General features: G+C 35.8%; 44 protein-coding genes and 1 pseudogene (1 of these 45 running past the window's edge). 20 read left to right on the forward strand and 25 right to left on the reverse strand.

All coding sequences use genetic code 11. The annotated features are described in order from the left end of the window. The first annotated feature begins 1,046 nt into the window (after positions 1-1,046). Positions 1,047-1,679 carry a hypothetical protein gene (locus tag DWB61_RS07510; RefSeq protein WP_125030290.1) on the forward strand — a complete coding sequence of 211 codons (633 nt, stop codon included), beginning with the start codon at positions 1,047-1,049 and terminating at the stop codon, positions 1,677-1,679. Between the two features lie 140 nt (positions 1,680-1,819). On the opposite strand, the gene DWB61_RS07515 is transcribed toward DWB61_RS07510, so the two are convergent. Both DWB61_RS07515 and DWB61_RS07520 read right to left on the reverse strand, forming a co-directional pair. Next, the gene (locus DWB61_RS07515) at positions 1,820-3,076 is read right to left on the reverse strand and encodes a cation:proton antiporter (protein ID WP_125030291.1); all 1,257 of its coding nucleotides are present in this window, start codon (positions 3,074-3,076) and stop codon (positions 1,820-1,822) included. Positions 3,077-4,098: 1,022 nt separating this feature from the next. Beyond that, positions 4,099-6,306: a bifunctional alpha,alpha-trehalose-phosphate synthase (UDP-forming)/trehalose-phosphatase gene (locus DWB61_RS07520; protein ID WP_125030292.1), complete on the reverse strand. Its 2,208-nt coding sequence runs from the start codon at positions 6,304-6,306 to the stop codon at positions 4,099-4,101. A 101-nt stretch (positions 6,307-6,407) separates the two neighbouring features. On the opposite strand from DWB61_RS07520, the gene DWB61_RS07525 reads away from it, so the two are divergent. The 5 genes and pseudogenes from DWB61_RS07525 to DWB61_RS07545 all read left to right on the forward strand — a co-directional run bounded on the left by DWB61_RS07525 (position 6,408) and on the right by DWB61_RS07545 (position 12,708). Continuing rightward, positions 6,408-8,219 (forward strand): glycoside hydrolase family 15 protein, encoded by a 1,812-nt coding sequence (locus DWB61_RS07525; RefSeq protein ID WP_125030293.1) that lies wholly within the window; start codon positions 6,408-6,410, stop codon positions 8,217-8,219. Positions 8,220-8,774: 555 nt separating this feature from the next. Beyond that, positions 8,775-9,179 (forward strand): annotated as a pseudogene (gene arfB, locus DWB61_RS07530) (alternative ribosome rescue aminoacyl-tRNA hydrolase ArfB); the annotation flags it as partial. Positions 9,180-9,327: 148 nt separating this feature from the next. Next, positions 9,328-10,578 (forward strand): Omp28-related outer membrane protein, encoded by a 1,251-nt coding sequence (locus DWB61_RS07535; RefSeq protein WP_158614378.1) that lies wholly within the window; start codon positions 9,328-9,330, stop codon positions 10,576-10,578. Between the two features lie 38 nt (positions 10,579-10,616). Further along, positions 10,617-11,102, forward strand: a complete 486-nt coding sequence (locus DWB61_RS07540) for a TlpA family protein disulfide reductase (RefSeq protein ID WP_125030296.1) — start codon at positions 10,617-10,619, stop codon at positions 11,100-11,102. A 13-nt stretch (positions 11,103-11,115) separates the two neighbouring features. Next, on the forward strand, positions 11,116-12,708 hold the full coding sequence (locus DWB61_RS07545; RefSeq protein WP_225423362.1) for a DUF6029 family protein: 1,593 nt from the start codon (positions 11,116-11,118) through the stop codon (positions 12,706-12,708). Between the two features lie 279 nt (positions 12,709-12,987). Here the strand turns inward: DWB61_RS07545 and DWB61_RS07550 are convergent, their stop codons facing one another. The 4 genes from DWB61_RS07550 to DWB61_RS07565 form a co-directional block, all read right to left on the reverse strand. Next, on the reverse strand, positions 12,988-13,308 hold the full coding sequence (locus tag DWB61_RS07550; protein ID WP_125030298.1) for a hypothetical protein: 321 nt from the start codon (positions 13,306-13,308) through the stop codon (positions 12,988-12,990). A gap of 29 nt (positions 13,309-13,337) precedes the next feature. Further along, complete coding sequence (locus tag DWB61_RS07555; protein ID WP_125030299.1) at positions 13,338-14,315, reverse strand: deoxyhypusine synthase family protein; 978 nt, start codon at positions 14,313-14,315, stop codon at positions 13,338-13,340. 69 nt (positions 14,316-14,384) lie between these two features. Continuing rightward, the gene (gene speB / locus DWB61_RS07560; RefSeq protein ID WP_125030300.1) at positions 14,385-15,239 is read right to left on the reverse strand and encodes an agmatinase; all 855 of its coding nucleotides are present in this window, start codon (positions 15,237-15,239) and stop codon (positions 14,385-14,387) included. A gap of 12 nt (positions 15,240-15,251) precedes the next feature. Further along, positions 15,252-16,658, reverse strand: a complete 1,407-nt coding sequence (locus DWB61_RS07565; protein WP_125030301.1) for a type III PLP-dependent enzyme domain-containing protein — start codon at positions 16,656-16,658, stop codon at positions 15,252-15,254. Between the two features lie 170 nt (positions 16,659-16,828). Between DWB61_RS07565 and DWB61_RS07570 the strand changes: the two genes are divergently transcribed. From DWB61_RS07570 to mtaB, 4 genes are all read left to right on the forward strand, one after another. Further along, positions 16,829-17,344, forward strand: coding sequence for a GNAT family N-acetyltransferase (locus DWB61_RS07570; RefSeq protein ID WP_125030302.1), 516 nt, complete (start codon positions 16,829-16,831; stop codon positions 17,342-17,344). Between the two features lie 200 nt (positions 17,345-17,544). Further along, positions 17,545-18,189: a ferredoxin--NADP reductase gene (locus DWB61_RS07575; protein ID WP_125030303.1), complete on the forward strand. Its 645-nt coding sequence runs from the start codon at positions 17,545-17,547 to the stop codon at positions 18,187-18,189. Positions 18,190-18,319: 130 nt separating this feature from the next. Then, positions 18,320-19,645, forward strand: a complete 1,326-nt coding sequence (gene miaB / locus DWB61_RS07580; protein ID WP_125030304.1) for a tRNA (N6-isopentenyl adenosine(37)-C2)-methylthiotransferase MiaB — start codon at positions 18,320-18,322, stop codon at positions 19,643-19,645. A gap of 51 nt (positions 19,646-19,696) precedes the next feature. Beyond that, the gene (gene mtaB / locus DWB61_RS07585) at positions 19,697-20,977 is read left to right on the forward strand and encodes a tRNA (N(6)-L-threonylcarbamoyladenosine(37)-C(2))-methylthiotransferase MtaB (RefSeq protein ID WP_125030305.1); all 1,281 of its coding nucleotides are present in this window, start codon (positions 19,697-19,699) and stop codon (positions 20,975-20,977) included. Between the two features lie 27 nt (positions 20,978-21,004). Here the strand turns inward: mtaB and DWB61_RS07590 are convergent, their stop codons facing one another. The 3 genes from DWB61_RS07590 to folP all read right to left on the reverse strand — a co-directional run bounded on the left by DWB61_RS07590 (position 21,005) and on the right by folP (position 23,334). Then, entirely contained in the window at positions 21,005-21,382 is a 378-nt protein-coding gene (locus DWB61_RS07590) for a hypothetical protein (protein ID WP_125030306.1), read from the reverse strand. Positions 21,383-21,558: 176 nt separating this feature from the next. Beyond that, on the reverse strand, positions 21,559-22,350 hold the full coding sequence (cdaA, locus tag DWB61_RS07595; protein WP_125030307.1) for a diadenylate cyclase CdaA: 792 nt from the start codon (positions 22,348-22,350) through the stop codon (positions 21,559-21,561). 114 nt (positions 22,351-22,464) lie between these two features. Beyond that, complete coding sequence (gene folP, locus DWB61_RS07600; protein WP_225423363.1) at positions 22,465-23,334, reverse strand: dihydropteroate synthase; 870 nt, start codon at positions 23,332-23,334, stop codon at positions 22,465-22,467. A gap of 143 nt (positions 23,335-23,477) precedes the next feature. Here folP and DWB61_RS07605 point away from each other — a divergent pair, with 143 nt between their 5' ends. The 3 genes from DWB61_RS07605 to tpiA are packed head-to-tail and all read left to right on the forward strand — an operon-like array spanning position 23,478 to position 26,102. Continuing rightward, the gene (locus DWB61_RS07605; protein ID WP_225423364.1) at positions 23,478-24,047 is read left to right on the forward strand and encodes a DUF1599 domain-containing protein; all 570 of its coding nucleotides are present in this window, start codon (positions 23,478-23,480) and stop codon (positions 24,045-24,047) included. Positions 24,048-24,093: 46 nt separating this feature from the next. Further along, positions 24,094-25,338, forward strand: coding sequence for a BT_3928 family protein (locus DWB61_RS07610; RefSeq protein WP_125030308.1), 1,245 nt, complete (start codon positions 24,094-24,096; stop codon positions 25,336-25,338). A 5-nt stretch (positions 25,339-25,343) separates the two neighbouring features. Next, positions 25,344-26,102 carry a triose-phosphate isomerase gene (gene tpiA, locus DWB61_RS07615; RefSeq protein ID WP_125030309.1) on the forward strand — a complete coding sequence of 253 codons (759 nt, stop codon included), beginning with the start codon at positions 25,344-25,346 and terminating at the stop codon, positions 26,100-26,102. 85 nt (positions 26,103-26,187) lie between these two features. Here the strand turns inward: tpiA and DWB61_RS07620 are convergent, their stop codons facing one another. The 6 genes from DWB61_RS07620 to DWB61_RS07645 all read right to left on the reverse strand — a co-directional run bounded on the left by DWB61_RS07620 (position 26,188) and on the right by DWB61_RS07645 (position 35,698). Beyond that, the gene (locus DWB61_RS07620) at positions 26,188-26,415 is read right to left on the reverse strand and encodes a putative signal transducing protein (protein WP_125030310.1); all 228 of its coding nucleotides are present in this window, start codon (positions 26,413-26,415) and stop codon (positions 26,188-26,190) included. Between the two features lie 110 nt (positions 26,416-26,525). Next, the gene (locus tag DWB61_RS07625) at positions 26,526-27,104 is read right to left on the reverse strand and encodes a GNAT family N-acetyltransferase (protein WP_125030311.1); all 579 of its coding nucleotides are present in this window, start codon (positions 27,102-27,104) and stop codon (positions 26,526-26,528) included. Between the two features lie 47 nt (positions 27,105-27,151). Continuing rightward, positions 27,152-28,186 (reverse strand): oxygen-dependent tRNA uridine(34) hydroxylase TrhO, encoded by a 1,035-nt coding sequence (gene trhO, locus DWB61_RS07630; RefSeq protein ID WP_125030312.1) that lies wholly within the window; start codon positions 28,184-28,186, stop codon positions 27,152-27,154. Between the two features lie 384 nt (positions 28,187-28,570). Then, complete coding sequence (locus tag DWB61_RS07635) at positions 28,571-31,195, reverse strand: TonB-dependent receptor plug domain-containing protein (RefSeq protein ID WP_125030313.1); 2,625 nt, start codon at positions 31,193-31,195, stop codon at positions 28,571-28,573. A gap of 253 nt (positions 31,196-31,448) precedes the next feature. Then, positions 31,449-33,683 (reverse strand): NADP-dependent isocitrate dehydrogenase, encoded by a 2,235-nt coding sequence (locus DWB61_RS07640; RefSeq protein WP_125030314.1) that lies wholly within the window; start codon positions 33,681-33,683, stop codon positions 31,449-31,451. 245 nt (positions 33,684-33,928) lie between these two features. Continuing rightward, positions 33,929-35,698 carry a DNA polymerase III subunit gamma/tau gene (locus tag DWB61_RS07645; RefSeq protein WP_125030315.1) on the reverse strand — a complete coding sequence of 590 codons (1,770 nt, stop codon included), beginning with the start codon at positions 35,696-35,698 and terminating at the stop codon, positions 33,929-33,931. 582 nt (positions 35,699-36,280) lie between these two features. Between DWB61_RS07645 and DWB61_RS07650 the strand changes: the two genes are divergently transcribed. Further along, entirely contained in the window at positions 36,281-37,876 is a 1,596-nt protein-coding gene (locus DWB61_RS07650; protein ID WP_125030316.1) for a DUF3843 family protein, read from the forward strand. 255 nt (positions 37,877-38,131) lie between these two features. On the opposite strand, the gene DWB61_RS07655 is transcribed toward DWB61_RS07650, so the two are convergent. The 5 genes from DWB61_RS07655 to DWB61_RS07675 form a co-directional block, all read right to left on the reverse strand. Further along, positions 38,132-38,695 (reverse strand): transposase, encoded by a 564-nt coding sequence (locus DWB61_RS07655; protein WP_125030317.1) that lies wholly within the window; start codon positions 38,693-38,695, stop codon positions 38,132-38,134. Between the two features lie 125 nt (positions 38,696-38,820). Next, entirely contained in the window at positions 38,821-39,696 is an 876-nt protein-coding gene (locus DWB61_RS07660) for an exonuclease domain-containing protein (RefSeq protein WP_125030318.1), read from the reverse strand. Positions 39,697-39,701: 5 nt separating this feature from the next. Then, positions 39,702-40,190, reverse strand: a complete 489-nt coding sequence (locus DWB61_RS07665; protein WP_125030319.1) for a BRCT domain-containing protein — start codon at positions 40,188-40,190, stop codon at positions 39,702-39,704. A gap of 202 nt (positions 40,191-40,392) precedes the next feature. After that, positions 40,393-41,421, reverse strand: coding sequence for a hypothetical protein (locus tag DWB61_RS07670; RefSeq protein ID WP_125030320.1), 1,029 nt, complete (start codon positions 41,419-41,421; stop codon positions 40,393-40,395). Positions 41,422-41,431: 10 nt separating this feature from the next. Beyond that, entirely contained in the window at positions 41,432-43,501 is a 2,070-nt protein-coding gene (locus DWB61_RS07675; RefSeq protein WP_125030321.1) for a phospholipase D-like domain-containing protein, read from the reverse strand. Positions 43,502-44,052: 551 nt separating this feature from the next. Here DWB61_RS07675 and DWB61_RS07680 point away from each other — a divergent pair. After that, positions 44,053-44,685, forward strand: coding sequence for a DUF6266 family protein (locus DWB61_RS07680; protein WP_125030322.1), 633 nt, complete (start codon positions 44,053-44,055; stop codon positions 44,683-44,685). 303 nt (positions 44,686-44,988) lie between these two features. Here DWB61_RS07680 and DWB61_RS07685 read toward each other — a convergent pair whose 3' ends face one another. Further along, on the reverse strand, positions 44,989-45,705 hold the full coding sequence (locus DWB61_RS07685) for a DUF6261 family protein (RefSeq protein ID WP_158614379.1): 717 nt from the start codon (positions 45,703-45,705) through the stop codon (positions 44,989-44,991). A gap of 1,007 nt (positions 45,706-46,712) precedes the next feature. Between DWB61_RS07685 and DWB61_RS07690 the strand changes: the two genes are divergently transcribed. Both DWB61_RS07690 and DWB61_RS07695 read left to right on the forward strand, forming a co-directional pair. Continuing rightward, entirely contained in the window at positions 46,713-47,924 is a 1,212-nt protein-coding gene (locus DWB61_RS07690) for an L-serine ammonia-lyase (RefSeq protein ID WP_125030324.1), read from the forward strand. A gap of 180 nt (positions 47,925-48,104) precedes the next feature. Further along, a complete protein-coding gene (locus tag DWB61_RS07695) occupies positions 48,105-48,374 on the forward strand; it encodes a transporter suffix domain-containing protein (RefSeq protein ID WP_125030325.1) in 270 nt (89 codons plus the stop codon). A gap of 10 nt (positions 48,375-48,384) precedes the next feature. Here DWB61_RS07695 and DWB61_RS07700 read toward each other — a convergent pair whose 3' ends face one another. Next, positions 48,385-48,810, reverse strand: a complete 426-nt coding sequence (locus DWB61_RS07700; protein WP_125030326.1) for a DUF3592 domain-containing protein — start codon at positions 48,808-48,810, stop codon at positions 48,385-48,387. 74 nt (positions 48,811-48,884) lie between these two features. Further along, positions 48,885-50,045: an iron-containing alcohol dehydrogenase gene (locus tag DWB61_RS07705; RefSeq protein WP_125030327.1), complete on the reverse strand. Its 1,161-nt coding sequence runs from the start codon at positions 50,043-50,045 to the stop codon at positions 48,885-48,887. 444 nt (positions 50,046-50,489) lie between these two features. Between DWB61_RS07705 and DWB61_RS07710 the strand changes: the two genes are divergently transcribed. Then, positions 50,490-52,103 (forward strand): dipeptidase, encoded by a 1,614-nt coding sequence (locus DWB61_RS07710; protein ID WP_125030328.1) that lies wholly within the window; start codon positions 50,490-50,492, stop codon positions 52,101-52,103. Between the two features lie 155 nt (positions 52,104-52,258). Here DWB61_RS07710 and DWB61_RS07715 read toward each other — a convergent pair whose 3' ends face one another. Continuing rightward, positions 52,259-53,833 (reverse strand): HYR domain-containing protein, encoded by a 1,575-nt coding sequence (locus DWB61_RS07715; RefSeq protein WP_158614380.1) that lies wholly within the window; start codon positions 53,831-53,833, stop codon positions 52,259-52,261. Positions 53,834-53,853: 20 nt separating this feature from the next. After that, a complete protein-coding gene (locus tag DWB61_RS07720) occupies positions 53,854-56,046 on the reverse strand; it encodes a RelA/SpoT family protein (protein ID WP_125030330.1) in 2,193 nt (730 codons plus the stop codon). Positions 56,047-56,339: 293 nt separating this feature from the next. On the opposite strand from DWB61_RS07720, the gene DWB61_RS07725 reads away from it, so the two are divergent. Both DWB61_RS07725 and hemL read left to right on the forward strand, forming a co-directional pair. Then, on the forward strand, positions 56,340-57,041 hold the full coding sequence (locus DWB61_RS07725) for a uroporphyrinogen-III synthase (RefSeq protein WP_125030331.1): 702 nt from the start codon (positions 56,340-56,342) through the stop codon (positions 57,039-57,041). Between the two features lie 12 nt (positions 57,042-57,053). Beyond that, on the forward strand, positions 57,054-57,671 hold the 5' end (the start) of the coding sequence (gene hemL, locus DWB61_RS07730; protein WP_125030332.1) for a glutamate-1-semialdehyde 2,1-aminomutase. 678 nt of this gene lie beyond the right edge of the window; the window shows 618 of its 1,296 coding nt (coding positions 1-618); it begins with the start codon at positions 57,054-57,056; its stop codon lies beyond the right edge, outside the window.

Genomic DNA, 57,671 nt, shown 5'->3' on the forward strand with positions numbered 1-57,671 from the left:
CGTAAAATAAGAACTTTTATTCCTTCAGAACAAGGGGAGATGATACTCTCTCCATTGTTCTGTAAAAGTTATCATAAACTAAACTTACATATAATCACCTAAGTTGCATTGGTTACTTGAATCTAGGTAGGCAAAACCAATCGTCACAACTTTTTTGTTGCGATGCGTATCAGATGCTAAGGTGATTTTTTCTCTTTTCATCGTATAAATCTACAAGACTGAACCAAATTTATAAAAATTAAATAATTAACAGTATCCCAGAGGCAAGTAAAACAATAAACAGATGTAAAATAGAATCACTCTTTATAATAGATATCCTATGATCAATAACCAAAGTGGATCTTAAGATAAAAACGAGGTATTTCTCAGTTCAACTTGCCCGTCTCGAGACTTTCAATACCCTCCGTAAAACTTTTAAGGATCTCCTTGAAAGTTTTTACGGAGGGTAAATAGGACAAAATGGGCCCATTTAGCCCTCCAAAGTGATCAGAATGTTCCCCAAAGTGTCACTTGAGAGTAAATCTGAGCTCCGTAAAACTTTCAAGTGGCCTGGCAAAACTTTCCAGAAAATTGAATTTTTCCTAAAAACGCTTACCGGTCTATTATTTGCCCAACCCCAACTTTTCAACTTAAAGCCCAATAAAATCAGGCTTCACAAAAAGAACACCTTAGTCAGATTATTTAACAATACAAATCTACTGAACAAGATGTCATTTTTCAATCAAAACACCACGAAACAAATAAACCTCTAATAAACAGAAAGATAAAACCACTCGTTTTTGATCAAAATAAAAAAAAACGCCCAAATCAGGCTATTTCAAATTTAACAGAACGATTTAGAAAAAAAATCAAGGGAAAATTGGACTTAAAAAACACCAACATGCAGGTTAATAGAGTGGTAGGCGTAGGCTGTAAAACACCAGTAAATTCAGGATGTTAAGCATTTTAGAAAAATAAAGTTTATTTTTTTTTGCCATCTAAAAAAAAATCCTTCTTAGCTTTAATATACAGTACAAAGATTCTATTAATCATTAAAACGCTACATTATGCCTACTGTTATTTCTAAAAAAGAGTTTCCAGAAACTAAAGAAGCCAATTTCATTAGAAAACGAGACAATTTCCTCGCAAAAGTATTTCAGTATGTCGAAGCGGGTATTCTCCCCAGAGAAGAAACCGAAGCCCTCACTCAGGCCCTAAACGAAGATAAGCAGCGTATGGATAAAAAAAATGAAGATAAAAAGATCGCTCATGATTCAAACGTGGTTTATCACGAAGGCCATCCTCCTGTTGTTTCACAATTGCGCGCATACAAACACATGTCAGACAATAACCCATTGGTCACACCGGAGATCAGACAAGAGTTGGAGCTGTACAGTGAAGAAAAAGTGGAAACGACCAACGGGAAAAAGCCGGATTTAAAAGGCCGCGAGGTTGGTGGGCTAGCACAGCTTACTTACACAAAAAAACCAATGCATGGCATTTTACTGTATGCCAGAATTAATGGTGGCGAGTACGATTTTGAAACCCTTGTAAAAGACTCAAAATTCACCGACACACGTCCTCGTAGAAACCCAAAGGAAGTCGAAATAAGAGAGTACTATGCCTACTATATTTTCGATGGAAAGAAAGTGGGTAAACAATCGGAAATTATTCGGGTGGTTCTTAATCCAATAGAATAATCGAGATGAATAGCCTTCTAAAATAAGCCCCACAGCAATTAAGATGTGGGGCTTATTTTTGATCAGTATTCAAACCTCATCTCTATATAGTGCTATGCTCTTGGCATTAGCTCTAGTCAGCTCAAAAAAATCAGCTTTTCTTATTTCGCATCTTTCAGATTAACCAAACCTAGCTTTTCAACCAACTTACCAATGGTGAGGCCTTGAACAATAATGGAAAACAGGGCTACCGAATACATCAGAAAAACAAATAAATCGCCAAAATGCTCTGGTGGGATTGATAAAGCCAGAGCGATACCTAAAGCACCTCTTAAGCCTCCCCAGCTTAGCATGAGTATGGTTTTTCGGTTGACTTTTTTATTGGCATGTTTGATCAACTGAAAAGGAATCATCACCGAAATATATCTTGAAATTAAAACAACTGCTATAGTGATAATTGCAAAAGGAATATGGACAACATCGGGCTTTATGATGGTTATAAAGAATCCTAGAAGCACAAAGAGTACCCCATTTAAAATCTCATCTAAAACATCCCAGAATGTAACCAACTGCATCAAGTTCTTTTTCGAATACGCCTTGCTGTGTATCTTTTTACCAAGATACAAGCCAGCTGCCACCATGGATAAGGCAGGAGAAACATGGATATTTTCGGCTAAAGCATAACCACCTGCTGCCATAACAATGGTCAACATCACATGTGCATTGGCATTAGCCTCAGTTCTTTTAAGTATCTGAAAACCTAAAAAGCCTATTAACAAACCAAAGCAAATACCTCCAAGTGCTTCTCTGAAAAACAGAAACATAACTTCGTTTACATGTATATTCTCATAACCTCGGTTTATAATTCGTAAGATGACGACAAAAAGAACCATCCCCACCCCATCGTTAAAAAGAGATTCGCCTTCGATATTCATCTGTAAATCTTTCCTCACACTGTAGTTTTTTAAAATACTCAGAACAGCTATAGGATCGGTTGGCGATATGAGGGCGCCAAACAAAAGGGAATAGATATATGGGATGTTTAATGAAAACAAATGTGCCGCATAATAGGTCAGCGTGCCAACAAGAAAAGTAGATATTAATGTCCCAAATATGGCAAAAACAAAAACCGCTTTTCTTTGCTTCTGCAATTCTTGAATATTAATATGCATGGCTCCTGCAAAAAGCAGAAAACTAAGTATAATCTCCAGCAAAAATTCTCTAAAATGAATGTCTCTTTCAAAAGTCGGAATAAACTGATGAACTGAAGGCGCAAATTCTTTTAATAAGAGAATAAATGCAGACATGATGAGTGCTAAAATCATCATTCCAATGGTGGGACTAAACTTCAGGTATTTTGAATTGATAAGACTAAAAAGAGCAGCAAAAGCCAGAACGATTACGAAAGAATCAAACATTTTTAATTTTTATTATTAGTTATGTTTCAGAACCCAAGGTTTGGATTCAGGTAATAGATACAAGCTATCATTCAGCTTTTAAAGAAAGCTGAGATTAATAGGGTATCAAATGATTTTCCTAGTGTAGCGAAGCCTAAATATTGACAAGAATAATAAGAGAATGGGACCCTCCTATTTTTCCTTAAGGCTACAAATGGTCTAAGTTAATTGTACAAAAAGTAGCTTATTGACGATTTAAAGTCGTGTTTAAATCAAGCTTCACTCTTACAAATGAATTTAGATCTCTTAATCGGCCGCGAATTTATGAAAAACAAGATGCTAAACAAAAAAAATAGCCCTTTGTTTATCAACAGGGCTAAAATAAATGAAACTTGCAGAAAGTAGAGGGTGTCCAGTAATAAATATATCCGTCATGCTGAACTTGTTCCAGTACCGAACTCGAGAGATCAACGAAAGTTAATCTTTACATATTGATTATGAGATCCTGAAATAAATTCAGGATGACGTTCAATGCTAGACTTAAGTTCATAGAGCAATATAATGTCACAAATCAACCTTTTGTAATTGTTGCCTTTTTCATTAAAAAAAACAAATAAAAGATTAAACCACTAAGAACGCAAAAAAACATGATAAAAAATCAGCATAGCGCCCTTTATGCAGTAATTAATAAGGAAAATAACAAACTGTTACGAGCGCTAAGAAATAATGTATATCCATCAACTTTATGTTCTTTGCTGTTAATATTAATGATTATTGCTGATGTTAATACGACATATATAATGACGTAAAACAAGCTGTATAAATAAGCCCGAATTCACAGTTTGATGTCCTTGCCGGACGGGCTTGTACTTTTTTCTTGAAAGAAAAGTACCAAAAATTCAAGACTGCGGCATTCGCTGACCCATTACGACTTAAAGGCTAAACGAAATGAACTCGCTACGCTCAAACAGCATTTAATAATAACGCACAATTACTTACTATTAAATTATATGCTGATTTAATACAAAACAGTCATTGATTTTTTATTTTATCAAATCTGCTAAAAAGGTACGAACCGCACTCACAGACTCAACCTTATACTTAGCTGCTGTATGTTTTAAGCCAACCTTAATGGTATGAGCTGATTCAGGTAATTCTTTAAACATGTACTCATCTGTCCAATCATCCCCAACAGCAAAAACAAAGTCGAAATCCTTATTCTTAAGAAATTGTAAAGCAGCAATTCCCTTATTTATACCACCTGTCTTTACCTCTATCACTTTATTTCCTTCCAATATCTCTAGGTTATGATTGGCTATCATAGTCGTTAATTCATCCTTCAACTCATTGGCCCTTAAATCAGCTTGTTCTGGTTCAGCTTTTCTAAAATGCCAAACCAGTGAGTAGTTCTTTTCTTCTATAAACGTACCTGGTGTTCTATCAACAAAAGTTTCAAGTATGGGTTGAATACTCGATTTCCAGGTATCCGTTGCATTCGAAAGCATTTTCCATTCCCGATCTACCTTTTTACTCCAAACCCCATGTTCTACTATTAAGTTAATCTTATGTCCTTCGAACCAGGTTTCAAGACTAGCCCTATCGCGCCCACTTATAATAGTAATTACATTGCGAGGGTCTTCTTCCAATTGATATAGCAGTTGATGCAATTCCTCATTGGGTTTCGCATCATTCGGGTTCTTTTTAAAACCCGTTAATGTGCCATCATAGTCCAAAAAGATAGCTCGCAGTTTTGAATTTTGATAATCCGATCGAATCTTCTCCATTATGATACTATTCACTCGTTTGGCATGCATCGAATTTTGAATTTTTTCTACTTTCGATAATGATTTCACAAATTCACTAGACCATTTAAAAACATCATAGCGCTTAATCCTATCTTGAAGAAAAATCATGCGTTCACGCTGCTCATCCAGTGGCATTGTCAGGGCTTGCTTAATGCTATCAGCAATTTCTTTAATATTATTCGGATTAATAATTAGAGCCTCTCCCATTTCTTTAGCCACACCAGCCATTTCGCTGAGAATGATAACCCCTGTACGATTAGTTCTGGAAGCCACATATTCCTTAGCAACCAAATTCATCCCATCGCGCACCGGCGTCACTAAACAAACATCGCAAGAGCTGTATAATTCAATCAGATTCTCAAAAGGCATCGATCGATAAAAATACCAAACGGGTGTGTAATTGATGTTTCCAAATTGACCATTAACTTTCCCTACCAACTCGTCCACTTCTTTTTTCAGATTGATATAATGCTCTACCGTCCCGCGTGATGGTACAGCTAGCATAATCAGGGTGACTTTACCAACAAACTCAGGATAGGTTTCAAGAAATTTCAAGAAAGCTTGTAAGCGATTGGGAATTCCTTTCGAATAATCTAACCGATCAATTGAAAGAATTAGTTTTCGATCTGGAGAAAGTAAGAAATATTTCTCTAGCTCCCGATGCAGTTTTGATTTCTCTTGAAGTGGTTTTTGAATAACTCCTATTGCAGCGTTCTTAAATTTATCGTAATCAATCCCCATAGGGAAAGCATCAACGATGATAATTCTATCTTCTATTTGAATCCTATTGAAGGAAATATCGTAGCCCATTAAACGACGAACAGAGCTAAAAAAGTGACGCTGATAGTCGTAAGTGTGAAAGCCAATTAAGTCAGCCCCCAACATGCCTTGAATCAATTCTTTTCGCCAGGGCAGTATTCGAAAAACCTCAAAGGATGGAAAAGGAATATGCAGGAAAAAACCGACCGTTACACCGGGTTTCTTCGATTTAATCATTTCAGGCACCAACAACAACTGGTAGTCATGTATCCAAATAGTATCACCTTCCTCCAAGGTTTCAAGTGCCTTATTGGCAAACTTCTGATTCACATGCACAAATGTTTCCCAAAGCTCAGGATCATAATCGATATATTGCGCAAAATAATGGAATAATGGCCAAATCGTGCGGTTACTAAAGCCATCGTAATACAAATCAATCTCTTTTTTTGAAAGATGAACCGAGACACAATCTTCCTTTTCTAAGGCCTGGTCAATCCTTCCAGACAGTTTTTGATCTATATCATCGCTAGGTAAGCCTGGCCAGCCTATCCACTTTCCTTTATACGCTTTATACACCGAGCGCATGCCTGTGGCTAAACCTCCCACACTAGGAATAAGTTCTATTTGATCATCATTTACGTTAATACTAACTGGGAGTCTGTTGGAAACAATGTGTATTCTATTCATAAAATCAAGAGTAATATTCTACTAGCAAATTACCCGAAAGTCGTGAAAATTAGCTATTTTCAGAATTGTTATGTGACTATACACTAAAGTAATCTTTTTTTATGGAAAATTTAAATTATGGCGTAGTTGGAAATTGCCGGTCTGCAGCTCTGATATCGGAAAAGGGTTCTTTAGATTGGTTATGTTTACCTCAATTTGATTCCTCCTCTGCTTTTGCTAAAATTCTGGATAAGGAAAAAGGTGGTAGCTTCGAGATTATTCCTGAAAAATTAATTCGCAGTGTTCAATACTATAAAAAGAACACCAATATTCTCCATACACGTTTCATTTGCAAGGATGGTATTTTTGAACTTGTGGATTTTATGCCTCGGTATATCACCGAGAATAATGATTATTATTCACCGCCTGATCTTGTTCGATATTTTAAACACATAAAAGGGAAACCAACGTTTCGTATTCACTACAACCCCAAGTTGGATTATGCGCGTAATCACACTCAAAATAAGTATGCTCAGTTTGATTTTATTAAATCCTATACAACTAGTGGAACTTACGATTCTCTTTATTTATATACAAGTTTCAACTGCCATTCAATTTTGAATCATGACATTATTTGCTTAGAAAAACATGAATTCTGTCTTGTCTCCTATAATCAAAAACTCTTAAAACAAACGGATGAAAGAATCTATCTGATTTTACAGAGAACAAAAACCTATTGGCTTAATTGGTCAGAAAAAACAAAGATTCACCCGAAATACAAAGATGAAATCAATCGGTCTGCTTTGGTTTTAAAATTACTTAATTATCAAAAATCGGGTGCCATATTAGCTGCAATAACCACTTCTTTGCCTGAGACCATTGGTGAGGTTCGTAATTGGGATTATCGTTTTTGTTGGATTCGGGATGGCTCTATGGTTGTTAAAATTCTTACCCAATTGGGACATTATAAAGTGGCCCAACGCTACTTGGATTTCATTATGGATATTATTCCTGAGAAAAAGGAAAAAGTGCAGATCATGTATGGTATCAATGGTGAAAAGAAACTTTCGGAATATGAATTGGATCATCTGGCAGGCTATGAAGGATCGAAACCTGTTCGGGTTGGTAACGCTGCTTACAAGCAAAAACAGAACGATATTTATGGGATTTTATTGGACTTGATTCATCAACAATTTGAATTATTTGAAAATTCATTGGAACACACCGAAGAACTCTGCACTATTGTTCGAAGCATCGTGAATGTGGTCGATGAAAATTGGCGCAAACCTGATCGAGGCATCTGGGAGATTCGTGGTAAGAGTCTGCATTTTACTTTTAGTAAGGTGATGTGTTGGGTGGCATTCGATCGTGCCGTAAAAATTTCTAAACTCCTCAAGAGTGACTATTACGTGAATAAGTGGACACCTCTTCGCGATGCGGTGAAAGAAGATATCATGAATAATGCCTGGAGTGAAAAAAAACAAGCTTTTACACAGCATTATGGTTCCGATGATTTGGATGCATCGGTTTTATTAATGGAAAATTACGGCTTTATTGAGGCTACCGATCAAAAATACATTTCTACCGTCCTTACCATTCAGAAAGAATTGGAACACGATGGCTTGATGTTTCGCTATAAGAATCAGGATGATTTTGGAACACCCAAATCTGCCTTTACGATTTGTTCATTCTGGTTGATAAATAGCCTATTTAAGATTGGTAGAAAGAAAGAAGCCAAAGATAAATTTGATATTCTTATGAGCTATTCCAACCATTTGGGTCTATTTTCAGAGGATATTGATTTTGATACGAAACGCATGCTGGGTAACTTCCCTCAGGCCTACTCCCATTTAGCGATTATCGAAACTGCAATTAATTTCTCTGAAGATGAAGACGAGAAACCTGAAGGACTGATTGAGCAGCTTAATCTCTAAATCTCTTTTCGTGTTACTTACAACTAACAAACCAGCTACCCTAATGAATAAGGGTGGTTGGTTTTTTCGATGATATGAATTATTAACTTAAAATCAATCTTGTCCTAAATAATTTTTACAATTGGGCTTTCCGCCCCAACCGAGCTTTTTGCGAGCTCATGAGCTTTGCGAATAAACCCGACATCATTTCTTGTCTTGAAACAAGAAACAAAGCAAAGAAATTCAAGGCTACTTTTTAAATATCTTTCTTATTTGCCTCACGCTTAAGTGCGGCCGCGTGATTTCCTCGACAAGCTCGGAACTTCCCGGTCTTTCTAAAGCTTTCGTAAAACGAAAAACATTTAAAAGAGATGCCCTATTATAAAGCGCAAAAAAAATAAGCTCTCTATCTTAACATCTAACTTAAATGCATTATTAACAATAAAACACAGAACATAAACAAAAAAATTTAAGACGGAATTGACTTAAAATCATATATTTGTAGGACAAGAAAATTGAGTCCTTTTAAAAACTCTCCAACACGTCTAATTACCCATCATGCACTTACCCATCACAAATCAAGATTCATTTATAAGGGAGTTTAAGTTTCAAACCTCACGAAGCAGTGGACCAGGTGGCCAGCATGTGAATAAGGTGAGCTCCCGGGTAGAATTGCGTTTTAATGTACAGGAATCTCAACTACTTAGCGATGATGATAAGGAGATTGTTTACAATAAACTCGCGACACGTATCAGCCAGGAAGGAATTCTTAGCATTGTGGTTCAGGCAGACCGATCTCAATTAAAGAATAAGCAATCGGCTATTGAGAAATTCTTCGACTTGCTCACACAGGCTTTCACACCTGTGAAAAAGCGACGACCAACAAAACCAAGCCATAGAGCCAGAGAAAGGCGACTACAAGCTAAACGATTGGGTTCTGAAAAGAAAACTCGTCGACGATCCTCAGATTGGGATGAATAAGGCTATTAAATAATTGATATTTATATTGTTTCCTTCAATAGAAATGGGGTTTATTTAGTTTGCCTATTTTTTATTGATGAAAAAAGTAGGGTATTTCAAAACTTGGATGTTGTATAATAAACAAGTATTTACAAATAAATCGTCCCCTATGAAAAAACATCTAATCTTAATTCTAAGTTCATTATTTCTCCTATCTATTAATTTAGTCTCTTGCTCTAAAAGCGAAAGTAACGATAGCAGGCCTATTGTTGATAATGGAAGTATCAGCATCACAGCTAATAAAACCTCAATACTTGCTGATGGCAAGGATGAAATCACTTTTACGGTTAAAGACAACAATTCCAAGGATATTACTACTGAATCGAAAATTTATGTGAATGGTGAAGCCATTTCTGGCAATACTTATACCAGTAAAACAAAAGGTGAATTCACAGTAAAAGCAGTTAATCTTAATAGAGAAACTAGTATAAAAATCTTGGTTCGTCACTATACTGCCAAGCTGTATATTTCAAGCAACAGAACGTCCAGTTTCTCCTCTGGTTCTGAACAGTTTGAATTCAAAGCTTTAGACACAAAGCTGAATAATGTGACTTCCGATACTAAATTCTATGTTGATGATCAACTGATCGATGGACATACATTTAGTTCATCTACAAACGGAAAACACAAAGTAAGAGCAGAGTATTCTGAAATTAAAAGTGCCGATTTACTCGTAGGTGTAAATATGTCGCCCCGAAATGTATTGGTAGAAGATTATACAGCAACCTGGTGTGGCTATTGCCCTGAATCAATGTATCATTTGGAAGAACTGAAGAGTAAAACCTCAGCGAATATGGTGATATCAGCAATTCATGGAAGTGATGAATTTCAATACTCAAAAATAGAAAGCTTATTTTCTACATTTAATATCACTGGCTATCCAACTAAAATTGCCAACAGAAATATTGCTCAAGCAATTAACGAAAATGATCTAATCAGCTTAGTTGATGAATCTTGTCATATTGGGATTAAATCAACCATACAACTTGATGGAAACAATGCCAAGATAGATGTTACATTAGAATCGTATCAAACATTTACAGACATCAAACTTGTTGTGGCTCTATGCGATAATAATCAACTTGCTGATCAATCTAACTACTACAATGATGAAGCTAGTTCAGCCTTTTATAAGGCGGGTGAAAAAATGAAAGATTTTCAACACAATTACATTCTTCGCAAAACCTTAACCGATTTGTATGGGGATGCCATTCCCAATGACAAATTAATTCAGGGTACAAGTTATAAGCTATCCTTTACTACAGACGTTTCAAAATACAATAAAGCACACTTATCTGCCATAGCCTTTTTGTTTAAGAATGGTGAGGTAATCAATGTTCTTTCTGTTGATAACCTGTAAGCTTTAACTCTCTTATTAAACCCATCAAAACTAAAATAATGACAAAATACAGTCTGTTATTAATACTTAGCCTGTTTTCTTATCTGACACATGCCCAACTTTCAGGAAGTCAATTAAAAGACATACATGGTAAAACGATCCAGTCCGAAAACTTATTTTCAAATATTGAGGAGCCCATTGTTTTGTGCTTTTGGGCAACCTGGTGTCGTCCTTGTCTGCAGGAACTCGAAGCCATTAACGAAGCAATGGATGAATGGCAAGATGAGGTGGAATTTAAAATGATTGCCATATCAACCGACAACAGTCGCTCCAGCTCTAAAGTTTCTGCTTTGGTGAAAGCCCAGGATTGGCAATTTGATGTCTATATCGATGAAAACTCTGATCTAAAACGCGCGATTAACGTGTCGGGTATTCCATTTTGCTGTATCATAAATAAAGGTGAAGTTGTTTGGAAACACAGTGGTTATCAAGCCGGAAGTGAAGAGTTGATTCTAGAAAAACTAACCCAATTATCAAAAAAATAAGCTTAAACCGAATATGAATAAACGTCAAATACTTTTAGGGCTTATTATACTAAGTCTGTGCCATATGGGAAAGGCTCAAGATAAAAAAGGGAAGCTAAGTGGTAGTTTCGAAACCATCAACCAAATCTACGAGAAAGATAATAAAACCAAGGCTATTGTACCCGATGACAAATTCGGATCTAACTCTTATCTCAAACTCGATTATTATATAGGTAAACTATCAATGGGATTGCAGTACGAAGCCTATTTACCACGATTAGTAGGTTACGATATCCGCCACAAAGATCAAAAAATAGAAGGACGATACCTGAAATATCAGGATGAGACCCTAGAAATTACTGTGGGTAACTTCTACGAACAATTTGGTAGTGGACTTATTTTTAGAAGCTACGAAAATCGTGAACTCGGCATTAACAATGCTATTGAAGGTGTGGGTGTGAGATTTAATCCTACCGACTACCTAAACCTAAAAGCCATATATGGCAAACAACGTGAATTCTTCGAAGTGTCAGATGGTATACTCAGAGGTCTTGATGGGACATTTGATTTGGCTCAGTATTTCGACTTGAACGAAAGTCACCTTAATGTAGGCGGAAGCTGGTTAAGTAAATATGAAACTTATACGGGAGCTCAGGAAGATTTCCCAAGCCAGGTAAATGCCTATTCTGCTCGACTGGATCTCGGTATCAAAAGCTGGAGTTTGAACACTGAATTCGTTCAGAAAAAAGATGACAGAAGAATTGAAAGTCCAAATAGAGATATCACAGGTCATGCACTACTTGTGAATTCATCATTTGCCAAATCTGGTCTTGGAATGAATGTTACATTCAGAGCATTAAAAGAGATGAGTTTCTATAACGAAAGAGCCGCTAGTGGTTTAAATCTCTTAGTCAATTATTTACCAGCCATCACCAAACAGCATAAATACAGTTTATTGAATATTTACACCTATATCACTCAAGCCAATGGTGAAATGGGAGCTCAATTCGACCTTTATAAGAAATTCAAAAAAGGAAGCTTACTAGGCGGTAAATATGGAACCAAACTGGAAGTAAATATGTCGGCATATAACGATTTAGAGCTTAAAAATACGGTAACAAAGGAGAGCGAATTCCTTAAACTTGGTGACAGTAAACTGTACCGGGATTTCAACATTAATTTATCAAAGAAATTCTCGAAAAGCTTAAAAACCAAACTGGCTTATGCCCATATCAATTACAATAAAAGCAAATTGCAGGGAGGTGACTCTCCTATTGTAAAATCAAACTTTCTGGCTGGTGAAATCGAGTTTAAACTTAAACCCAAACATGTTCTGAGAGCTGAATTACAGCATCTGTGGACCAAACAAGATAAAAAGAATTGGATGGCAGGCTTACTTGAATATTCCATTGCCCCTGGTTTTTCCATGTTTGTTTCCGATCAATACAATTATGGAGATAAGGACAAAATCCATTATTTCTCTGGAGGATTTGGATGGGCAAAAGACTCAAAAAACCTGCAGATAGCCTATGGCAGAAATCGAGAAGGATTGAACTGTTCAGGCGGTGTTTGTCGATTTGTACCAGCTTATACGGGTCTAAACATTAGTTTCTCAACTAGCTTTTAAATTAAATAGAGAGTCAAGATTCAATTTTAATGGGCATCTCTAAAATTCAATCCAGATTGAAAGGATTTGTATATGCTAAGCTTTAAACCTACGACATGGTGAGTTTGAAGTCAAAAAGCGACGCCATTTCATGATAAAAAAAAACGGTTGTTATCGTATAGTCGTTCTTCTATTATGAGATCGCTTCACTCATCTAGAATCCTTTTCAACAACAATCTGTAAAAAAAATAAAAGGCTGCCTCAAATTGGGGCAGCCTTTTCATATGCTTAGATAAAATTCTAATCTTCATCCTCGTCGAATTCGTCTACTTCGGCGTATTTCTCCTCATAACGTTCTCTTCTACTCGACAAAAGAACACCATCATCATCAAAATCAGAATCTTGATCTACAATTTCAAGAGCTCTACGCACAGTCATTCGGACCATGTACATTTTATCTTCGGTTTCGAATGGTAGAGCAGTAACTAATTCGCCTTTTGGGTTTGTAAACTCAATAAGGTGTTCACTAAAGCCTTCAAGATAATAAAGTTTGATCTGCTCTTGTATGTCTTTTGAGAGCTTTTCATAGTTTTGAATGACTTTTGGTTTGTTTGTTTCCATGACTAGATTAAAAATATTAAAAGTGTGAATTACCAGCCCAAAATATAAGCAAAAATTAATGGCGCTACAATAGTTGCATCAGATTCTACAATAAATTTTGGGGTATTAATATCAAGCTTACCCCAAGTGATTTTCTCATTAGGTACAGCTCCCGAATATGAACCATAACTGGTTGTTGAATCCGATATCTGACAGAAATAACTCCAGAAAGGCGTATCAGTTCTTTCCATATCCTGATAAAGCATAGGTACCACGCAAATTGGGAAATCACCAGCGATACCTCCTCCAATTTGGAAGAAACCAATGCCATTTTCTTTTGTGTTCTCAGTGTACCAATCAGCCAACCAAGTCATGTACTCAATTCCCGACTTCATGGTCGAAGGATTCAATTCTCCTTTCAAACAGTATGAAGCAAAAATGTTTCCCATAGTTGAATCTTCCCAACCTGGAACAACGATAGGTAAATTCTTTTCTGCTGCAGCAAGCATCCATGAATCCTTAGGATCAATCTCGTAATACTGCTCTAATACGCCAGAAAGTAACATTTTATACATATACTCATGCGGCAAAAAGCGCTCTCCTGACTCTTCTGCAGTTTTCCATATCTTGTAGATATGTTTCTGTAAACGTCGGAAAGCCTCTTCTTCTGGAATACAAGTATCCGTTACACGGTTTAAACCTTGTTCCAATAAATCCCATTCCTGCTGAGGTGTAAAATCACGATAATCAGGCACACGACGGTAGTGCGAGTGTGCGACCAAATTCATAATATCTTCCTCAAGATTGGCTCCTGTACATGTAATAATCTGCACCTTATCCTGACGAATCATTTCAGCTAATGATTTTCCCAACTCGGCTGTACTCATGGCACCAGCAAGAGTGATCATCATTTTATTGCCCTGCTCAAGCTGTTGCTCGTAAGCAGCTGCTGCATCAACTAGTGTTGCTGCATTGAAATGTTTGTAATGCTCTTTTACAAACTGCGATATTGGTCCTTTTGTGTTCATTTTTTTAAAGAATAATCGAATTTAAATTCTCTCGAAAATTATAAATTGATTGATGTATTGCCTTTAAGCTTACTTTGAGGCTAACATGAATTTATATGATAACATTTTATAATACAACTTGGCCACCAAAAATTCGGGTGCTTTATTGCCCTTTATGGGTGCTAATTCCACCAAATCAAAACCCAAAACATTTTTCTGTTCAAATACCTTTCTTAGGTAGCGAATACAAGTGTTCCAGTCTAAACCTCCTGGTTCAGGAGTTCCCGTTGCTGGCATAATAGACGGATCGAGGGCATCCAAATCGAAGGAAATATACACTTTATCTCCCATCAAATCAATAGACTTTTGCATCCACTCATCTTGTCCGTAAATATCTTCGGCAAAGAAACATTTCTCTTTGTTCAAATAAGCTAACTCACTGCTATCCATACTTCGAATCCCAACCTGTATCAAATTGGTGTTTTTAGAAGCATCGTGCAAAGCACAGGCATGGTTGTATGCTGTCCCATTATAATCAGAACGTAAATCGGCATGCGCATCCAAATGCAATACCGTAATATCAGAATGCTGCTCGTAAAAAGCTTTAATCACGCCAATACTAATAGAATGCTCCCCACCAAAAAAGGTTGGGAATTTTCCTGTCTCAATCATCTTCTTAGCCACACGGTAGGTTTCCTCAAAAACAGCTTCGGGACTATGATTGACTTTTAGTTCAGGTAGAATATGTACGCCTTTTTTATAAACTTCCGAATCGGTTTCAATATCGTAAAGCTCCATATTTTCTGCTGCATCAAGAAAAGCAGAAAATCCATTATCAGCACCTTTTCCCCAAGTACTGGTCCCATCGTAAGGAATGGATTGTAATAAGACAGATGCAGAGCCATATGCGGCAAATTCATCTTCTATTCCAGCAAAATTATTCATATTCAAAGCTTATTATTCGTTATACCCTAGAATATTCAACATCTCATCAACACTTTGCTCATTACGATACACATAATCAACAAAGTTTCCCGACTCATCTCTATCTACAATAACATGTTTAGGCGATGGAATCAAACAGTGTTTAATGCCACCATAACCTGAAATAGCATCCTGATATGCGCCAGTATGGAAAAACCCAATATAGAGAGGTTCCTTATCCTTATTTGAAAATTTAGGCAGCATAATTTGCTGATTAAAGTCTTCCGAATTGTAATAATCAGAATGATCGCAAGAAATACCACCAATATTGATTTTAGTATATTCATTGTTCCATTTGTTTATGGGCAATAGAATAAACTTTTCGTGAATAGACCAAGCATCCGGAATGGTGTTCATCAAAGAATTGTTGATGATATACCATAACTCATGATCATTCTGCTGCTTTTGCTCGACCACTTCGAAAATAATAGCCCCACTCTCACCTACCGTATATTTTCCAAATTCGGTATAAATATCAGGTTCATGAACCCCATCGGTATCGCAAGCCTCTTTAATGTTATTGACAATCTCACGAATCATATATTCGTAATCATACTCGAATCCAAGATGATTTCGGATAGGGAATCCTCCTCCTAAATTCAAGGAATCAAGCGATGGAGATTCTTTCTTTAGATCGATAAATAATTTAAGCGCTTTCTGAAATTCTCCCCAATAATATAGACTATCCTTAATTCCTGAATCAACAAAAAAGTGGAACATTTTCAATTCAACATTTTTGTTTTCCTTGATATTGTTCTTATAAAACTCAATCATCTCTTCAGGACGAATCCCCAAACGAGAGGTATAATATGCCGATTGTGGTTCCTCGTTTATAGCCATACGAAGACCAATCTTAATTTTTCGATTACCAACTATTTTCTTCAATCGATCCATCTCTTTTGTACTATCTAAAATGATAATACAATTCTCAAATCCTGCATCGATAAGTTTCATGATTCTAGAAAGGTAATCAATGGTTTTATAACCATTATGCACGACCATAGTGCCCTGATCCAATTCCCCTTTGGCATAAAGTTTTAGAATCAAATCTATATCGAATGATGATGAGGTCTCCAGGTTGACGTTATGTTTCAAGGCTTCACCTATCACATGGTGGAAGTGACAACACTTGGTGCAATAACAATAATGATATTTACCTCTATAATGAGAGGCTTTTATAGCACGATTAAAGAGATTACGTGCTTTTTTTATCTGTTCACCAATCCGTGGTAGATAAATTAAACGGAAAGGTGTCCCGTATTTTTCAATTAAATATTTGATAGATACTCCATGAAAAGAAAGGTAGCCTCCACGCAAATCAAAACCTTCCTGAGGAAAATAGTAGGTTTGCTCAATCAAATTAAAATATGTGTTCTTCATTTACACCATAAAATAAGTATGTTTTTTAAAAAAGTGAGCGAATATATCATTTTTTTCTTTTGTTTGTTTCTCTCTCAATTATATTAGTGCAACTTTGTAAATCAATAATTAAAAAAGAGTGACTTCCCTTATCAATAAAACACTCTTAATCAAGTAATAGGTCCATTATAATGCAAATTAGAAAAGCTCAAACAAAAGACGCTCTTAATATTGTCTATTTAAAAACTCAAGTATGGCTTCACACCTATGCCACCAAAGGAATTTGCAGTGAATATACTGAATATTTAAAAGATAATTTCATACCGAATAAGATAAAAAGAAAAATTGAAGACAAAAACAAATACTGTCTGATTGTTGAAAAAGATGGTTTTATGATTGCTTACTGTGAAATAGATCTTAAGGCAGTCCACCCGGAAAGCAAACTCCCTATGCCTGAAATGACTGCTATATATATATCAGAACATTTTCATGGGCAGGGTATTGGTAAAAGCTTGCTTTTAGAAGCTGAGAAACAGCTTTTTTCAAGAAATCAGTCCTCTTATTGGCTATCCTGTTTTATCGAAAATCAGAATGCTATCGATTTTTATAATCGAATGGGCTTTCATTCAACGTCCTCAATATTTTTCTCAATGGGTAATAATGAGTACGAAAATCTCGTTTTCGATAAAGAGATCTCTATTTTATAAACATTGCTTTTGAGTCTATTGTTTCCTAACATTAAGCGTATATCAAACATTCCATACAGCAAAGTGGTCATAAACTTAGCTTAAGCCTTGTTATTTCGGATAAAAACATCTTATTTTGCGAAAGCTTATTTTTATCGATTCTATATAATGTAGAGTGGTAAATAAACAAGCACATTTTAAGAAAAGCAAGAAACAAAAAAATGAATTCGCATAAAGTAATTAGCATTAGAAACCTGACTCCATCGACCTATGTCATTCGTATGGAAAAGAAGGATTTCACCTTTAAGACAGGACAGTATATCACATTGGGTTTTAGTGGTAGTATCGACCGTAGAGAATATTCAATATACAGTGCAGAACAAGACGATTATTTAGAAGTCTTAATTAAAGAAGTTGAAGATGGTTTGCTTTCAAAAAAATTAAAAAAGTGCAAGCCAGGTGACGTATTGGATGTGGATGGCGCTTTTGGTCATTTTTCATTGAAAGAAGATGAAATAAAGAATAAGAAATTCATGTTTATCAGTACCGGTACGGGTATTTCTCCAATCCATAGTTTTATACACACCCACCCTGAAATGGATTACACTCTTTTACATGGCATTCGTCACAAAAATGAAGCCTATGAGAGTGAGTCGTATGATCCAAATCGATACATTTTATGTACTTCAGGTGAAAACACAGGTGATTTTAACGGTCGTGTAACAGAATATCTTCTAAAAAATCCGGTATCACCTGATACAATCTGTTATCTTTGCGGCAATTGTCACATGATTTACGAGGCTTATGATATTCTTGAGAAACAAGGTATCAAGCTAGGGCCTATTCACACCGAAGTTTATTTTTAATAAACGAGTGTGAAAAGCGAAGTCGAGCTTTGTTTAGGCTTTTACTTTCGGAATTAGGATTAGTAAATCGACATATTGATACCTTTGGGTATCATTACATTAACTAATCAACACATCATCGCATCATCTTATGAAATATCATCTAATATCACTGGGTTGTCAAATGAATGCTTCTGATGGGGAGCGCGTTAGAACTGTGATTGAACAAATGGGTTATACCTGGACTGAAGACGAAAAAGAAGCCAACTTAATCGGTATTCTTGCCTGTTCAGTTCGTCAGAACGCAATAGATAAGGTTTATTCTAAAATTTCAAAATGGAATAAGTGGAAGAATCATACCAATCTCATCACCTTCGTTTCTGGTTGTGTATTGCCTTCGGATCATGAGAAATTCTTAAAGCTTTTCGATATTATCTTTCAGATGAAAGATTTACCGAATCTGCCTGAGATGATCCATCAATATGGTATCACAACACCTAGCGGCATTCAAAATGGATTTGATGCTCAAAATGATAATATTTCTGAGTTCTGGAATGTAAAACCTGATTATGCTTCGGATTTTGAAGCTTTTGTACCTATCCAAAATGGCTGCGATAAGTTTTGTTCTTTTTGTGCTGTTCCCTATACAAGAGGTCGCGAGGTTTCTCGTCCATCGACTGAAATAATTTCAGAAGTTCGTTCTTTGGTTGAAAGAGGTTATAAATCGATCACCCTACTTGGGCAAAATGTCAACTCATATGGTTTAGATAAACCAGATACAGAGGTTATCTTCCCAGAATTACTTCGTCAGGTTGGCGAACTTGGAAACGAAATTGGAACTGAATTCTGGCTATACTTTACCTCACCTCACCCACGTGATATGTCGGATGAAGTGATTGAAGTTATCGCACAATATAAATGCCTGGCCAAGCAAATTCACTTGCCTCTTCAATCGGGCGACGACAAGCTTTTAATTGCCATGAATCGTAAGCATGGCCTTGAAAAGTACCGTCAATCGGTTTCAACTATTAGACGGTTAATTCCAGAAGCAACCTTGTTTACTGATATAATTGTTGGTTTTACGGGTGAGAGCGATGAACAATTCAATGCAACTCGTGCAGCTATGAAGGAATTCGACTTTAATATGGCCTATATTGCCAAATATTCACCACGACCGGGAGCTTTGAGTCATCGTTGGTTCGATTCTGTTTCCCTAGATATAAAGAAAGAACGTCACCAAATACTTACTCAGGACTTAAAACTTACTTCGAGAAGCTATAATGATAGTATGATCGGTAAAACATTCAGAGTATTGGTAAGAGGGGCTGCAAAACACGATGGCTATCTTGCTGGTTTGACAGAAGGAAAAATTAACGTTCGTTTTCTGTCTGAGAACACAGATTTAATCGGACAAATTGTAGACGTCAAAATTAAATCAGCCACGGCTTTCTCTGTTGAAGGAGATCTTTTATATTAAAAAATGAATACCTGTGCACTAGAAATAATAGTGCTTACAATATAATTTACAATGAAAACAATTGCCTTTAAAACATTAGGTTGCCGTCTGAATCAGTACGAAACAGATGCTTTAGCTTCTACCTTTCAAAATAACGATTACAAATTGGTCGATTTTGATACTGAAGCTGATATCTATGTGATCAACTCTTGCACCGTTACTCACCAGAGCGATCACAAATCACGTCACTTCATCAGCCAGGCTAATCGTCGAAATAAAGATTCTGTGTTGGTCGTGACGGGTTGTATGGCTAATAATGCTAAGGAGGAATTAGAGAATAGAGATGAAATCAACTATGTTCTTGAAAATGATAACAAGTCAGCCTTATTTTCATTGGTTGAAGCACATTTTAAGGGGGAATTAAAACACCCATCTCAACTTGACAAAGATCTTTTTGCATACGGTGCCACTGAAAAAGGCTTTCATACACGTAGTATGATTAAAATTCAAGATGGTTGCGATAACTTCTGTACGTTCTGTATCATTCCATCGGTTCGAGGGCGTGCTAAAAGTCGCTCTTTTGAAGCCATTCTTGATAATGTTAGATCCGTAGTTGATAATGGAGCTAAAGAGGTTGTAATCACTGGCGTAAATATCGGTCGTTATGAATTTGAGCATTATAAATTCGACGACCTGATTGAAGCGATTCTGAACCTAGATGGTGATTTCAGACTACGTATATCATCTCTGGAGCCTGATGGCTTTGGAGATAAGTTTCTGGGCTTGTTGTCACATCCTAAAATGACGCCTCACCTTCACCTTTGCTTACAATCGGGTTCTGATGAGGTTCTTTTGAGAATGCGTCGTATGTATAATATTAAGACTTTTAAAAATACAGTTGAGAAGGTTAGAACTATTCGACCTGATTTTAATTTCACTACGGATATTATTATCGGATTTCCTGACGAAAGCGAAACTGCTTTCACAGATAGTTGTGATATGATTAAGGATATGGAATTTGGCCATGTACACGCTTTTAAATACTCTATTCGAAAAGGGACACGTGCTGAGAGAATGGAAAATCAGGTTCCCGAAAAAGTGAAAACTGAACGTAGCGAAGTCTTAAGAGGTATAGCGGAAGAAAGTAAACTTAAATATCGCAGTCAATTTATTGGTCAAACGCAGCGTGTTCTGGTTGAAACAATCAATGGGAATACGGCTAAAGGATATGGCGAACATTATATCCCCGTACAGTTTGAGGCTGAAGACTTAAAGGAAAACACATTCTATAATGTTAGTATAAAGGCAATTGTTGAAGAAAAGGATGGCTTATTGCTGGGTGAGTTAATCTAACTTTCCTGGCAATATCCCTTGGGGAATCTATTTAGCTGCGTGAAAAACAACGGAATCTAAAGCTACGATTTTATTATCTTTTAGAACTTTAATTCGCACACAGAGTTCTTCTGTACTTCTGGCATTCATTCTGTATTCTGAAAGTGCGATAATTGTTCCTTTTAGAGCTAATAATTTACCTTTCTGTAAAGTCTTTTTATTTTTAATACGGCTATGGCTATGCATTTCCAATTCGTAATTTAGAAATACATTTTCTTGGCTAGCATTCTCAATCTTAGCTCGTACTGAAAGTAAACTCAGCTCACCTTCGATCTCTATCCAAGCTTTTATCTTGTCTTGTTTAGGAGCAGAATCTCCACCAAGAACACTAATAAACTGGAATAATATGAGTAGCCTAAAAATCATTGACCCTAGTTAAGTAAGAGATTAATATAAAATTAAAAAAGATTGACATAAAAATTACTATATCTGCTATATATATGTCAACAATTCAAATCTATTAGTCAATAATTATATTATTAGACAGGAATTAAGACTGATTTGTCAAAGCTTACTTAAAGTAGGCTACAAATAAGTTCTCATTAAGAAATAAAGCTCGAGTAATCCGCATTCAGGAAACGACGCAATTCTTCGGTGCTAATTCTCACCTTGATCTTCCCTCTCATAACATAGGAGATATTTCCAGTTTCTTCGGAAACAATAATCACATGAGCGTCGGTTATTTGGCTAATTCCTATACCCGATCGATGGCGCAAACCAAGACTTCCTGGGATATTAGGATTATCTGAAACGGGTAAAATACATCTTGCAGCAAGTATACGATTATTATCCAAAATTAAGGCACCATCATGCAAAGGGGAGTTCTTAAAAAATATAGACTCTAATAAACTGGAAGATATGCGTGCTTTAATAATTTGTCCTGTTTCTGCAAAGCTTAATAAGTCGGTACGTTTTGTAATAACAATAAGTGCTCCCGTTTTTGATTTGGACATACTCTCACAAGATTCGATAATGGCTTTAATTTCCTTATCCTTAATAGATTTTTCATCTACAGTAAGCCATTTTTCGAAAGAAAATTTATGACTAAAATTATATCGAGACCCTACATGAAGTAGAAACTTACGAACCTCTTGCTGAAACACAATAATCAAAGCAATAACCCCAACACCAATAAACTGCCCCAGAATACTACTAAGTAGCTCCATATTCAATGCCTTTACAAACAACCACATCAAATAGAATAGAAAAAGACCAACAAAGATATTGATAGCAACAGTTCCCCTTATCAGTAAGTATATCTGATAAAGTAAAAATGCAACCAAGAGTATATCCAGAACATCAAAGAAGCTTAGTGTTATAAAAGCTAGGGTCATATATAAAGTATTAGGCCAATTATGGCTCGAGAGTAATAAATGTGCACCGGCAATAATGCCTTCTTAACAAAAGTAAAAATTTATAATAGATATTCACTTACCTGAAAAGCTCAATTATTGAATCTGCAATTTATTATAGAGTTTTACGCATTCTACAGCCTCTTTCACATCATGAACCCGAAGAATGTGTGCACCACCCATCAAAGCCACCATATTTAATGCACTTGTGCCGTTTAAGCTATCCTTAGCTTCACCACCTAGCAATTTATAAATCATAGATTTGCGTGAAATGCCAATCAACAATGGCAACCCTAATGATTTAAAATTCTTCAACTGAGACATTATTTCGTAATTATGCTCCAGAGTTTTACCAAATCCAAACCCCGGATCAATGATGATATCCTTCGCTCCAAGATCATTCAAGCGATTCACTCTTTCTTTAAAGAATTGTAGGATTTCTTCCATTAAATCCTCATAAACGGCTTGAGTTTGCATGGTTTGTGGAGTTCCTTTTATATGCATCATGATATAGGGAATCTTTAGCTCAGCAACCGTTTCAAACATTTTATCGTCCAGAGTTCCTCCTGAGATATCATTCACTATACATGCCCCAAACTCACCAACAACTCTTCGAACCAGTTCCGAACGGAAAGTATCAATAGATATAATCGTTTCAGGTAATTCTCTTCGGATACATGCTAAAGCGGGTTGCATTCTTCTCCACTCCTCTTCTACATCAATATCTTCGGCTCCCGGACGCGTTGAATAAGCACCCAAATCGATCATATCAGCACCTTCAGTTACAATTTGTTTGGCACGTTTAAGAATTGAATCTGTATCGATATATTGTCCGCCATCAAAAAATGAATCTGGGGTTAAATTCAAAATCCCCATAACCAAAGGTTTATCAAAAGATATTGAATTCTTACCACACATAATTGATTCGATCTTCTGATTTGAAGAATTTGTTTTATATTTTTGCATGTGATGAATATTTTCGTTCTAAAAACTGAACAAAAATATAAGAAAATTGTCAAAGCTCTCGACTTGAGTTGAGATAAGACTGTTTTTATTATTCATTGAATAATCGATAGACTGAGTTATTACACTTTTAGCCTCACAATAGGATGACCACAATAGAACAAATTCAAAAATCAAGCATGACGACTAACGAGCAATACGATCGCATTATCAAGATTTGTACAGATATCTACAGCAAGAAAATGAAAGATTACGGTACAGCTTGGCGTATCTTACGTCCAACTTCTCTTACAGATCAAATTTATATCAAAGCACAGCGTATTCGTAGTATCGAGGAAAAAGGCATGAGTAAAATTGAGGACGATATTCGTTCTGAGTTTATTGGCATTGTGAACTATGCTATCATGGGAATCATTCAATTGGAGCTGGGAACTTCTGAAGAGGCATTAGCTGAAGATAAAGCTCTGGAACTTTACAGCAAATACTTTCAGGAAGCAAAAGATTTGATGGAGAAAAAAAACCACGATTACGATGAAGCCTGGAGAAGTATGAGAATTTCATCTTATACCGATCTGATCCTGATGAAGATTAATCGCACCAAACAAATTGAAGATAATCTTGGGAAAACTATTATTTCAGAAGGTATCGATGCCAATTACTTCGATATGATTAACTATTCTGTATTTGGCTTAATCAAATTAGAATTCGGAGAATAAGCAAATAAACTTTAGCATTTAACCCACTACCAATATTTACTTTAGCATGAAGCTTCTAAGAACTATAAGCCGCTTTTTAGTCGGATTCCTCTTTATCTTTTCAGGATTTGTTAAAGCCATTGACCCCATGGGATCAACCTTTAAATTCAAGGATTACTTTATGGCTTTTGGGATGGATTCATTGGCTGGCTTAGCCTTATTTATGGCTGTTGTTCTTGCTGCGCTTGAATTTTGTGTGGGAATGCTTATCCTCTTTAATGTGCATAAAAAGAGTGCTTCCTGGTTAGCCTTGCTTTTCATGTTATTCTTTACCCCTCTTACGTTGGTATTGGCTCTAACTAATCCAGTAACTGATTGTGGTTGTTTTGGTGATGCATTGATATTGACTAATTGGGAAACTTTCGGAAAAAACATCATTATTTTAGCTTTAACCCTTGTCGTGTTCTTTACTCGCAATTTAGAAAAAGACAATAATTCTAAGATAACGCATAATATAACACTTGCTTTCTCATTAGCAATTGCGTTGGGAATTTCTTATTATTCATACCGCCATTTACCCTTCATCGATTTTAGACCTTATCATATTGGAGCCAATATTCAAGATGGTATGATCATACCAGATGGAGCTCCTGCTGACGAATATAAGTCACTATTTAAATATGAGAAAGATGGTGTAATTAAAGAATTCGATGAAAGCAATTACCCTTGGCAAGATTCTACCTGGGTCTATGTTGATGTTGAGCAAATCAAGATTAAAGATGGCTATAAAGCGCCAATACACGATTTTTCTATCTCCAACGAAGTCGTCGGTGATATTACAAATCAAGTTTTAAACGATGCGTCGTACACCTTTTTATTAGTGAGTCGTCATTTAAATGAGATCAATCTTGATAACCAAAAACAGATTAATGAATTGGCATCATGGGCAGACAATCAAGCCTATCATTTTATATGCTTGACAGCCTCTAATGATGATGAAATAAGAGCTTTCAAAGAAAAGCATCGTTCTACCTATGAGTTCTATGCCACTGATGAAATTCAGCTCAAAACCATGATTCGTTCTAACCCAGGCCTCCTACTCATCCAAAATGGAACGATTTTAAACAAATGGCATTGGAGAGATATACCCAAAACAACAGAAATAAAGGCTAATTTAGCAGCCTATTCAATAACACAACATCAAACACTAACTAATAGATTAGTTATTTTAAGTATTACAACAACTTTATTGCTTTTAATCGGATGCTTCCTTATGCTTAAATTCCGATTTTTAGCTGTAAAAAACAGATGACAGTTATGAGAAAAAAAATTGTTGCAGGAAACTGGAAAATGAACAACAGCCTTCAAGAAGGTATCGAATTAGCAAAAGAAATTAATGGTCTAGTTGAGTCTACCGATATCAAAGATGTTGAGGTTATCATTGGTGCACCTTTCGTTCACCTTACAGAGCTTAACAAAGCCATTACCAGCAATAAAATTCGTATTTCGGCTCAGAACTGTGCCGATGAGAAAAGCGGTGCTTACACAGGTGAGATCTCAGCTTCAATGATTGAGTCTACTGGCACTCAATGTGTTATTTTAGGTCATTCAGAGCGTAGAAGTTACTATGGTGAGACAAATGAAATTTTGGTTAAGAAAACGAACCTTTGTCTTGAAAACAAATTGACACCAATCTTCTGTATTGGTGAAGTTTTGGAAGAGCGCGAAAGCGGAAAACATTTTGATGTCGTTAAATCTCAAATTGCGGAAGGCTTATTCCACCTTTCTGCTGAAGATTTCGGAAAAGTTATTTTGGCTTACGAGCCAGTTTGGGCTATTGGAACAGGTGTAACAGCATCTGCTGACCAAGCTCAAGAAATGCACGCATTCATACGTAAAACTCTTGTTGAGAAATATGGTGAAGCAGTTGCTCAGGATTGTTCAATTCTTTACGGTGGAAGCTGTAAACCATCAAATGCAAACGAGCTATTCAGCAACGAAGACGTTGACGGTGGTCTTATTGGTGGTGCTTCGCTTGTTGCTGAAGATTTCATGGGTATTATTACTGCCTTTTAATCCGATAAAAACAGAAAAAACTAAAAAGTCGAGAAACGCTATGTTTCTCGACTTTTTTATATCTATTAAGGGATGATAACACCAACTATTCTTTCAAACCTTCAATACACTTAAAAGCTTTTTCAGCATCATCGGCATCTACAATAAGTTCGGCAACATCAGGAGATACATCTATAAAACCAGCGTGAATTCCAGTCTGAAAATCATCCTTTACAAAAGAAAGAACATCTATTTCCTCCAATCTCTCTTTGAAATAATTAACCTCAATTAAAGATCCCTTATATACGCAAACACTTTGTTTTCCTTCAGTCATAATATATCAATTTTATAGGGTGAGACTACTGTTTCTATTAAAGATAAAATTTATTTACTTAATATCAAATAGCATGGATATTATATCTAGTTAAACATCATTTAAAACACTTACAAGTAGTATCGCATAATCGGTCTTTTTTCTGACACACTATCAACTTTGACAAATCCCACCGCTTCGTAGGCCTTCTCAATACCTGACCATGCAAAGGCATCAGGGTATTTGCTAAAATCTGAATTACATTGATGTGATTCAAGCACTTTAGCTCCCTTAGTCCTACAATAGGCTATGAGATGCTTTAATAAAGCTCTTTTGACACCTCTTCTTCTCCAGCCTCTACGAACAAATAAGCATGATACGATCCAGGTCTGCTCATCAATTAATAGCGATTCATGAGATTTTGGTAGTCTTGGAAAATCCTCCCGATTTCCCAAAGAACACCAGCCTACAGGTTCATTATTATTATAAGCTAGAATACCTGGAATTTTTCCGGATTCAACCAGTGCTTTCATTGCTAGACGATTGCCCTCTCCTCTGCCTACCTCAAATTCATCGGCCTGCAATCGACACTGCATACACCAACATCCTTCACAAGCCCCTTTTTCACCAAAAAGATATTCAAAGTCACCAAAATTTGACGTATTTAAAGGCTGAAAGCTGAGATTATTATCTTGATTAGCTTTGTCCATAATTTTTGTTTTTGTTTTCAATATACAAAAAAAAAGGACGCGTTTTCTTAAGAATGATTCAATTTAGGGCGTATGCGTTGACGGTAAATTTGACTCTTGGAATACGTGTTATGAAACTTCGATCTAAGTTGAATTCTTTCCTCCTCGGGCAACGCAATGATCTCTTTGCACTCATCGGTACAACAGCCATGATATTGCTCTTTACAAGCCTCACATTGTATAAATAGAAGGTGGCAATCGTTATTGGCACAATTGGTATGCGTATCGCAAGCGGCACCACATTGATGGCACTTACTAATCACTTGACCATCGATACTCTCACCTAAGCGCTCATCGAATACAAAGTTCTTACCAATGAACTTTGATTGAACGCCCAATTGCTTAATCTGACGGGCATATTCAATAATACCGCCATGCAACTGATTCACATCATTAAAACCATGATGTTTCAAATAAGCACTGGCCTTTTCGCAACGTACACCGCCTGTGCAATAAAGCAAAACCTTACTATCTTTTTTATCTGAGTAATCGTCAACGACCATCTGAATTTCTTCCCGAAACGTATCCACATCCGGACAAATGGCATTCTCAAAACGACCAACCTCACTCTCGTAATGGTTTCGCATATCAATCACGACCGTATCTTCCTGATCAAGGGATTCATGAAATTCCAATGCACTTAGATGATTCCCCACATTGGTTACATCAAAACTGCCATCATCCAAACCATCAGCCACAATTTTAGGGCGAAGTTTAATAATCAATTTAAAGAAAGATTTTCCGTCATCTTCTACGGCCCATTTAATCGGCATGTCTTTTAATTCCGCTCTACTACTCAAAGCCCTCATAAAAGCCTCTAAATGGTGTTCTGGCACGCTCATTTGAGCATTTATACCTTCTCTGGCAACATATATCCTTCCCAAACAAGCTAGTTTGTCCCACTCTATAAATAGTTCATCCCTGAATGACTGAGGATCTTCAAGAATGACATAACGATAAAAGGAAAGTGTTTTACGTGTAAAGTTTTCAGCATGAAGCTTTTTTATGGCTTCTTCCTTACTCAATTTATTGTGGAGTTGCATTTTATTTTTATTTAGAATAATTTAAAATGCAAAAATAATGGATTTGAAAAGAGTTGCAAAGATTTAATCAACAAATCAGACATCGAAGTATTTTATTCTATCAGTACAATCGATTTGCCGATATGATATTAATTTCAGTTTCGCTCTTTCGCACTGCCAAAAGTTGATAACCTTGCCCTCTAGTTGATTTCCAGACTTCTGGATCAGTAGCAGTATTAAGAAATAGAATGAAGTGGTTCTCCCAATTGTATATCAAAAAAAAAAGGAATCAAAAAGAAATAAAGATTACTCGCAGATGAACTGGAATAAGAACAAAGTTATAATGCAATTTTTCCTTCATTATTGAACGAAAAAATTGGCAGCTTAAGCAGCTGCCAATAAATATTAAAAATCAATTTTAACCCCCATTGCAATTGTTCTTGGTTTGGGGTAAGTATCGTAATCAATACCATTGGGAACTTCGGGGTTTAAACCTTTGTAGCCTGTTATAGTGAACATGTTTTCACATGTTGCATAAATACGAGCATTAATGGCTTTATTAAAAATATGATTAAGCGTATAGCCCATCGTCAAATTCTGCAAACGTAAAAAAGATGCATCCTGCACGTAATAATTGGAATAAAGTTGACGACTTTCGAAATTTGTATCGAATACGTCCTTTGAAAGATTATAAGGTAAGGCTTGTTTATTTCCTAGAAATGAATCGTTGTTATTATACACATAATGACTTAAACTGGCGCGCAAACTAAAGCTACAATCCCAATTCTTATAGTGTACATTGGAAGAAAATCCGAGATGAATTTTGGGCTGAGAGTTTTTATCGAAATCCCGATCATCATAAGCCTGATCTTCGTATAGGCCTTCAATAGGCTTGCCATTGCTGGCATAAACCTGTTTACGCACATTAAAGGCGTTATATGATTTCCCCTCACGATTCATCTGTATACTAGCTGTTCCACCAAGAATTTGACCTACTAACAAATTTGCAGCCAAACTATCAATTTTGTTTTCGTTAAAGCTGACATTAAAACTTAACGACCATTTAAACTTATCGGTTGATACTGGAATTGCATTCAGGCTTACTTCAATTCCTTTATTATGCATTTCGCCATCATATCGCATTATATTATTACTGTAACTAGATCCAGAGGGAACAGATATAAGGTAAGGTAAATTTTTGTTTTTCTCAATATATCCTTCTATTGTTGCATTCAAACGATGATTAAAAAATACCATGTCGACACCAACATTACTTATATGATCACGCGTAATTTGTGCCCTAACATATTCGTCATTCGTTTTACCTACTACAGCGTATCCCACTCTAACAATCGCACTATTTAAATATGAATTTGCAGGTGATTGCTTATGTAACTGATAAGATAAACCTATGGAAGAGGAGTTGCATCTCTCATCCCAATCTTCGCCGGTATCTATCCGATAATTTCCACTTAAACAAAGTCGTTCCAATAAATCTACAGATACATGTGCAAACGATGACTTTACTTTCCGGGTTCCGCTCCAACCTGAGAAATCATTTGTCTGATAGTTATCTCCCGATAAAGTATTGTAATCACTATATAATATTTGATTGTTAAAATCATCCGTCTTAATTTTGGAATAGTCAGTGAACTGGCTAGCACTTGCAGTTGTAGTTTTTATTCTATCTTTCTGTTTTACATAGCCAACTTTCATATTAAGACCAGAAATAATTCCCTTTAGATCTTTCTGGTAATGGAACTCAGCCTTCAGGATATTTGTGTTGATATTATATGATCCGGCATATATCGAATTATAAAATTTACCAACATAAGTATTGGATCTACTGACACTTAGCTTATTTGTTTTATCGTGAGATTTGTTTTTACCAAGCATGAGCACAACTTTTCCTCCTTTTAAAAAAGGCAATTGATACTCTGCATTAAAATTGAAATTCCAATTTCTATGATCAATACCATTATTTGATAAATTCAGTATTTCCGTAGGATTTTGCATAAGAAAGAAGCCATTTCCATTATTGCTTTCATCAATTGGTTCAGTTCTGGATGCTGGTTGTGTTGGATCGAACCTAATTGCGGCAATATAGGCATCAGTATTCCCAAATTCATGATCGATTTTAGAGGTATTATAAGCCAAACTCAACTTAAGCTGATCTTTAAGCAGTTTTCGGTTTAAATGCACACCAGCTGTCCATCTACTGTAATCCGAATTCTTAAGAACTCCTTCCTGCTTGTTGTGTCCACCCGATAATCTGTAGACTGTTTTTCCTATTAAGCCAGATACATTCAAATATTGATGATTCCCCAAAGCCATTTGTAAAACTTCATCCTGCCAATCGGTATCTGAACTACCTTTATTCCAGGAGGAGTTCGGATTTTGTTCTAGATGTTCAAACATGAGTTTTTTATACTCATTGGCATTCAAAACATCCACTTTATTACTCTTGTACGAAATGGAGGCAGAATTATCAAAGCTAATTGCAAGTGATTTATTACTGTTCCCTCTTTTGGTTGCAATTAGCAACACACCTTTGCCTGCTTCGAAGCCAAACAATGCAATGTCGCTTCCATTTTTTAAATATTCTATCGATTCTATATCTGATGGATTTATTGTATTTAAAAAATTACCATATTCATCAGCTTGCAACAATACAGGTATTCCGTCAAGAAAAACCAAGGGGTGATCGTTTCCATACAATAATGATGGTCCACGCGATTGTATTTTATAAGCTGCTCCTGGATCTCCACTGTTAGCAACTATATTTAAGCCTGCAATTTTACCGATTAATAATTCTTGAATAGAGAGTTGTGTTCCCGTATAAACTGTTTTAATTTTCTTTAATGATGGATAAATTCCATTCATCTCATTTTTTTCTAGCTCCAAATGAATATTTTCTCTAACAGTATCTTTAGAGAATTTTGATTCGATTCTACTATCAGTCTTAATTAAACTATTTGCTCTAATCTGTAAACAAAAAAGAACTAAAATAATCGGCAATATTTTTTTCATTAAAAATCTATTATTGTTAAAATAAAATCAAAATTAATAAACAATATCTAATTACACTTTGATAAATAATAATAATCTAAATTTGATATAAATTATTTAATTTCTTTCTCCAGACCCAAAATCCTCTTTTGAAATATACTTATAGTTTTTTTTAATTATCGCCATCCTACTTTAGGCTTGCTATTTGCGTAATAAGGCAAAAAAATAGCCTCCCATTTCTGGAAGGCTATTAGTCCTATTTATCGTGTTTAGCTTACAAAGCAGCTAAGTCGTTGATAATTTTGTTTAGAGTTGCTGATGGACGCATTGCCTCTTCAGCAAGCTTGTCACATGGCTGGAAATATCCACCAATGTTCATAGCTTTTCCTTGAACAGCGATTAACTCTTCAGTAATCTTAGCTTCGTTAGCTGCAAGTTCCTGAGCAACAACTTTAAAACGAGCTTGAATTTCAGCATTCTCAGTCTGTGCTGCAAGAGCTTCAGCCCAATACATTGCTAAATAGAAGTGAGAACCACGGTTATCCAACTCATTTACATTACGAGAAGGTGATTTATTTTCTTCTAAGAATTTAGTCACACCTAAATCTAAAGTATCAGCAAATAACTGAGCTTCTTTATTGTTTGTCGTTTGTGCTAAATGCTCAAGAGAAACGCCTAAAGCAAGGAATTCACCCAATGAGTCCCAACGTAAGTGATTCTCTTTCTCGAACTGTTGAACGTGCTTAGGAGCTGATCCACCTGCACCAGTCTCGAACAATCCACCACCATTCATCAATGGAACGATAGAAAGCATCTTAGAAGAAGTTCCAAGTTCAAGAATTGGGAAAAGGTCAGTTAAATAGTCACGCAATACGTTACCTGTTACTGAAATGGTATCTTCACCTTTACGAATTCTTTCCAAAGAGAAAGCAATCGCTTCAACTGGAGCAAGAATACGAATATCTAATCCTGTAGTATCGTGATCAGCAAGGTAAGTATTCACCTTATTGATGATTTGAGCATCGTGACCTCTATTTTCGTCTAACCAGAAAATAGCTGGAGTTTGAGTTGCTTTAGCTCTGTTTACAGCTAATTTAACCCAATCCTGAATAGGTGCATCTTTAACCTGACACATTCTGAAGATATCACCTGTTTCAACAGCTTGTTCCATAACAACTGTACCATCAAACTCAACAACACGGATGATACCGTTTCCTTGAGCCATGAAAGTCTTGTCATGAGAACCATACTCTTCAGCTTTCTGAGCCATCAAACCAACGTTTGATACAGACCCCATAGTTGCAACATCGTATGCACCATTTTTCTTACAGTCATCGAAACAAACCTGGAACATTGTAGCATAACAACGATCTGGAATCAATGCTTTAGTATCTTGTAATTTTCCTGCTGGATTCCACATTTTACCACCATCACGAACAACTACTGGCATTGAAGCATCAATAATGACGTTATTGGGTACGTGTAGGTTAGTGATTCCGTTATCCGAATCAACCATCGCCATATCAGGACGAGACTTGTAAATCTCCATGATATCAGCTTCGATTTCAGTTCTCTTAGCTTCAGGAAGATTTTGAATTTTATTATAAAGATCGCCTAAACCATTATTGAAGTTTACGCCTAACTCTTTGATTGTGTCAGCATGCTTCTCAATAGCTTCTTTGTAGAATACTTCAACAGCGTGCTTAAACATCACAGGGTCAGAAATCTTCATCATGGTAGCTTTTAGGTGTAGCGACCATAGTAAGCCTTCTTCTTTTGCAGAAGCAATTTCTTTTGCGTAGAAAGCACGTAAAGCTTTTACATTCATTACTGATGTATCGATTACTTCGCCTTCCAATAGAGCCTGCTTCTCTTTCAACACAGTAACTGCACCATTGCCATCAACATACTCGATTCTTACATCAGCAGCCTTAGCCATAGTTACAGACTTCTCACTTCCGTAGAAATCACCTTCTGTCATATGCGCTACGTGAGCTTTAGAATCAGCAGACCATTTACCCATACGGTGAGGGTTGTTTTGAGCATACTTCTTAACTGAAGCAGCAGAACGACGGTCAGAGTTACCTTCACGTAAAACTGGATTTACTGCAGAACCAAGAACTTTAGCAAAACGAGCTTGTAATGCTTTTTCTTCTTCTGTTGTAGCTACCTCAGGGTAGTTAGGTAAATTGTAACCTTTAGCTTGTAATTCTGCAATAGCAGCTTTAAGCTGAGGAATTGATGCACTGATATTTGGCAACTTAATAATGTTAGCCTCTGGAGTTTTTGCTAAATCACCTAGTTCTGATAGGTAATCAGAGATCTTTTGATCTTCAGTCAAATTCTCTGGAAAGTTAGCGATAATTCTCCCTGCAAGAGAAATATCCTTGGTCTCAACTTCGATACCTGATGCCACAACGAATGCCTTAATAATTGGCAATAATGAATACGTTGCTAGGGCCGGTGCTTCATCAATCTTAGTATAGATGATTTTTGATGTCGTTGCCATGTCAGTTGGTGTTTTTTGTAATTTTTAATTAAAAAATAAACTTGATTGTGTGTTTTTCTGTTGAATTAAACAGCGTTTAATTCGAGGGTAAACATATAGATTTTTTTTATTTCAGAATATAAAAGTGCTTTATTTTTAACGATTTTTTTCTCTAATGGAAACACTCAGACTATCAACGATATAAACACAGACAGACTTATTAATTCATCCAGTTTATCCTCTCTTTTAGGGCTATTTAATCTAATTTATTCGAAGTCGAGGGAAAATTTCTGCTTTAGCTGCTCCAAAAGTGGATTTTTCTGACACAAATATTTGAATTTGTCGGTGTCCGTATACAAACGTTTTTTTGTTTCAGTTTGTGTTATTTCGATGATAAAATCGATAGTCGAATTTTGTAATTCTCTTTTTAGATAATTAACCATTTCATTTTTAACAGCGGCTATATCATCTTCTTGTATTTGATTACTCACTTTAACAACCAATTGCCCACCTGTTCTTATTTCAGCTTCACAATTCGCTATTGCTAAGCGAATTCGATCGCTTTTTTTTCGAACAATCGTGTATTCCTTAAGCTTTTCAACGACTGATTCAGAAGTATAAGCTTGATTTTGAACATTTGTATATTTAGCCTCTGATTCTTTTGATTTGATCTCTGGGCTGGATGAAGATGCAGGTCTATTCACAATACCTCGACTCATGGCCGCTTTTATTGATATTGATGTTGGACTTGGGCTTGATGTCGTAGAAACCTTTTGCTGACTTTGCCCTGAATGAGTCTGGGCTGGCTTCTGAGCTTCTTGTTGCGGATGAACAGGAGCTTTATCTTTAGCTCCTGCAACTTTGGGAGCTGAGGCTCTCCCCTCAACTCGTATTTTTAATAGTCGTCGAAAGTTTTTCTTCAGACTAGCTCCTTTTTTTTTTGATTCAATTATCTGGGACAATTGAATTAGGGTAAGTTCGATAAGTAAGCGATGATTTTGACTGCTCTTATAATGTATGTCACATTCGTTGAGAATACCTAAAGCATCGTATAAGAAATCAACCTCACATTTTTTTGCTTGCTCGGTGTACTTTTCCTTGACACTATCGCTCACTTCAAGCAATTGCAAAGTTGCGACATCTTTTCCAACGAGTATATCTCTTATATGAGAACTCAAACCAGCAACAAAATGATGCCCATCGAAGCCTTTTTCAACAATTTCATTAAATAGGATTAGAACATCAGTTACTTTTCCTTGAAGAAAAGCATCCACCATCTTAAAATAGTAATCGTAATCCAAAACATTCAGGTTTTGAATGACATTTTCGAAATTGATATTCTTACCTGAGAAGCTCACAATCTGATCGAAGATCGACAAGGCATCACGCATGGCACCATCAGCTTTCTGAGCAATCACATTTAAAGCTTCCTCATTAATCGTTATGCCTTCTTCCTGAGCAATATGCGCTAAATGATTCACGGCGTCAGCTACCTTGATTCGACTAAAATCGAATATCTGACAACGAGACAAAATAGTTGGAATAATCTTGTGTTTCTCCGTAGTTGCTAAAACAAATATCGCATGTGCAGGTGGCTCTTCCAATGTTTTAAGAAAAGCATTAAATGCCGATTGAGATAACATATGAACCTCATCGATTATATAAACGCTGTACTTCCCAATTTGTGGCGGGATACGTACCTGGTCGATCAAGGTTCGGATATCGTCTACCGAATTATTAGAAGCCGCATCCAACTCATGTATATTATAAGAACGATTCTCATTAAAAGCCAAACATGATTCACAGGTATTACAAGCTTCAAAATCGGAACTCACATTGGAGCAGTTGATCGTTTTTGCAAAAATCCTCGCACAGGATGTTTTACCTACCCCACGCGGACCACAAAACAAGTAGGCATGAGCCAGATGAGCGTTTTTAATGGCATTCTTAAGTGTGACGGTAATAGATTGCTGACCAACGACTGTTTGAAAGCTTGAGGGGCGATATTTTCGTGCTGAAACGATAAAGTTCTCCATACTGAGGTATAAACGAAACGATTAGTTCTTATTCTTACTTTTTCAAGGAATTCAAAGATAAACAATCATCCTAAAAAAGCGATTATTTCAGAATAAATTGTTTTCAACAAAACCAATAATCTTCAAATAAATCGGCGCTTCGCTCCAACCGGGCTTTTGCGAATAAACCTAAATTCATTTTTTGGCTTGATCAAAAAAAACAAAAAAATCAATCCCGATCGTTTGGAACTAAGTTTCTGGTTTTTCCAAAGCTTTCGTAAAACGAAAAACATTAAAAAATAAAACCATCCTTTTAAAGAGCTAAAAAAGCAACTCTTCCTATTATTAGTCTTAATAATATTACTATCAACAAAACACACGATATCAATAAAAACGTTTAAGACACTATGGAACAAAAATATATATTCGAGTCAACCGTTGTTCCTTTCACAAACTACTACAACTTCTAAATATTTAAATGATTTTCAGGACAGAAGAAAATACTGCCTTCAACTTTAATTATCAATATGAATATTTTATCATTAAAATTCTCTATATTTATTTAACATTTAATCTATTGAATGATTTCCTAAACCTACCCTTATGCATAATAATGACATTACAATTGAAGATTGGTTATTATTAAAACCCTATAATGAGGAAGTCCTAAGTGACTCTTGCTATATTAATCTGGCCAATCAATTTAAGGATGTCCTGATAGAAGATCTTTATTTTACCGAAGATAACGCCATGCAAGATGAAGATGCAACCGAATTTGCATGTCTGTTAGCCTCTTTTGTTGAAGATATTGTTTCGGAAACTCACATTTATCATACATTCAAACGCCAGCACAAAGAACTTTACGGGCATGCTGTTCCTTTTTCCAGCGAAGGATATGACGAAGATGCTTCTATCAATTCCAGTGATATTCAATTTTTAGTTTGGTATTACTTAAGTGTGAAACAACCTGATACCATTATCTATTTGAGTAGCTTTTTTATTGCCATTTTGATCGATCAACTCATAGATGTTGTGAAGGATGAAAGCACTGATTATGAAGTGAACGAAGATCTGAAAAAATATTATAGCTTAGCACATGAAGCTTGTCATATCAACCATATTAGAGATCTGATTGATAATATCCTATTTCGGACTTACCTTTTTTATCCGGACTCATTTAATCGTCTTGCAAATTTTGAAGAGATCATACTGGCCGAAGACTTTTCGGATATGAGTCCTGAGCATGCAGCAGACACCAGAAATGCTAATTTATTCGAAAATCGCTACCACTTTATATGGCACTATCGCACCCGACTACTTGCTTTAAATGGCAAAGAATGGCTTGCTAGCCTTATTGGCAAAGCGCATCCTTTATATCAGGATGTTTTAAATATCTCGAAAAGCATAAGGGCCGCTTTTATCTATAAAAGTGAGGATGAAAATAATCTCATCGTCGAGCATATCGCATCGGGAAGACGATTTGAGATAACAAAGCAATCCATTACGCCCAAAATGGGATTGATTCCCAACGAATCGATTCTTTATCTGTCGATCAACCAATGGCAAGACAAATGGTGGAACAGCGGCATTGTTTTGTATCAAAATTTTGACGCCGATTTCATACTGGATGAAAAGGCATCGGAAGAAGAAAAACTAAAGGTGGCCTTTTTGGATGCAGACACACAGCGAACAGAAATTGAAGAACTTGAAAAGCAGAAGAAACACTTTATCTCTTTTAACAAGAATTCGCCAATTGCTTTTATGCCGTCAAAAGAGCTGTCTAAATTTGTCTCAGACTTTGGTTCTTATTATAGAAAATGCGAGAACATTAAACTACCCGAGGGCGTTGGTGACATAAAGATTGAAATTGGAGAGAAAGAATTGAATGAATTCAATAAGAGATGGACGGAAGCTTTTGTTTTCATTAATTCGCAACAGGGCATGGAGATTTCTTACAACTTTGTCGACATCATCCCCGACGAGAATAACCCTTTCTATAAGGCTGAGAAATTGAGAGACAAGTTTTGGAATGTCATTATTTCAAAGCATGCCTCAAAGGAATTAACGCACTACTTTTTCGATCAGTACAAAGAGCAGCTAAGTGGTCTTTCTTCAGAATTCGATGCTGTATTCGCCCCAAATCTGGATTTTCTAACACGATTTTGGAAGCATGACATCTATTTCAGTGAAACAGAATAGAGCGAATCCTATTCAGTTATGATTTTTTTTTACTTACAACTCGCCCCTTAGACCGAAAACCTTTCGGAATAAGGGGCATTTTTTATTCATTCGAGCCTTACTATGAGGTTTTAGACCATATACGCCGTTTTACTTCCCACACGACACGACCAAAACGATGTGGAGATCAGCGAAGCTAATCGTGCGCTCGCTGTTTTTTAGCTGTCATTAGCAACTATGCGCTTACTTGACACAAAATATCTCCGTTTTTTTATCTCACTCATAAAACTTATCCTTCGCCCATTTTAAAGGATTACTTTTGATATAATCTCTGATTCGGCTTAAGGATTCATCATTCCTAATAATATGATCGTAAAAACGGGCTTGCCACGTAAATTCAGGATTAATTATTCTTGCATTTTTGGTGACACCAATTTTAAATCCCCGAATGATGGATGCCAGATTCTTTGATTGTGCACCAAAATTATTCTTCTGTACAGACGCAATGCATTGCGTCTCTACCTGATGCATGGTGTCACGATCTATTGCATTATATTTATTCTCACCAATTATAATGATGGCATGAAAATGATTGGGCATGATTACAAATTCATCCATTTCTAAATTCATATCCTCGCGTATCTGAAATGTTTTCAGCCATTGCTCCTCCGCGATTACTCCAATTTTAGACAATTGCATTTTTCCATTTTCTACCTCTCCAAAATAATGTTGACGATTGTCTGTGCAAATGGTAATAAAATAGATACCACTACTGGCATAATCCCAACTCTTTAAGCGGGCTGATTCTATTCTATATTGACCTTTATACTTTTCTGACATGATAATTAAATGAGCTTCATAATTCCCTTGTTTCGGGATTTACTAAACTTAACTATTTTCCGCTTTGCAGGCTACGAGAGAAGCGCTCGCACCAGCATTACAAGCTCGGACTAGCGGGGGGGACATTATACATCTAAAGCAAGATCCTTTGTCATCTCATTATATTCTTGATATGTGATAATTGCAGCTTCTTTACCTTCATCAATATTAGCCTGCATTTTCTTCAATTTTGAAGGCCCTACATTTTCACCAGCTATTAAGAAGTTAGTTTTCTTACCTACTGCACTGTCAACATCTGCTCCAAAGTCTTTTAATCCCTGAGCAATCGTTTTTTTATCAGCACTTGAAAAGCCAGACACAACAACCTTCTTCATATAAAAAGGGTTTTCTTTATTCTTAGCATTCTCAAAATCAGGTTTGAAAACTTCACCTTTTAACCTTTCTCCATATGAGCTACGACTCCTCTTCTTTGTTTTCATACTAACAGGAATAACCTCTGCTATAGCATCCATTGGAAGTTTATCGTTTCGATACAAGTCAAATATCTCTGCACAAACTCTTGCATCAGATAAAGCTTCATGGTGGTTTAATTCAATATTACATATTTGTGCAACTAAATTAAGTTTTGCATTTGTGATCCTATATGTACATTGCCAATCAACATCCAAATCTTCATGTATTCCATTAGAATCCATAGCTTGTTCCAAACACACTTTATCAGTAGAGAATGCATTATGTGCGACTAAAACATTTCCTTCAATTCTCTTTTTTATTTCAGGATATACATCAATAAATACGGGAGCATTTTTCGTATGCTCAGGAGTTAGGCCATGTTTTTTTGTAGTGAAATAATTATATTTATTATTGGGTGGTTGAATAAGAGTAGAATATTCATCTACGATATTACCATCCTTGTAAGAAACAATACCTACCGCACACACACTACCTTTAAAAGGCATTGCATGTTCAAAATCTATAGCAACAAAATCTATTTCATTCATGGTTATTATAAGCTATTTATTAATTTCCGAGTAACAGTATCGTTAATTGCATCGCACCTTTTCATAACGTGATTTAAGAAAGCTTCTTCACTAATTATTTGAAGGTTTTTATACTTGTAATTTCGTATACGCTTCTTTTCAGCTATAGAATAAACATTTAGCTTTTCATTTAATTCCTGCAAAAGAGGAGAATTTTCATTTGCAAATATTTCATTCATTATTGAGTCCGAAATAATAAAATAATCAGTATCAATTGTAAGTTCTTTGTCATCAGCCCATCCACCTAAATTGCCAATAATCTGAAACTCTTTGTACTTACTACCTCTAAGCTTCTCAGTGAAAACCACATTTTTATTATAAAAAGGATTACTCTTACTGTTATTAATAAAACTGACAATGTGTTCTTTTATATACTTATAATTAACTATAACCTCAGGTTTAGTTTTTTTTGACTCCTTAGTATCCTCGTCAAGGATTTGTGAAAAAAGATCCATTATTTACTTTTTTATTTTTCTGTTTTTAATAGTTAATTTTAACATCTTGCGCTGCCGCAAGATAGAATCGTGAGGTAGCGGAGGGCAGCAATCCCTTTTGTATCTTCCTCATTACTAATAACACCACCAAACAAACTAGTTATACAATGATTTTTATATAAAACACATAGCATTTAGGATTTATTCTAGATTTTGTAACATATTATCGAACCCTAATTCCTGTAAATTCATGAAACTCATTCATGAACTCATCAACTGAGCTTGTAATTTTACAAGATTTAAATTTCTTAACTCCAGACATCATCATCCAATCATTCCAAAACAATTCTAAAATCTCGCCATCTGTAGGATGAACGGTTGCATTACCAGATGGGGTTAAAGATCTATCATAAAACTCCACTGCAAGCACTTCAACATCCTTCAGTATAGGATTATTCAGAGGAACCAGTCCGTATCCATACTTATTAAAGAAGGTTTGAATATCAGTTTCTTTGGACTGTTCATATTTTGTTCTAAACTCTCTAATTAAGTTACTACTTAAATGATATGTCTTATTTCCTGTCATATTATTAGGCCCATACAATCCTGCTTCTACATATCCATCTGTAAACAGAACAATAATATTTTTGTATTTATGTTCTAGAATATAGTCCTTATTATCTATTCTATTAACTTCTGTTCTGATACAAGTATTATTAATCTCATTATTAAAGAACGACCATACATCAGCACCACAAACTCTTTGTCGAGCATTGTTTAGTAAGATTTTAAATGCATTTTTAAATGCATGCTTATCGCTTTCAAATTTACCTTTATCATCTCTATTGGTAAGATAATTAATACGATCAATCTGATTTTCAAATTTTTCAAAATCAAAAGTTAAAACTGAATTATTAACATTATAGTAATTAATGATTCTTGGACTTGTGAATTTCACAAAAATCTTATCAGGCTGATTCATATCAACTCTGTTCTTAAGAATTGTTGGGTATATTTCATCAATTATCGCATTAACCAATTGACTATCATCAATAGGTTTAGGGCATTTTTCAATATCTAATCTATTGGATAAATCAGGAACTAAACAAATATTAAAATGTTCAATACTCGCAACTTCATTTTCGTCTAACAATGCATTAGATGATGCATCAACAGTTCCAATTCTTCCAATGATAATCGCACTACCAATAATAAAAACGATTAAGATTATGGGTATTATAATTTTTTTCATTTAGATAAACTTAGTTATTACTAATATTAGGATTAAGTCCCATTGTTTTCTTTGATTGCATCCAATCATCAGCTTCAGTCCTTGCTTCTTCAGAAAATTGTTTAGCCTTACCGACAGAATATTCTTCATGCAACAACTCGTTCCATCCTTCAAGAAATACACTAATTCGATCTTTTAAAGAATCAACAGAAATAGGAAATCTATCATTTTCGATATTACTTATACAAATCTCAGTCTTATTATCCAAAGAGTGAATCTCTACATTTTGCTTTTTCTCAATCTCCTTAATTTTATTACTTGCCTGATCTGGCAGATAAATCAACTCTCTTTCCAAAGAATCTAAATTATTCTTTAATCCTATGTTCTTTTTTTCAATCTCACTGCTCTCAAGGTCTAGAATATTCATCTTTTCCTTAATTTCTATAATCATCTTATTCTTCTGATAAATAATTAACTTATTCTCGGCTTTTGCTACATCTTCATTTCTAGCTTCGATGGCTACTTTAATCTTGTTAAAAAACACTTCAAATAAAAATACCGCAGCTGTACCTAAAACAAAAACCAAATAAAAATCCACATTAGATATTGCCATTGAAAAAGACCATTTATCAGCAGTATTCCCACTTAAATAAGCGACTTCATGGATAGCATATGCAACTTTATAAGCAATAAATCCATCTAACAATATTACCAATGAATATTTCTTGAAAAAATGTAAAATATCAATACCTCTCCTTATAAACCAATTTGACTTACCAGTAAATTCGATTCTTTTGATACTAGAACTAAACAATGCACATCCAAGAGGAATAAACACAAACAGCATAATAAATATGAATGCAGAAATACCTTTATCATATGCCAAAGACAATGCCTTAGGATTAAAGACTTCCTGTATTGCAAGAGGTTTACCTAAATCTTTTGCAAGTTTAGCATCCTGAACACTATATAACAATATATATCCAGCAGAAGAATAAAAAAAGAATAGATATATCAACAATCCAAAACTTATCAGACCATTAGAAACTATATCAATAACATTAATTTTAGGCTTAACGAACTCTCTTTCATGCTGAAGAATTTCATTTTTAAACTGCTCTATTCTTCCTTGCTTTTGTTTTTTCCTTACCTCATTAATATCTGAGATCGTTTTCGAATTTGTCTCAATTTCAACCTTTAATCCATCAATCTTTCTATTAACCTCTTCTTTATCGGTATTACATTTGGTCTCAACAGAATTCTGCTCAATTAATGACTTACTCTTTAACAGATTAACCGTTTTAATTTTATATTCATTAATCTTGGCAATAAGTTTTTGCTTCTTCTCTTCAATAATATCAATTTCATAAACGAAAATTGAATAAATACTATCCAAAGCTTTAAATATGATTTTAGAATCTCCATGATTCTTTTTAGCTAAATCATATCCCCTTTTATTTAACACTTCACGATCGAAATCACTAGCTTCTGAAGAAACTATTAAATCAAGATTCTGCTCAAACTCATCTTTAGGCAATAACTTACTTATAGAATCAACATTTATAGATGAATTTTCTATCGCCTTAGCCTCCACCTTAGTATCAGCTCTAAATGGGGTTTTAAAGAAATTAATTAGTCCATTTTTTTTATTTCCCACCGGTATTACTCTCATCTCCTCTTTTTCAATCATTTTATGAAATTTTTCTCTAAAACTTTTAACTGTATGCAAATCCTGAGTATAGATAACAGATTCACTATTATTCTTTCTTGCATTAAAAGTCCAGTTGTAAGAACCACTTATTGCTATTTTATCATCTATGACACAAAACTTATCATGCATCATACCTCTACCATTTTTAGGGAAAATTTTAACATTTGCCCCAAGAGAAACCAAGTAATTAAAATCTAGCCGTTTATTATCTTCATGGTCTGAAATAATAACTTTGACAGATAAACCACGAGATACTTTATCACATAACACATCATACAAATCTTTGTCTGTAAACCACGCAGTAGCAACCAATATCTCATTTCTTGAATCTTCTAATACTTTTTTTATATTGGAATAAATATCTATATCCCAAACTTCTTGCGTTACCATATAATAAAATTGATTATCATTAAATCTATTACAAACTATCTCTATAACATTTCAAACTTTTATTACAGTTCAAAAAACATTAGGAAATCTAACTTAACCTAAATACATAAAAACTATCAAATTTATGAAAAACATGTAGCAAACAATAAGTTAATTAACAGCAAAACACCAGGCTTACATAAAATAGAATAAGTCTATATAATTATGATGGTTCGGCAGCATCTCGACGGGCTCGGTGACCAGGCTCAGCAAGCTATTCCAGTTGCAAGTCAAGGAGTACCCAAACTTGTTTTGGGGAGGTGGTTATTAAGTAGGGAATTAATAAAATAAAAAACTGAGCTCGCCGAAATGTTTTTGCAATAGCTCACCTCTATCCTTCTTTGTCCGCCATAGCACCTTTTCTGCGAAGGAGGCCTTTATCCTTGAGTCCATTGTTACTCCCGGGACCTTTTCCTATACTTAATTCGGATCAACTCCGTATTATATTCGAATTTTATTGGACTTAATACATAGATAATCTGTATATTGTAGGGAACAAACCCGAAAATATTATGGCCAAACTACCCAACTTGCAAATCAGTGGGCGCATGGGAAATGTCATCTTCTACGTGCGCAATGGCAAGCAGTGCATGCGGGCTATGCCCCAGCAAGTAAAGAACCCTAAAAGCAAAAAACAAAGCAAGCGAAGGTCTCAATTTGGAGAGACAGCTAAATTCGCCTCCTCTCTTCTGAAAGTATTGATTCATCCCTACTGGAATCCCATTGCAAAAAAAGAAAATCGAAGTGGATATAACCTATTCCTGACCACTAATATGCCTGCCTTTGCTGCAGACGTACTGCAAAAAGAGCAGCTCCTGCTTATACCTGAAAATGGGCTGAAACAGGAACAATTTATAATTAGCCAAACAGAGAGAGGCATTCAATTGACCTGGCATTTTTCCAAAGCAACAAAGAAAGCTGATGCGGAGGACGAACTGACCCTTTTAATCATATCTCCTAATGGTACTCTTGAAATAAGAAAAACTCAAGCTAAACGCTCCAAACAGGAATTAAAAATTGAAAACCCTAAGGGACAAGAGTATTTTGCTTTTTGGGAAAGAGGACCATTATGGTCGGCAAGTTGTTGGCTACCCATTCAATCTGATAATAAGGAGTCATTTTTAGGGCATGTGGTGGAGTTGTAAGTCCTGTTTTAAGATCCCTTTTATTCCTCGAAAGGGAACTTCTCCTCAGCTATACGCTGTGCTCAACAGGCTATATTTCTGTGTTATAACCAAGCGAGCCCAAATCAGATTTGAACTCGCTTTACTCTTTGAATACGATTATCTTTCTATATGACAATGGTTCGGAATGGTTTTGTAGATGTCTGATAATGAGACTATAATAGATTGTTTGTGTTTCCAGAAACATCCTAGTTATAAGCAGTTTGCAAATCTTCTCATGTCTCAAATCTCATATCTCACGAACTATTGATATGAATAACACTTTTAATTCTTAGAATAAGTTGTTCTCGAATTAATTTTCTGATTTAAATCCTCAATATAACCAACAACAACCTGCTTTATATCTCCATAAATCTCTTTATTTACGCTTGCCATGACGTTTAGATATGGCAATAGATCGTTGTTTATAATCTCACGAATTATTTTTTGTTGTGCCAAAGGCGCTATCAATTCCATTTGTTCATCGCTGATTTTCTGCATGAGCAAATAGGTCTCAGCCAATTCTTTTGCTGATGATCTTACCAAATCAAGACAATCCGATACACCAACCAATGAATCTAATAAGGGTTTAAGCTCATCAGAATCCAATTCTTTTATTAATGAATTAAAAGATGAAATCTGAGATTCATAGCTTTGAATATATAGTTTTAGATCATTTGCAGCAAATACGTTCCAGACTTTTCTAGCATTAGCCGCAACATCCTTGTCTCTCATATATAAATTGGCTTCTACAAATTGCTCTAAGCATATGAAATCTCGATCAAAGATCGCATCCTTTGCTGCCATCTCTTCTGTAAATTCACAACTTCCTATTTGACCAAGAGTTTTAGTTAAAACCTCATTTTCCTCTTCTATTCGTTGGCTTAATATTGTAATAAATGTATCAGAAGACCAATCTCTTTTTTTAATTTCGTAGAGTATATTATGTGCAATATTTTGAACTTCTTTAGCCTTACATTTAATTACAATTTGTTCTCCCATTTTAGTCTTTTTATTTGTTATTGTTGTTTTTAAAAGAGACTCAATATAGACATAATATGCATTCTGCTCCGCATTAGAAGAATGAAAATTCATCGAATTCTAAGGGTTCTTATTTGAAATAATTAAATTTCAATAAATTAAGCTTAATTCTTTTTTCACATTACTTTATTTTAGAGTGCAAATGTAGATACTGTCCAGAATAAGATTTAAAACCCAACAACCAAGCCTTTTTTCTTTAATCTTAGTTGAGGGTTTATTTTTAACTCTCTAATTTCTCTTTTAAGATCGTTTACTTCATTCAGTTTTATTAAGATCTGCTTAAGTTTGAAGTGAAACTGGTCAGAAAGACCTTTACTTGAAGTAAGCCAGGGTATTCAATGGCTAAAAACAACTATTGTCAGACAGGTACATATATACCTTGCCAATCATACTCATAAGTAAAACCCAAAGAGAAAATAAGAACTAAACATGAATTAAAATTGCGCTTCCTTCAACTATCTTTTTACTATCTTTGCGGGGTTGGCTGGTTTTATATTTCTTCTTATCGGGGTGTGAGTTATTTTATAATCTCGATCCAATGGCATTCCCGGCTGGAAGACAATATAAGGCAGTGGATAGATACCTGAAACTAAAAACGAATATTGGCCTAGGCTGGTGTTCGTTTTTTTTGTTCTGAGGATCTCAGTATGACCATAAACTGGATTCCTTACACCTCGTCTTACCATGACATTCTCAGTTTGTTTATAGCCATAGCACGACTTCTATTCAGTAAAAGAGACTTCTTTTCGTACCTAGCGTAAAAACTCTTAATGTCTTTGTGATTAATTCCCTTAATATATCCAAAGTGATCAAGTTTAATTACAGTTCGACATTTGCAGCTGCATACAGGTATCATACGATAAATATGGTGTTTTAAATCTAACACAGGTCACTAAATATCACAATTAAGCAGGCGATATAACAGAATTTCTTACATTTGCCGAGAACATTAAATACTTCAAACAATCATGCAATCATTAAGAGAACTCTACAAGATAGGTTACGGTCCATCCAGTAGCCATACCATCGCTCCAGGGCGTGCAGCTAAAATGTTTAAAGATAAGCATCCCAATATTAAAAGCTTTCGTGTAACACTATATGGTAGCCTCGCCGCTACGGGTGTTGGTCACGGTACCGATAAGGTCATCGAAACGGTTATTAAGCCTCTCGATATCGAAATCATCTGGAAACCAGAGATTGAATTACCTATCCATCCAAACGGTTTACTTTTCGAGGCTATGGAGAATGAAAAATGCATTGACTCCTGGGAGGTATACTCTGTAGGAGGTGGTGACTTAAAAGATAACTCCGGATTATTGAATGATGCCAGCCAAGTGTATGATCTAACCACTATGGATGACATCCTGGCTTGGTGCTTGGAAGAAGGTCGCTCATTTTGGGAATACGTTGAGTTTTGCGAAGGCAAAGAAATTTGGGATTATCTCGAAGAGGTTTGGGGAGTCATGAAAGATGCAATCGCCCGTGGGCTCGAAGAAGAAGGTGTTTTACCTGGCACGCTACGTATAGCCCGTAAAGCTGGTTCTTACTATATCCGTTCGAAAACAACGACTGGATCAACGGGTAATATCGGCCTTATTTTCGCAGCAGCACTAGCCGTTGCCGAAGAAAATGCAGCTGGTGGTCAAGTGGTCACGGCACCAACATGTGGCGCGTCGGGTGTTGTTCCTTCCGTGCTACATTTCCTTAAGGTTGATCAGGAATATAGCGATAAACGAATTATCCGTGGATTAGCAACAGCTGGTTTAATCGGAAATATTGTAAAAACCAACGGCTCTATTTCGGGAGCTGAAGTCGGTTGTCAGGGCGAGTTGGGTACTGCCTGTGCCATGGCTGCTGGTGCTGCGGCTCAAATTATGGGTGGCACACCTAAGCAAGTTGAATATGCTGCCGAGATGGGCTTTGAGCACAACTTAGGCTTAACTTGTGATCCTGTTGAAGGCTATGTGCAGATTCCATGTATAGAGCGTAATGCTTTTATCTCTCAAAAAGCGAGAGAATGTGCCGTGTATTCACTATTCTCTGACGGTTCTCACAAAATTTCCTTCGATCAGGTCGTAGAAACCATGATGCAAACGGGTAAGGATTTGCAATCGAAATACCGTGAAACAAGTTTAGGTGGCTTGGCCCGAATTGTGCGACCAGTAATCAAAAAAGCTTAAATATATTGTAAAAATAAAGGCATTGAAATCTTAATTTCAATGCCTTTATTTTAAGACCTTAGCATCTTTTAACATTTCAAATTGCCGTACATCTCTAAAAAACACTACATTGCGCAGCATATTGTGAAAATTAACTCATCCTTATAGTTTATTTTAATACAATAATACCAATAGAGGCGTATGAATTCGAAGAGATTGATTGGCTACATTTTAATGATTTTAGCAGGTATTACTTTCATCCTTTACCTGATCTTTCCTTTTTTAAATTTACCTACCGAAAACAAATTATTAATTATTGCTGGTACCTACCTAATTAATAAGGTATTCTTTTATTCATCTCTTTATCTACTGGGCAAACAAATTATTGTAAAGATTGCATCTTACCTTCCTGTTTGGGCTGAAAGATTTATTTTTCGCATCCTGAAAGTTCAGAAGGTGACTCAAAACTAGGCTTACTCTCCTAGTTTAATAACTTATTCTTATCCATTTTAATATGGCTGTTATTATTGGGCTTCCCCTTTAGGAAGCTCAAGTAAAAAGCATTCCATAAAATGAGCAAAACCAAAGCGAGTACAGTGTACCACTGGCTCAAAAAACCTGAAACAGAATAAATAATAGCAGCAGAAGGTTCATCCTCTGGATAGATCAGCTCTAGTTTCATACCGATAGGGTAATCGGCATTTTCAGGACCTTCGATTTTATAGGTCTTATTTCCCACCTCATAACTAATTTGAGGATAAGTTTCATAAAACAGTTGTTGCTTAATCTCCTTAATATCAATCACTGTTCCCTGACAATGCTTTCCATTGATAATCAAATCCCAATTGCCATAAATCGGTGCCAATAATATTAAAAGGTTGATAAATAAATAGCGAGCTTGTTTCATTTGAGAAAGTATTGGTTAGTATGGATGCTTAAAATTGAGAGCTCACATCATTAAATGTAAGCTCTCAATGTGTCTTATAATCTATCGACTAAAATCTTTTCAGCATCCTCAATTTTCACATCAGGTATCATACCGATTGAAGGAAGTCGTCTGTCAGTAAATCTCTTAATGATCGTATCAATTGTATCTTGACCAACATTGTGCTGACTCAAACGTGTTTTAATACCAATTCGATTGAAGAAAGCCTCCGTTTTGACGATAGCCATCGCTATTCTTTCTTCCTCACTACCTTCGGCAATATTCCAAACTCTCTCAGCATATTGCAATAGCTTCACGCTGCGCTTATCCTTAAGATGAGCCATTAAACCTGGAAGAACAATAGCCAGTGTCACAGCATGATCTATACCATGGAAAGCAGTCAATTCATGACCAATCATATGCGTTGCCCAATCACTTTGAACACCAGCACCTATCAAACCATTTAAAGCCATAGTCGCCGCCCACATCATGTTAGCATATTCATCGTAATTTGGTGTTTCAGAATCGTAAGCTTTCGTTCCTTCTTCGATTAATGTCATCAACAAACCTTCAGAGAAGCGATCTTGCACAGGTGAATTCACGGGGTATGTTAGATATTGCTCCATCACATGAACAAAGGCATCAGCAACACCATTGGCGATTTGTCTTTTAGGTAAAGAATAAGTCGCTTCAGGATCTAAGACTGAAAACTTAGGAAATAATAAAGGGGAACCAAATGCTAGCTTCTCTTTCGTTGCAGCCTTAGTAACTACACCTCCACTATTCATTTCAGAACCTGTAGCCGCCAATGTTAAGACAGCTCCTAGATCAATAGCCGTTTCGACTCTGGCACGCTTAGCCAAAATATCCCAGGCATCTTCTCCTTTATAACAAGAAGCTGCAGCAATAAATTTCGTTCCATCGAGAACAGAACCACCACCCACGGCCAACAGGAAATCAATTTTATTTGCTTTCACCACTTCAACAGCTTTCATCAAAGTTTCAAAATGCGGATTTGGCTCAATACCACCAAACTCCTGAACCTTAAAACCATCAAGAGCAGCAATTACCTGATCGTAAACTCCATTTTTCTTGATAGAACCTCCTCCAAAAGTGATTAAAATATTAGCACCTGCAGGAATATGCTTCTTCAATTCTGCAATTTTACCTTTTCCAAAAAGGATATTTACGGGGTTATAAAAATCAAAATTATTCATAATCTGTATCTTATTTTTTTATCGAATGTTCACTAAAATTTGAGCCATCAAGTTAAGTTTAATTTCAAATAATTAAAAACAATATGGAATTGTTAAGCATTATTTAACAGCTTCAGCTTTCCTCCAATGATTCTGTTATCCGTTTTATAATGGCAATTAACACTTCCAATACTGTGCCTTATTAGCCTCTTTCTAATAAACCACAGTATGCCAGATAAATCGGCTTATCCTTTCCACAGGAAAGTCTTAAAAAAAACCTGCCATAAAAAATCATCAAGCTATTTTCAAAGGAAAAGTAATGAGTAAAGAAATCTGTCTATAAACATTGCATTTATCATGAAAAAACAATTGTAAAAAAACTATATTGGCCTTCTAAATTTAAAGTAGACACAACCAAAGCTAGAAATAGCAATTAAAACGAATAACAAACCTTTTAAACAACACATGAAAAAAACATTTTTAACAGCCCTTTTGAGTTTAAGCATTGCTTTGCAATTCACATATGCTCAAGGCGTTTTAGAACAAAAAAACGATCCATTCTTTGGAGAAAGTTGTACTAGTATAATGGTCGGTAAAAAAGCAACGACGGATGGATCTGTCATCACCAGTCATACTTGCGACGGACGTTACCGTACCTGGTTAACTGTGGAAAAAGCACAAGAATTTGACAAAAACGCAACTCATAAAGTTTATAAAGGCACTTTAAAAACAGAAACAGCCTATGATCAAAGAAAAATGAAGCTTGTAGGTGAGATTGATCAAGTAGAATCGACTTTTGCTTACTTAAATACAGCATATCCTTGTCTAAACGAGAAGCAACTGGCTATTGGCGAGACAACTTTTGTTGGTCCTGAAGAGTTAGTGAATGAGAATGGCATGTTTCTAATTGAAGAGCTAGAAAGAATTGCATTACAACGTTGTACAACGGCTCGCGATGCGATTCAACTAATTGGTAAACTGATTAAGAAGCACGGATACGGCGACTGGGGTGAGTGTATCACTATTGCTGATAAAAAAGAAGTATGGCAAATGGAGATCCTTGGTGAAGGTCCGGATAAAATTGGTGGTGTTTGGGCTGCTCAACGTATTCCTGATGATCATATTGGTATTTCAGCTAACATCTCTCGTATTGGAAAGCTAGACCTTAAGAACTCTGACTATTTTATGGCATCAGATAATGTCTTTAAAGCTGCTAAAGATTTAAAGCGTTGGGATGGCAAAAAGGAATTCAAATTTTGGGAAGTATATGGTGGTGTTGATAAACCATTTAAAATTCGCGAATTCTTTATTCTTAATCACTTTGCTCCTTCTTTGAAGCTTGATTTTGAAGCAGACGAACTACCTTTCTCTGTAAAACCTGACAATAAGATCTCTGTAAAAGATGTTATGGCTATGTATAGAGAGACCTATGAAGGGACTAAATATGATATGACTCAAAACCTTAAAGTCATTAAGAAAAAATACAACGACAAAAAAGAAGTTATTGGACAAGATACCATCACAGCTCCTAATGCTCATCCTTGGCCAAATGGACATACTCGTAACTTAAGTAATTTCCTAAAAGAAGGCTCCATTGAATACCAGCGTACTGTTGCTGTATCATGGTGTTCTTATTCTTTTGTCACACAATTGAGAGACTGGTTACCTGATGAAATTGGTGGTGTCGCTTGGTTCTCATTCGATAATCCAGGTCAAAGCCCACGTATTCCTATTTATGCTGGAGCGACTGAATTACCTGAATCTTTCAACTATTGCGGACAAAAGCGTTTTCGTGCAGATGCAACAATTTGGGCTTACCGCAAAGCAAATAAGTTAGCTACACTTGCCTGGCAGGATACCCGTGAAGAAATGATGGCTGATGTCGCTCATTTCGAGAATAAAGGTTTTGAAGACGGTGCTATTCTTGAAAACAAAATAGCTAAGCTGATTAAAGAAGGAAAGAAAGATGAAGCTCGTAAACTATTAAACCAATACACAAGAGATTTCACCGGAGCAACCATACTTCGTTGGAAAGAACTGGAAAACAAATATTGGGGCAAGTTTGGTTTAGGGTTCTAATCCCTACTCCACTTAATACAAAGAGGGTGTCCGGAATATGGTCACCCTCTTTTTCTATAACTTAATCGATTTTTTGTACAGCTTTGATATGATTCAATATTGCATGAAAGAAAAAGCGGAATCAAATTAAGGCCCGATCATACCTTAATACATATTTATTCGAAAAAGACACCAACTGGCACTGGTTTAGAATTAACCGATACAGTAAAGCTGCATTCAGATGTATTACCAAAAGCATCTGTTGCTGTATATGTCACGATGGTATCACCATCAGGAAAAATCTGCCCCGATGTTTTATTTACTGTTAATGTAGGCGTTCCACAATTATCAGTTGCTGTTGGAGCCGTCCATGTTATAACATCTCCGCTACAAGCTTGAATATTTGAAGGACAATTAGAGATAACTGGTAGCGTTTCATCCCGTACGCCAATCGTAAAATAACTCACTCCATCAGGCGGATCAAAAGATGTTGTATACTGATTCCCATTTCCAACTAAAGCATGTGTACTGACTACACCATTCGAAAGGTTTGTGTCATCGTCTAAAAACAAGGTATAAGTTCCTGTTGAGGAAGCAGGAAAATTATTCAAATTTATTTGTAAAAAAATTGTCCCTACATTATTCGTATTTTGTAAACGCCAAAAACGATTTATCCGTTGAGAACAACCCACATTCACCCAGAAATTCATACTTTGATTGTTGTGCCCCCACAATAAAAATTGACCTTCACTCAAGGCTTGTCTGCTATTATCGATATTCGAAAGTGTAAAATTGTTCGTTGTTGCCAAAATAACATTCCCACTCGTATTAAGGTCCGTATTTCCCGAAGAAGAAATCTTTTGATCCAAATCAAAAGGGGAATTCTCTTTGGCTATACCTGCTATGTCAAAACGATAAGTTGAACTCGCATCCCAAACTGTTGATCCGTCCGCTTTTAGATAACTGATGGCTTGGCTGTTATTCCCTAAACTCATACCATACTTTATAGCCAAATACGATTCTGTAATTTGGCGCTGCGTAGTCGTTAAAGCGCTATTAAAAATGATTTGTTCAGAAATATCTCCATACCAAAAATAAGCACCCGTCCCTTCTGTTGCTCCTGCACCTATTCGATATGGACGTCGACTATTGGATGAAAAACGATGACTTGTTGGACCTGCGAAACTTTGTCCATTGACATAACCTGTTTTAACTAAATTATTACCATTGCGACTTCCTCTATATATCAGTAATTCGGAACTTGAAGAAGCAAATCTGGATGTATTTAGAACTTGCCAACCACCATTATTCCCTGCTCCATTCCAAAATTGATATGTCCCATTGGGCTGAACATACAAAATATAGCCCTTTTGCGGGCGATCATCACGTGAAGTAAAAGGAGAACGATACTTATTATTACCTCCTGTCAAACGGTGAACGGAAAAAACAGTAAAATTATTAGTATTAAGACCACTACGATATGAAACATCCAAATTATCTGATCCGTCAAAATAAAAAGTCGGATTAAAGTTTGAACCTAATAATTGATACAAAGGACGTCTTGAAGTAAAGGGAGCGGAAGCATTCCAATTGTTACCAGATTGATCTGTCCAGGAAACAACACGGCTTCCCGAGAGATTCACACCTATATCAGCTCTCAGCCAAAGTGATTTGGCAGGAACATTTTGTGCCATAGAAATAGAACTTAACAAAGTAAATCCCAATACACCAACCCATCTTAATCTTTTCATCATAATGATTTTTTTATGACTTATACAACCGTATCGTAACGAGAAATTTTACTCACACCTTTTATCAACTTTAATTTAGCAATCAAATTATTCAGGTGATCGATATTTGATATCACAACAGTCAACTTACCTTCAAAGGCTCCTGCATTGGACTCAACTTGTATCGAACGCATTTTTACGCGTAAATCTTTAGTAATAACCTCCGAAATATGATTAACCATACCCAACTCATCTTCTCCTGTAATATGAAGAACAGCTTGATAAGATGCACTTCCCTTAGCCGTCCAGTTCGATTTAACCACACGATATGGGTAGCGCGTTAGCATTTCGTTGGCATTAGGACAAGAAATACGATGAATACGAATCCCTTTACCAATCGAAATAAAACCAAATATTTCATCACCAAAAATAGGGTTACAACACTTCGATAAACTATAGTCTACGTTGGCAATATTCTCATCTACAATGAGAACATCCTCACCACCTTTTTCCTGGGGTTTAATAACGATTTTTTTAGGCTCAGCGGGTGTTTTTCCCTCCTCCTTTTGTTTCGTTAAAATATCCTTAATATCAGAAAGATCATGAGTCTCAATGGCAATATGATAATACAAATCGGCAGCCAGCTTGTACTTATAATGATGAAGTAGCTTGCGTATGTTCTCATCATTGAATTCAATCTTCCAATTCTTCATTCTGCGCATCAACATCTCTTTCCCAAGATCAGCCTCCTTTACAGTTTCCTCATTAATCGTTTGACGAATCTTATTCTTAGCCTTAGTCGTTACAACAAAACTCAACCAATCAGATTTCGGCTTTTGATTATTAGAAGTGGTAATCGATACCCGATCTCCATTTTGCAAGACCTGGCGTATAGAAACGTTACGCTGATTCACGGTACCACCAATACACTTGTCTCCTAAATCGGAATGAATAGAATAAGCAAAATCCAATAAGGTTGAACCAGATTTTAGTTGTTTTAAATCCCCCTTCGGAGTAAAAACATAAATCTCCTTGCTATATAAATCTGCCTTGAAATCATCAATTAAATCAACACTACTGTCTTGCCTACTTTCAAGCACTTCTCTAATATCCTGAAGCCAATTATCAAGTCCTCCATCGCCCTTATCCCCTTTATATCTCCAGTGAGCAGCAAAACCATTTTCAGCAATCTTATTCATTCGTTTACTACGAATCTGAACCTCAACCCATCTGTCTTGCAAACCCATTACAGTGGTGTGTAAGGACTCATAACCATTGGTTTTTGGAATGGTTATCCAGTCGCGCATACGCCCTGGATTAGGTCTATACAAATCAGAAACGGCAGAATAAACCTGCCAACATTCCGATTTCTCACGTTTTTCTGGTGCTTTGATTATAATTCGAATGGCAAAAATATCATAAACTTCCTCGAACTCAACCTGCTGCTTTTTCATTTTATGCAGAATAGAAGCAATCGATTTAGTTCTCGCTTTAATCTTATATTTAATGCCCAGCTCATCGAGTGCAACACGAATTGGAGCCACAAAATCTTTAATGTAAATCTCACGTTCCTCTTCCGAATCCTTAAGTTTCTGCTCCAACTCAAAGTAAAGTTCAGGTTCAAGATATCGCAAAGCTAAATCTTCCATTGAAGATTTAACCTGATACATTCCCAAACGGTGAGCAAGCGGTATATATAGGAAGTTTATTTCCTTAGCTAAGGAAATTTGTAGTTCCTGGCTTTTATTTCCTGCATTTCTCAACTGAAACAATCGATCCGCTAAAATAATCAACACCACGCGTACATCATCGGCAAAACTTAAAAGAAGTTTTCTGAAATTTTCGGTATGAAGTGTTGGATTTAGCTCATAGATCTCTGTTACCTTAACCAAGCCCTCGATAATCTGAGTCACCTTAGGGCCGAAGAGTGATTTAACTTCGGAAATACTAATGTGATTTTTCTGTACAATATCATATAACATAGAACAAATAACAGACGTTCGTCCTAAGCCCAGCTCCGAAACGACAATCTCGGCAATTTCAAGTGTTCTATAAATGGCAGGTTCACCGTTTGTTCTCCTCTCTCCTTCATGATCTAAAAGACTTAAATCGAAAGCCTTCCTAACCAATTTTATATCTTCCTGAGAGATAATATTCTTACATGATTTAAGGAGATTTTTATATCGATATAGTATTTGTCTTCTTTCTTCTTCTTGCTGTGTAATAGCCACCATAATAATCATTTTACTATTTAGAACTCAAATTTGAAGCATCAATTCTGTCATTTTCTATTCTAGCTTCTTTAAAAATCGATCCAAATATTAGTTTGAATAAAAAAGCAATCAAACTGCTTTTTTATAATGCAACTAAAAGTATAAAAGCTAAGTATCAATGACAAATAGATTCCGTTTTTTTAACTTAAAATAAGATGCTATGAATTTTCCTAAGTTTGGAGTCGAGTGATAGTGAAATAATGCGATGATTTATTAAATTTGTTTACTTCGATATTAAGTTTCATTTATCGCTCATGACTAAAAATAACAAACGCATCTTATTCACACGTACGTTAAATGCTGATCAAATTGAGTTTGGTCTTAAAATGAATTGTCATATTGACCATCATGCCTTTATACGTATCGATTTATGCTCACTTAATACTGAGGATTTAGAAATAATCAATTCAGGACAGTATCCCAATTGGATTTTCACCAGTCAAAATGCCGTTAGAAGCTTGCAAGCTAATCTGGAGCAAATTCAACTCGATAAAATGGAGAGATGTTTTGCCGTGGGTGAACAAACAGCTGATCAACTATCTGAAATAGGTCTATCAGCTCTTGTACCTAAACGCCATAATTCAGAAGAACTCTCAGAATTGCTTAAGGATTATTCTAGCGAAAGCTTCTTATATTTCACGGGTAACCTTCGACAAAAAACACTGATTCACTTTTTCGAAGAGCACGAAAGTCCCTATAAGGAAATTAAAGTTTATGACACCCTCTTAATTCAGCCAGAAATTGATTTGGAGGCCTACGATGCCATTTGTTTTTGTAGTCCGAGTGCCGTTCATAGCTTTTTCAAAAATTATCAGCCTAAAAACAATCAGCCTTGTTTTGCCATTGGTAACACCACAGCTGTGGCTTTGGTCGACTACTCCGATTTTGTGATGCTAGCCGAACAAACCAACGTTTTTTCATTAATCCAATCCTGTCATCAATATCTAAACTCATAAAACACAAACAATATGCACCAATACAAAAGAAGTTCAGAGCTCTTCGATCAGGCTCAGAAGTATATTCCAGGAGGTGTAAATTCTCCTGTAAGAGCATTTAAATCGGTAGGTGGCACACCTGTTTTTATCAAAAAAGCTAAAGGAAGTATCCTTACTGATGAAGATGATAATGAATACATTGACTATATCTCGTCATGGGGACCTATGATTTTAGGTCATGCTCACCCAAGTGTAATTAAAGCCATTAAAGATAAAGTTGAGTATTCAACCTCGTTTGGTGCACCCACACAACTGGAAATTGAGATTGCCAAGCTTATTGTGGACATGGTTCCTAATATCGATAAGGTAAGAATGGTAAACTCGGGTACTGAAGCTTGTATGTCGGCTATTCGTGTAGCTCGCGGCTATACAGGTAAGAACAAGTTTATCAAATTCGAAGGTTGTTACCATGGTCATTCTGATGCTTTCTTAATTAAAGCAGGTAGCGGAGCCAGCACATTTGGAGAACCAGATTCACCAGGTGTTACCCCGGGAACAGCTAACGATACGCTAACAGCCAAGTACAACGATATTGCAAACGTCAGACAAGTTATTGCTGATAATAAGGGTGAAATTGCTGCTATTATTATC

This window comes from Ancylomarina euxina (genome assembly GCF_003863355.1).
Taxonomy (GTDB): domain Bacteria; phylum Bacteroidota; class Bacteroidia; order Bacteroidales; family Marinifilaceae; genus Ancylomarina; species Ancylomarina euxinus.

Excerpts from the sequence above, each read along its gene's own strand:
- DWB61_RS07510 (WP_125030290.1), top strand. The coding sequence starts at position 1,047 with ATGCCTACTGTTATTTCTAAAAAAGAGTTTCCAGAAACTAAAGAAGCC.
- DWB61_RS07515 (WP_125030291.1), bottom strand. The coding sequence starts at position 3,076 with ATGTTTGATTCTTTCGTAATCGTTCTGGCTTTTGCTGCTCTTTTTAGT.
- DWB61_RS07520 (WP_125030292.1), bottom strand. The coding sequence starts at position 6,306 with ATGAATAGAATACACATTGTTTCCAACAGACTCCCAGTTAGTATTAAC.
- DWB61_RS07525 (WP_125030293.1), top strand. The coding sequence starts at position 6,408 with ATGGAAAATTTAAATTATGGCGTAGTTGGAAATTGCCGGTCTGCAGCT.
- DWB61_RS07535 (WP_158614378.1), top strand. The coding sequence starts at position 9,328 with ATGAAAAAACATCTAATCTTAATTCTAAGTTCATTATTTCTCCTATCT.
- DWB61_RS07540 (WP_125030296.1), top strand. The coding sequence starts at position 10,617 with ATGACAAAATACAGTCTGTTATTAATACTTAGCCTGTTTTCTTATCTG.
- DWB61_RS07545 (WP_225423362.1), top strand. The coding sequence starts at position 11,116 with ATGAATAAACGTCAAATACTTTTAGGGCTTATTATACTAAGTCTGTGC.
- DWB61_RS07550 (WP_125030298.1), bottom strand. The coding sequence starts at position 13,308 with ATGGAAACAAACAAACCAAAAGTCATTCAAAACTATGAAAAGCTCTCA.
- DWB61_RS07555 (WP_125030299.1), bottom strand. The coding sequence starts at position 14,315 with ATGAACACAAAAGGACCAATATCGCAGTTTGTAAAAGAGCATTACAAA.
- speB (WP_125030300.1), bottom strand. The coding sequence starts at position 15,239 with ATGAATAATTTTGCTGGAATAGAAGATGAATTTGCCGCATATGGCTCT.
- DWB61_RS07565 (WP_125030301.1), bottom strand. The coding sequence starts at position 16,658 with ATGAAGAACACATATTTTAATTTGATTGAGCAAACCTACTATTTTCCT.
- DWB61_RS07570 (WP_125030302.1), top strand. The coding sequence starts at position 16,829 with ATGCAAATTAGAAAAGCTCAAACAAAAGACGCTCTTAATATTGTCTAT.
- DWB61_RS07575 (WP_125030303.1), top strand. The coding sequence starts at position 17,545 with ATGAATTCGCATAAAGTAATTAGCATTAGAAACCTGACTCCATCGACC.
- miaB (WP_125030304.1), top strand. The coding sequence starts at position 18,320 with ATGAAATATCATCTAATATCACTGGGTTGTCAAATGAATGCTTCTGAT.
- mtaB (WP_125030305.1), top strand. The coding sequence starts at position 19,697 with ATGAAAACAATTGCCTTTAAAACATTAGGTTGCCGTCTGAATCAGTAC.
- DWB61_RS07590 (WP_125030306.1), bottom strand. The coding sequence starts at position 21,382 with ATGATTTTTAGGCTACTCATATTATTCCAGTTTATTAGTGTTCTTGGT.
- cdaA (WP_125030307.1), bottom strand. The coding sequence starts at position 22,350 with ATGACCCTAGCTTTTATAACACTAAGCTTCTTTGATGTTCTGGATATA.
- folP (WP_225423363.1), bottom strand. The coding sequence starts at position 23,334 with ATGCAAAAATATAAAACAAATTCTTCAAATCAGAAGATCGAATCAATT.
- DWB61_RS07605 (WP_225423364.1), top strand. The coding sequence starts at position 23,478 with ATGACCACAATAGAACAAATTCAAAAATCAAGCATGACGACTAACGAG.
- DWB61_RS07610 (WP_125030308.1), top strand. The coding sequence starts at position 24,094 with ATGAAGCTTCTAAGAACTATAAGCCGCTTTTTAGTCGGATTCCTCTTT.
- tpiA (WP_125030309.1), top strand. The coding sequence starts at position 25,344 with ATGAGAAAAAAAATTGTTGCAGGAAACTGGAAAATGAACAACAGCCTT.
- DWB61_RS07620 (WP_125030310.1), bottom strand. The coding sequence starts at position 26,415 with ATGACTGAAGGAAAACAAAGTGTTTGCGTATATAAGGGATCTTTAATT.
- DWB61_RS07625 (WP_125030311.1), bottom strand. The coding sequence starts at position 27,104 with ATGGACAAAGCTAATCAAGATAATAATCTCAGCTTTCAGCCTTTAAAT.
- trhO (WP_125030312.1), bottom strand. The coding sequence starts at position 28,186 with ATGCAACTCCACAATAAATTGAGTAAGGAAGAAGCCATAAAAAAGCTT.
- DWB61_RS07635 (WP_125030313.1), bottom strand. The coding sequence starts at position 31,195 with ATGAAAAAAATATTGCCGATTATTTTAGTTCTTTTTTGTTTACAGATT.
- DWB61_RS07640 (WP_125030314.1), bottom strand. The coding sequence starts at position 33,683 with ATGGCAACGACATCAAAAATCATCTATACTAAGATTGATGAAGCACCG.
- DWB61_RS07645 (WP_125030315.1), bottom strand. The coding sequence starts at position 35,698 with ATGGAGAACTTTATCGTTTCAGCACGAAAATATCGCCCCTCAAGCTTT.
- DWB61_RS07650 (WP_125030316.1), top strand. The coding sequence starts at position 36,281 with ATGCATAATAATGACATTACAATTGAAGATTGGTTATTATTAAAACCC.
- DWB61_RS07655 (WP_125030317.1), bottom strand. The coding sequence starts at position 38,695 with ATGTCAGAAAAGTATAAAGGTCAATATAGAATAGAATCAGCCCGCTTA.
- DWB61_RS07660 (WP_125030318.1), bottom strand. The coding sequence starts at position 39,696 with ATGAATGAAATAGATTTTGTTGCTATAGATTTTGAACATGCAATGCCT.
- DWB61_RS07665 (WP_125030319.1), bottom strand. The coding sequence starts at position 40,190 with ATGGATCTTTTTTCACAAATCCTTGACGAGGATACTAAGGAGTCAAAA.
- DWB61_RS07670 (WP_125030320.1), bottom strand. The coding sequence starts at position 41,421 with ATGAAAAAAATTATAATACCCATAATCTTAATCGTTTTTATTATTGGT.
- DWB61_RS07675 (WP_125030321.1), bottom strand. The coding sequence starts at position 43,501 with ATGGTAACGCAAGAAGTTTGGGATATAGATATTTATTCCAATATAAAA.
- DWB61_RS07680 (WP_125030322.1), top strand. The coding sequence starts at position 44,053 with ATGGCCAAACTACCCAACTTGCAAATCAGTGGGCGCATGGGAAATGTC.
- DWB61_RS07685 (WP_158614379.1), bottom strand. The coding sequence starts at position 45,705 with ATGGGAGAACAAATTGTAATTAAATGTAAGGCTAAAGAAGTTCAAAAT.
- DWB61_RS07690 (WP_125030324.1), top strand. The coding sequence starts at position 46,713 with ATGCAATCATTAAGAGAACTCTACAAGATAGGTTACGGTCCATCCAGT.
- DWB61_RS07695 (WP_125030325.1), top strand. The coding sequence starts at position 48,105 with ATGAATTCGAAGAGATTGATTGGCTACATTTTAATGATTTTAGCAGGT.
- DWB61_RS07700 (WP_125030326.1), bottom strand. The coding sequence starts at position 48,810 with ATGAAACAAGCTCGCTATTTATTTATCAACCTTTTAATATTATTGGCA.
- DWB61_RS07705 (WP_125030327.1), bottom strand. The coding sequence starts at position 50,045 with ATGAATAATTTTGATTTTTATAACCCCGTAAATATCCTTTTTGGAAAA.
- DWB61_RS07710 (WP_125030328.1), top strand. The coding sequence starts at position 50,490 with ATGAAAAAAACATTTTTAACAGCCCTTTTGAGTTTAAGCATTGCTTTG.
- DWB61_RS07715 (WP_158614380.1), bottom strand. The coding sequence starts at position 53,833 with ATGAAAAGATTAAGATGGGTTGGTGTATTGGGATTTACTTTGTTAAGT.
- DWB61_RS07720 (WP_125030330.1), bottom strand. The coding sequence starts at position 56,046 with ATGGTGGCTATTACACAGCAAGAAGAAGAAAGAAGACAAATACTATAT.
- DWB61_RS07725 (WP_125030331.1), top strand. The coding sequence starts at position 56,340 with ATGACTAAAAATAACAAACGCATCTTATTCACACGTACGTTAAATGCT.